Origin of the sequence: Streptomyces sp. CAU 1734 (assembly GCF_039888735.1) — a bacterium.
GTDB lineage: Bacteria > Actinomycetota > Actinomycetes > Streptomycetales > Streptomycetaceae > Streptomyces.
On sequence record NZ_JBDQQP010000011.1, the window covers coordinates 230,686 to 288,356 of the forward strand.

Annotated in this window: 43 protein-coding genes and 1 riboswitch (2 of these 44 only partly in view); of the genes, 22 read left to right on the plus strand and 21 right to left on the minus strand. The window is 72.4% G+C overall.

The features are described from left to right. Together AAFN69_RS22400 and AAFN69_RS22405 are read right to left on the minus strand one after the other, a co-directional pair. Positions 1-1,286: the 5' portion of an ABC transporter ATP-binding protein gene (locus tag AAFN69_RS22400; RefSeq protein WP_347730441.1), read on the minus strand. The gene continues 496 nt to the left of window position 1, outside the view; only the first 1,286 of its 1,782 coding nucleotides appear in the window; its start codon is at positions 1,284-1,286; its stop codon lies beyond the left edge, outside the window. A gap of 71 nt (positions 1,287-1,357) precedes the next feature. Further along, the gene (locus AAFN69_RS22405) at positions 1,358-3,253 is read right to left on the minus strand and encodes an ABC transporter ATP-binding protein (RefSeq protein ID WP_347730442.1); all 1,896 of its coding nucleotides are present in this window, start codon (positions 3,251-3,253) and stop codon (positions 1,358-1,360) included. Between the two features lie 583 nt (positions 3,254-3,836). Here AAFN69_RS22405 and AAFN69_RS22410 point away from each other — a divergent pair. Beyond that, positions 3,837-6,632: a VCBS repeat-containing protein gene (locus tag AAFN69_RS22410; RefSeq protein ID WP_347730443.1), complete on the plus strand. Its 2,796-nt coding sequence runs from the start codon at positions 3,837-3,839 to the stop codon at positions 6,630-6,632. Positions 6,633-6,699: 67 nt separating this feature from the next. Here AAFN69_RS22410 and AAFN69_RS22415 read toward each other — a convergent pair whose 3' ends face one another. Next, positions 6,700-7,308 carry a TetR/AcrR family transcriptional regulator gene (locus tag AAFN69_RS22415; RefSeq protein WP_347730444.1) on the minus strand — a complete coding sequence of 203 codons (609 nt, stop codon included), beginning with the start codon at positions 7,306-7,308 and terminating at the stop codon, positions 6,700-6,702. Between the two features lie 83 nt (positions 7,309-7,391). On the opposite strand from AAFN69_RS22415, the gene AAFN69_RS22420 reads away from it, so the two are divergent. Next, entirely contained in the window at positions 7,392-8,258 is an 867-nt protein-coding gene (locus tag AAFN69_RS22420) for an alpha/beta hydrolase (protein WP_347730445.1), read from the plus strand. Positions 8,259-8,394: 136 nt separating this feature from the next. Here AAFN69_RS22420 and AAFN69_RS22425 read toward each other — a convergent pair whose 3' ends face one another. Continuing rightward, positions 8,395-10,446: an ABC transporter transmembrane domain-containing protein gene (locus tag AAFN69_RS22425; RefSeq protein ID WP_347730446.1), complete on the minus strand. Its 2,052-nt coding sequence runs from the start codon at positions 10,444-10,446 to the stop codon at positions 8,395-8,397. Beyond that, positions 10,443-12,326: an ABC transporter ATP-binding protein gene (locus tag AAFN69_RS22430; RefSeq protein WP_347730447.1), complete on the minus strand. Its 1,884-nt coding sequence runs from the start codon at positions 12,324-12,326 to the stop codon at positions 10,443-10,445. Before AAFN69_RS22430 ends, AAFN69_RS22425 begins: the two co-directional genes overlap by 4 nt. Before the next feature lie 208 nt (positions 12,327-12,534). On the opposite strand from AAFN69_RS22430, the gene AAFN69_RS22435 reads away from it, so the two are divergent. From AAFN69_RS22435 to AAFN69_RS22460, 6 genes are all read left to right on the plus strand, one after another. Then, a complete protein-coding gene (locus AAFN69_RS22435) occupies positions 12,535-13,746 on the plus strand; it encodes an Ig-like domain-containing protein (RefSeq protein WP_347730448.1) in 1,212 nt (403 codons plus the stop codon). A 179-nt stretch (positions 13,747-13,925) separates the two neighbouring features. Continuing rightward, positions 13,926-15,221, plus strand: a complete 1,296-nt coding sequence (locus AAFN69_RS22440; RefSeq protein WP_347730449.1) for an Ig-like domain-containing protein — start codon at positions 13,926-13,928, stop codon at positions 15,219-15,221. Between the two features lie 68 nt (positions 15,222-15,289). Next, positions 15,290-16,060 carry an enoyl-CoA hydratase-related protein gene (locus tag AAFN69_RS22445; RefSeq protein ID WP_347730450.1) on the plus strand — a complete coding sequence of 257 codons (771 nt, stop codon included), beginning with the start codon at positions 15,290-15,292 and terminating at the stop codon, positions 16,058-16,060. 179 nt (positions 16,061-16,239) lie between these two features. Then, the gene (locus AAFN69_RS22450; RefSeq protein WP_347730451.1) at positions 16,240-16,767 is read left to right on the plus strand and encodes an ATP-binding protein; all 528 of its coding nucleotides are present in this window, start codon (positions 16,240-16,242) and stop codon (positions 16,765-16,767) included. A gap of 392 nt (positions 16,768-17,159) precedes the next feature. After that, on the plus strand, positions 17,160-17,999 hold the full coding sequence (locus tag AAFN69_RS22455) for a polysaccharide deacetylase family protein (RefSeq protein ID WP_347730452.1): 840 nt from the start codon (positions 17,160-17,162) through the stop codon (positions 17,997-17,999). Beyond that, positions 17,999-19,267, plus strand: a complete 1,269-nt coding sequence (locus AAFN69_RS22460; protein ID WP_347730453.1) for a YncE family protein — start codon at positions 17,999-18,001, stop codon at positions 19,265-19,267. The genes AAFN69_RS22455 and AAFN69_RS22460 overlap by 1 nt, the downstream gene beginning before the upstream one ends. 164 nt (positions 19,268-19,431) lie before the next feature. Here AAFN69_RS22460 and AAFN69_RS22465 read toward each other — a convergent pair whose 3' ends face one another. Further along, a complete protein-coding gene (locus AAFN69_RS22465) occupies positions 19,432-20,073 on the minus strand; it encodes a GNAT family N-acetyltransferase (RefSeq protein WP_347730454.1) in 642 nt (213 codons plus the stop codon). A 112-nt stretch (positions 20,074-20,185) separates the two neighbouring features. Between AAFN69_RS22465 and AAFN69_RS22470 the strand changes: the two genes are divergently transcribed. Together AAFN69_RS22470 and AAFN69_RS22475 are read left to right on the plus strand one after the other, a co-directional pair. Further along, positions 20,186-20,407, plus strand: coding sequence for an EF-hand domain-containing protein (locus tag AAFN69_RS22470; RefSeq protein ID WP_347730455.1), 222 nt, complete (start codon positions 20,186-20,188; stop codon positions 20,405-20,407). 81 nt (positions 20,408-20,488) lie between these two features. After that, entirely contained in the window at positions 20,489-21,502 is a 1,014-nt protein-coding gene (locus AAFN69_RS22475; RefSeq protein ID WP_347730456.1) for a CopD family protein, read from the plus strand. A 159-nt stretch (positions 21,503-21,661) separates the two neighbouring features. On the opposite strand, the gene AAFN69_RS22480 is transcribed toward AAFN69_RS22475, so the two are convergent. From AAFN69_RS22480 to AAFN69_RS22510, 7 genes are all read right to left on the minus strand, one after another. After that, positions 21,662-22,666: a hypothetical protein gene (locus AAFN69_RS22480; protein WP_347730457.1), complete on the minus strand. Its 1,005-nt coding sequence runs from the start codon at positions 22,664-22,666 to the stop codon at positions 21,662-21,664. Between the two features lie 219 nt (positions 22,667-22,885). Continuing rightward, on the minus strand, positions 22,886-24,940 hold the full coding sequence (locus AAFN69_RS22485) for a PhoX family protein (protein WP_347730458.1): 2,055 nt from the start codon (positions 24,938-24,940) through the stop codon (positions 22,886-22,888). A 318-nt stretch (positions 24,941-25,258) separates the two neighbouring features. Beyond that, the gene (locus tag AAFN69_RS22490) at positions 25,259-26,686 is read right to left on the minus strand and encodes a GntP family permease (protein ID WP_347730459.1); all 1,428 of its coding nucleotides are present in this window, start codon (positions 26,684-26,686) and stop codon (positions 25,259-25,261) included. 121 nt (positions 26,687-26,807) lie between these two features. After that, entirely contained in the window at positions 26,808-27,935 is a 1,128-nt protein-coding gene (locus AAFN69_RS22495) for a glycerate kinase (protein WP_347730460.1), read from the minus strand. Positions 27,936-28,099: 164 nt separating this feature from the next. Next, entirely contained in the window at positions 28,100-29,170 is a 1,071-nt protein-coding gene (locus tag AAFN69_RS22500) for a sugar diacid recognition domain-containing protein (protein WP_347730461.1), read from the minus strand. Then, on the minus strand, positions 29,133-29,693 hold the full coding sequence (locus AAFN69_RS22505) for a hypothetical protein (protein WP_347730462.1): 561 nt from the start codon (positions 29,691-29,693) through the stop codon (positions 29,133-29,135). The genes AAFN69_RS22500 and AAFN69_RS22505 overlap by 38 nt, the downstream gene beginning before the upstream one ends. A gap of 13 nt (positions 29,694-29,706) precedes the next feature. Next, positions 29,707-31,275, minus strand: coding sequence for an NAD(P)/FAD-dependent oxidoreductase (locus tag AAFN69_RS22510; protein ID WP_347730463.1), 1,569 nt, complete (start codon positions 31,273-31,275; stop codon positions 29,707-29,709). Positions 31,276-31,359: 84 nt separating this feature from the next. Here AAFN69_RS22510 and AAFN69_RS22515 point away from each other — a divergent pair, with 84 nt between their 5' ends. Together AAFN69_RS22515 and AAFN69_RS22520 are read left to right on the plus strand one after the other, a co-directional pair. Then, a complete protein-coding gene (locus AAFN69_RS22515) occupies positions 31,360-32,601 on the plus strand; it encodes a saccharopine dehydrogenase NADP-binding domain-containing protein (protein WP_347730464.1) in 1,242 nt (413 codons plus the stop codon). Next, a complete protein-coding gene (locus AAFN69_RS22520) occupies positions 32,601-33,446 on the plus strand; it encodes an alpha/beta fold hydrolase (RefSeq protein ID WP_347730465.1) in 846 nt (281 codons plus the stop codon). Before AAFN69_RS22515 ends, AAFN69_RS22520 begins: the two co-directional genes overlap by 1 nt. Positions 33,447-33,572: 126 nt before the next feature. Here AAFN69_RS22520 and AAFN69_RS22525 read toward each other — a convergent pair whose 3' ends face one another. Further along, positions 33,573-34,622: an alpha/beta hydrolase gene (locus AAFN69_RS22525; protein ID WP_347730466.1), complete on the minus strand. Its 1,050-nt coding sequence runs from the start codon at positions 34,620-34,622 to the stop codon at positions 33,573-33,575. Positions 34,623-34,800: 178 nt separating this feature from the next. Between AAFN69_RS22525 and AAFN69_RS22530 the strand changes: the two genes are divergently transcribed. The 3 genes from AAFN69_RS22530 (at position 34,801) to AAFN69_RS22540 (ending at position 41,875) form a co-directional block, all read left to right on the plus strand. Then, a complete protein-coding gene (locus AAFN69_RS22530) occupies positions 34,801-35,691 on the plus strand; it encodes a PaaX family transcriptional regulator C-terminal domain-containing protein (RefSeq protein WP_347730467.1) in 891 nt (296 codons plus the stop codon). 327 nt (positions 35,692-36,018) lie between these two features. Continuing rightward, positions 36,019-40,965 (plus strand): DUF11 domain-containing protein, encoded by a 4,947-nt coding sequence (locus AAFN69_RS22535; RefSeq protein WP_347730468.1) that lies wholly within the window; start codon positions 36,019-36,021, stop codon positions 40,963-40,965. A gap of 217 nt (positions 40,966-41,182) precedes the next feature. Further along, the gene (locus AAFN69_RS22540; RefSeq protein ID WP_347730469.1) at positions 41,183-41,875 is read left to right on the plus strand and encodes a class F sortase; all 693 of its coding nucleotides are present in this window, start codon (positions 41,183-41,185) and stop codon (positions 41,873-41,875) included. A 57-nt stretch (positions 41,876-41,932) separates the two neighbouring features. Here the strand turns inward: AAFN69_RS22540 and AAFN69_RS22545 are convergent, their stop codons facing one another. The 7 genes from AAFN69_RS22545 to gcvT all read right to left on the minus strand — a co-directional run bounded on the left by AAFN69_RS22545 (position 41,933) and on the right by gcvT (position 48,936). Further along, positions 41,933-42,691 carry a L,D-transpeptidase gene (locus AAFN69_RS22545; protein WP_347730470.1) on the minus strand — a complete coding sequence of 253 codons (759 nt, stop codon included), beginning with the start codon at positions 42,689-42,691 and terminating at the stop codon, positions 41,933-41,935. Between the two features lie 526 nt (positions 42,692-43,217). After that, positions 43,218-43,610, minus strand: a complete 393-nt coding sequence (locus AAFN69_RS22550) for a PIN domain-containing protein (protein ID WP_347730471.1) — start codon at positions 43,608-43,610, stop codon at positions 43,218-43,220. Further along, positions 43,607-43,879 (minus strand): hypothetical protein, encoded by a 273-nt coding sequence (locus AAFN69_RS22555; RefSeq protein WP_347730472.1) that lies wholly within the window; start codon positions 43,877-43,879, stop codon positions 43,607-43,609. The genes AAFN69_RS22550 and AAFN69_RS22555 overlap by 4 nt, the downstream gene beginning before the upstream one ends. A gap of 296 nt (positions 43,880-44,175) precedes the next feature. Continuing rightward, entirely contained in the window at positions 44,176-45,543 is a 1,368-nt protein-coding gene (locus tag AAFN69_RS22560) for an L-serine ammonia-lyase (protein ID WP_347730473.1), read from the minus strand. A 215-nt stretch (positions 45,544-45,758) separates the two neighbouring features. Then, entirely contained in the window at positions 45,759-47,018 is a 1,260-nt protein-coding gene (gene glyA, locus AAFN69_RS22565) for a serine hydroxymethyltransferase (RefSeq protein ID WP_347730474.1), read from the minus strand. A gap of 64 nt (positions 47,019-47,082) precedes the next feature. After that, positions 47,083-47,460 (minus strand): glycine cleavage system protein GcvH, encoded by a 378-nt coding sequence (gcvH, locus tag AAFN69_RS22570; protein WP_347730475.1) that lies wholly within the window; start codon positions 47,458-47,460, stop codon positions 47,083-47,085. 351 nt (positions 47,461-47,811) lie between these two features. Continuing rightward, positions 47,812-48,936 carry a glycine cleavage system aminomethyltransferase GcvT gene (gene gcvT, locus AAFN69_RS22575; RefSeq protein ID WP_347730477.1) on the minus strand — a complete coding sequence of 375 codons (1,125 nt, stop codon included), beginning with the start codon at positions 48,934-48,936 and terminating at the stop codon, positions 47,812-47,814. 148 nt (positions 48,937-49,084) lie between these two features. Beyond that, positions 49,085-49,177, minus strand: a riboswitch (glycine riboswitch). 269 nt (positions 49,178-49,446) lie between these two features. On the opposite strand from gcvT, the gene AAFN69_RS22580 reads away from it, so the two are divergent. The 7 genes from AAFN69_RS22580 to AAFN69_RS22610 form a co-directional block, all read left to right on the plus strand. Next, positions 49,447-50,118 (plus strand): AAA family ATPase, encoded by a 672-nt coding sequence (locus AAFN69_RS22580; RefSeq protein WP_347730478.1) that lies wholly within the window; start codon positions 49,447-49,449, stop codon positions 50,116-50,118. 461 nt (positions 50,119-50,579) lie between these two features. Further along, positions 50,580-51,353 (plus strand): enhanced serine sensitivity protein SseB, encoded by a 774-nt coding sequence (locus AAFN69_RS22585; protein WP_347730479.1) that lies wholly within the window; start codon positions 50,580-50,582, stop codon positions 51,351-51,353. 179 nt (positions 51,354-51,532) lie between these two features. After that, entirely contained in the window at positions 51,533-52,288 is a 756-nt protein-coding gene (locus tag AAFN69_RS22590; RefSeq protein WP_347730480.1) for an enhanced serine sensitivity protein SseB C-terminal domain-containing protein, read from the plus strand. 679 nt (positions 52,289-52,967) lie between these two features. Continuing rightward, positions 52,968-53,972 (plus strand): ABC transporter permease, encoded by a 1,005-nt coding sequence (locus AAFN69_RS22595; protein WP_347730481.1) that lies wholly within the window; start codon positions 52,968-52,970, stop codon positions 53,970-53,972. A gap of 161 nt (positions 53,973-54,133) precedes the next feature. Further along, a complete protein-coding gene (locus AAFN69_RS22600; protein ID WP_347730482.1) occupies positions 54,134-55,921 on the plus strand; it encodes an ABC transporter substrate-binding protein in 1,788 nt (595 codons plus the stop codon). Between the two features lie 185 nt (positions 55,922-56,106). Beyond that, positions 56,107-57,105 carry an ABC transporter permease gene (locus tag AAFN69_RS22605; RefSeq protein ID WP_347730483.1) on the plus strand — a complete coding sequence of 333 codons (999 nt, stop codon included), beginning with the start codon at positions 56,107-56,109 and terminating at the stop codon, positions 57,103-57,105. Then, positions 57,102-57,671, plus strand: the 5' portion of a protein-coding gene (locus tag AAFN69_RS22610; RefSeq protein WP_347730484.1) for an ABC transporter ATP-binding protein. The gene runs 549 nt beyond the window's last position; 570 of the gene's 1,119 nt are visible here — the first part of the coding sequence; its start codon is at positions 57,102-57,104; its stop codon lies beyond the right edge, outside the window. Before AAFN69_RS22605 ends, AAFN69_RS22610 begins: the two co-directional genes overlap by 4 nt.

Genomic DNA, 57,671 nt, shown 5'->3' on the forward strand with positions numbered 1-57,671 from the left:
AGGACGATCTGACGGCGCAGCCGCCCGGGGTCGAGTCCGGCGACCGGCACCCCGCCCACCGTCACCGAACCGGTCCGCGGTACATCCATGCCCGCCAGCAGCCTGCCCAGCGTGGTCTTCCCGGCCCCCGAGGGCCCCACGATCGCCAGCTGCTCGCCGGGGCGGACCACCAGATCCACTCCGTGCAGCACATCGGGCCCGCCGTCATGGGCGTACCGGACACCGGACACCTCGATCCGGTCGTCCGCCGGGTCGGCCGCACCGGCCCGCGGTGTTCCCGGGACCAGGCCGAGTCCCTCGACCCGGGCGAAGGAGGCGCCGCTGCTCTGCATCTGCTCCACCCGGAACAGGATCGTGTCCAGCGGCTGTTCGAGCTGGCGCAGATAGAGGGCGGCGGCGACCACCGTGCCCAGGCTCAGCGTCTCCTGCCGGAGCAGCGCGCCGCCGGCCAGCAGCACCCCGGCCACCGGGATCAGATAGGAGATGTCCACGGCCGGGAAGAGCACGGTGCGCAGGAAGAGGGTGCGCATCCGGGTGGCGCGGCATTTCTCGATCGACTCCCGGCAGGCCGCGATCCGGCGCCGCTCCAGCCCGAGCGCCTCGATCGTGCGGGCCCCGGCCGCGGTCGCCGCGAGCTGTTCCGCCAGTACGGAATTGGCCGCCCCCTCGGCGAGATACGCGGTGAGCGCCCGGCGCAGATACCAGCGGGTGGCGCACCAGACGCTCAGCAGGCCGAGCACCCCGCAGGCGCCGAGCACCGGGTCGAGCACGAAGACCGCGACCAGGATGAAGAGCGCCTGAACCCCGGCGATCAGGACCTCCGGCGCGGCGTCGCGCAGGGTGGTGCCGACCGCCGCGACATCGGTGGTGCCCCGGGTGGTCAGATCGCCCGTACCGGCCCGCTCCACGACCGGTACGGGAAGCGCGAGCACCCGGTCGGCGAACCGCTCCCGGATCCGGGCCAGCGTCCGCTCGCCGAAACGGTGGCCGAGGAGACCGGCGTAACGCGCCAGCACCAGCTGGGCCAGTGCGAATCCCAGCATGGCGAGCGCGAGCCGGTCCACGGCGGCCGGCCCGGCGCCGCCCCTGACCTCGTCGATGATCCGGCCGACCAGCCACGGTCCGGCGATTCCGGCACCGGCGGCCAGCGCGTTGAGGAGGACGATCGCGGTGAAGGCCCGCCCGTCCAGCCGGATCAGCCGGAACGCCGCCCGCCGGACCACCGCCGGACCGGCGACGGGCAGTGCCCCGCCCTCCTGCGCGGGCCCGGTCCGTGCCGCTGTCATGTCCCTCTCCTTCTCCTCCGGTACGGGTACGGGTACGGCTCCCGGCACCCCGGCGCCTGTGCCCGCCGCGCTCATCGGACGGCCTCCCGGGCCGGCGGAACGGACCCTCCGGCCCCGTGCCCGCCGTCCCCGAGCCCATCCGTGCCATGGCCATCCGTCCCCTGGCCGTCCGCTCCGTGCCCGCCGTCCCCGCCCCCGTCCTCCGAGCCGCGTGTGACCAGCAGCCGGTAGCCGGGCCGGCCCCTCAGCAGCTCCCGGTGGGTGCCGACGGCCGCCACCGACCCGTCGACGAGGTAGTACACGGTGTCCGCCCGGTCCAGTACGAGCGGCGAGGTGCTGGTCACCACGGTGGTGCGGCCCGCCCGCGCGGCATACAGCCGCGCCGCCATCGCCGCCTCGGTGTGGGTGTCGACCGCCGAGGTGGGCTCGACCGCGAGCAGGATCTCGGGATCGGCCAGCAGGGCCCGCACCAGGCGGATCCGCTGCCGCTGCCCGCCGGAGAGACTGGCGCCCCGCGCGGCGACCTCCGAGTCGAGTCCGCCGGGAAGACCGCGTACGACATCCTCGGCCACCGCCGTGTGCAGGGCCCGGCCGATCTCCTCCTCGTCCCTCTCCCGGCGGCCCGAGACCAGATCGCGCAGTGTGCCGGCGAAGAGATCCGCCTCGTTGTCCGCGACCAGGATCCGCTCGCGCAGCCGCGCGCGGCCGATCCCGTCGAGCCGCACCCCGCCCCAGGTCGCGTCCGAGGCGGTGAACCGGCCGAGGCGGTCCACCACGGCCGCGGACTCCGCCGGCCGCGCGGAGGCCAGTACGGTCAGCCTCCCCGGCACCACCTCCACACCGGACGCGGGATCGCACAGCACCGACCCCGCCGCGGGCCCGTCCCCGGCGTCGTCCGGCTCAAGCGGCCCCGCGCCGGGCCCGGCTGACTCGGCGTCCGGCTCACGCGATCCGGCGTCAGTCTCACGCGACCCGGCGTCCGGCTCCATCGAGAGGAAACGGATCACCCGGCGGGCGGCCACCAGCCCGCGGCTGATCTCATAGGCGCCCTCGATGAAGAAGGCGACCGGCACCGCCAGGACGGCCGCGTACCCATAGGCGGCGGCCATCTCGCCGACCGTGATCGCCCCCTGTGCGGCCATCCGGGCCGCGAGCCAGGTCACCACGCCGAGAAAGAGCACCGGAAGGCCCAGCCCGAGCGCCTGGATCCAGCTCGTCACCGCGCCCACCCGATACCCCTCCGCGCTCAGCTCCCGCGAGCCCCGGCGGTACCGCTCGGCGTACACCTCCTTGCCGCCGATGCCGTTGAGCACCCGCAGACCCCCGGCGATGTCCACGAAACGGGCCGTGAGGTCGCCCTGGCGTTCGCGGTACGCCGTCTCGGCGCCCTGGAGCCGTCCCAGCAGCGGACCGATCAGCACCGCGAGCAGCGGCGCGCCGAGCAGCACCACCAGGGCGAGCAGCGGTGAGATGGCCAGCAGCAGTACGGCGACCACCCCATAGGCGATGACCCCGCCGAATCCGGGGCCGGTGATGGTCAGCGCGGTGGCCATCATCCCCACATCGCCGAATCCGATCGTGACGACCTCCCCGGCCGTGACCCGGCGCGGCAGCGCCCCGCCCAGCCTGGTCGCCTGCCGGACCACGACCTGGACGGAACGGAAGACGGCGTCCAGCCGCACCCTGGTCATGACGCGGTGCCGCATGACGCCCACCCACGCGTTCAGCGCGCCCGCGGCCAGCAGCGCGGCGGTCCAGCCGGCCAGCACGGGCCACCGGCCCGGGGCCAGACCGTCGTCGACGGCCCGGGAGAGCAGATAGGGCGCCGCCGTCAGCCCGACCATCCACACGGTGCCCAGCAGGGCTCCCGCGGCGACCCGGCGGCGCTGACTCACCACCAGCCACCAGAGGTAGCGTGCGGCGCCGCGGCAGTCCGGAGTGCCTGGATCCGTGTACGAGTCCGTCATTCACCGAGTCCCTGTGTTCGTCCGTCGGCGGCCCGGGGAAGCGGGCGGTCGAACCGGGATCCCCGGTGCCTCCCACCGGGAGCATCGCAGCGGGCGAGTGATGGGCGCACCGGGTTTTCCGGGTGCCCCGCCCGGCGGACCGCCCGGCGTCCGGGACCACCGGCCCCCGGCCGCCGGGGTGTTCACCGGGCCCGGGGCAGGGGCTCACGGGCATGCCGGAGCGGACCGGGCCGGGGTGCTCCGGGCGGCGGCACGGCCCGCCGGTGGGCGGCCGTGAGCGCTGGTCACAGGGGGAGACCCGGCCGGGAGTCGAAGGGTTGTACGTGATCTCGGATCTTCCGGCGCCGCCGGCATGGGAGTTGTCGCTGTCGAGCGGCGCGGCGGTGGACCTTCCCGGCTCCCCGCCGACAGCACGGCGCCGGCCGGGCTGTTAGCATCCGGCGAATTGCATGGGTGTACCAACGGTCTGGGGAGACCGGAGGTGCCGCCGCCGGACATCGCACGGTGATGAGCTCCGAGCGGCCTCATGCCTCATGACTTCTTTCCGCTGCCCTCGGGCAGTCAGGTTCTGGGGAGGACCCTGTTGACCGAATCGACTCAGCCGCGCCCGAGCGCGCCGGCCGGCCCGGCGAAGGGCGTACGCCGGGGAGCCGCCGCGGCGCTGGTGCTGTCGGTCGGGGCGGGCCTGCTGGCCGCCGCCCCGCAGGCGGGGGCGGCTGCCCCGCCCCGGACACCGGCTCCGGCGCAGCCGCGGGCCGCGGCGGAGACCGTACTGCCCGGCACGATGCGGCCCGCGCCGCGTGAGGCGAGGATCGGCGGCCACGGCCAGTCCGGATTCGTCTCCAGGCCGGAGGGCTCCACCGTCCACCGCTGGACGGAGTACGCCACGGGCGAGAGCCGCGATCTTCCCTGGCTCACCGGCCAGTACGCGCCCCGGCCCAGCGCGGCGGACACCCTGTACCAGGTCTCGAACGGGAAGTACCTCTTCACCGGTCCGGACGGCGCCGATCAGGGCTCGGTCACCGTCCCCCGCGAGCTGCGCGTCCATCGGGTCGCCGGTACCACCGTCATCGCCGTGGAGATGGACGCCGCGAGCTCGCGCGCGATCTGGCTGCTGAAGCCCGGCCCCGACGGCACCACCGTCCGGCAGGAGGTCGGCGGCTTCCCGGGCGCCAGGTCGGTTGTCACCTTCACCACACGGGACGCCCGTACCGCCCTGATCACCTATCGGCCGGCCGACACGACGGCGGCCGGCGTGTACCAGGCGGCTCTGATCGACCTGGACTCCGCCCGCATGACGCCGGTCTTCGAGCCCTACTCGGTGCGGGACTTCGGCAGGTATCTGCTCTCCGACGACTATGTCGGCCGCCGCGCGGCCACCGGTGAGATGCACCTCCAGAGCCGCCGGAACCCGGACGCCCCGGCGATCACCCTCACCGCGGAATCCCTGGCGGGCACATTCGAGCATGTCCTCGTCGGCGACCATGTGGTGGCCCGGGAGACCGGCGCGCTGGGCGCCCTGGTGGCACTGCCGCTCGACGGCGGACCGCGCGAGCGGCTGCTGCCGAAGTCGCACGGTCTCTCCTCGGGCGGCGGCGCCGCGATGGGCGCGGACGGATCCGGCGTCTGGGCGGGCGGCACCGGCGCGGAGGACTGGGCCCTGCACCGGGTCACCCGGGGAGCCGGCGGCGCCCTCGCCGTCACCAGGCTGGCCGAGGTGCCGCGGATCGAGGCCGCGGTCACCGGTCTCGCCCTCTCGCGCTCCACGCTCACCTGGACGGACCGCACGGCCCCGGCCGCGCACGAGACGCAGTTCAAATCCCGCACGATCCCCGCCGGCCCCAACCCGCAGGCCGGTCCGGTGCGTCCGGGCGCCGCCTGGGAGCCGCCCTGTGCCGTCACCTACGCCTGCGCGCCGCTGTTCGGCACGGGTGACGGTTCCGTGGTCCATCAGTCCGGCGCCCGGCTGTTCCGGCAGGACGCCGCCGGCAGGGTCACCGAGACCACCGTCCCCGGGCCCGCCGGTAACACCGTGCTGAGCGCCGCCGGGCCCTACACGCTGACCGGCCCGGCGGAGGGGTCGGTCTTCCTCACCGACTGGCGCGAGCCCACGGCGGCACGCCAGGAGTACCGGGCGGTGTCCGCCGCGCTCTGGGAGGGGCAGCTGTGGACCGCGGCGAAGCCGGGCAGGCTCACCATGACCCGGCTCGGCTCCGCCGATCCGGCGGTCACGGTCAACACGGGGACGGACTGTCTTCCCGATGAGCTCCAGGCCGTGGGCCGCTGGGTGTACTGGAACTGCGCCGCCGAGAGCAAGGCGGGTGTCCTGGACCGGGCCCGCGGCACCTCCGTCCCGGTGGACGGCAGTCCGGCGCTGCTGGGCGACGGCGTACTCGTCCACAAGGACAACACCGGGCCGGATCTGTGGCGCACGGTGCTGACCTCCGGCAGGGCGGTCACCGACCGGCTGGGACAGATCACCGCCGGCGAGAACGGCCCCCTCGGCGACCACAGACGGCTCCACTGGACCCTGGACCCGCACACCAACCGGGTCGCGTACACCGGTCCCCGGGGCGCCATCCACCTGGTGGAGACGGCTCCCGCCGCCGCCCCGGCGGTCCGGGACCACGCCGGTCTGGACGGTGTCGGCGATCTGCTGGCGCTGACCTCCTCGGGTACCTTCACCTTCCATCAGGGCACGGGCACCGGCGGCTACGCCGGGAAGGTCTCGGGCGCCGGCTGGAAGCCGAGGACGGTGGCCGTGCCCTTCGGGGACCTGAACGGCGACGGCTGCAACGACGTCCTCGTACGGCTGCCCGACGGCGAACTCCGCGCCCACCGCCCCGGCTGCGGCAAGGCCCTCACCCCGGCCTCCCCGTCGGTCTCCCTCGGCAGGGGCTGGACCGCGTACAACGTCCTCACCTCACCCGGTGACCTCACCGGCGACGGACGGGCGGACCTGCTGGCCCGCAAGAGCTCCGACAACACGCTCCACCTCTTCGCCGCGAAGAGCGACGGCACCCTGGCGGCCGGGAAGAAGATCGCCTCCGGCTGGACCTACACCCTCACCGCGGGCGCGGGCGACCTGAACGGCGACCGGGCCGGCGATGTCGTGGCCCGCGACAGGACCGGCGTGCTCTACCGCTTCGACGGCACGGGCAAGGGCACCCTCAAGGCCCGGGCGAAGCTCTTCACCAACTGGGGCACCTCCTACAACACCATCACCGGCGCCGGGGACATCACCGGCGACGGCCGGCCCGACCTGGTCTCCCGCGACACCGCCGGCAACCTCTACCGCAACAACGGCGACGGCAAGGGCTCGTTCGGCGCCCGGACGAAGATCTCCGGCGGCTGGAAGGGCTGGACGGGCATCTTCTGATCCCCCGAGCACACCGCTGTGCCCCCGGCCGCCGTGCGGCCGGGGGCACGGTCGTGTCGCCGCGGTGTCATCCGTTCCGTGCCAGCAGCCCGTCCACCAGATGCTCCAGAGCCTCCGTCATCTCCGCCCGCGCCGCCTCGGGATCGTCCGCGTGCGCGACCATGAGCGCCGCCTCGTCCAGCGCGCCGAGCAGGATATGGGCCAGCGGCGGTACGGGCCGGCCGGCCGTCGCCCCGCCCGCCAGCGCCGCCTCCAGGGCCGCCGTGATCACCCCGAGGCCGTGCTCCTGGCCGATCTCCCGCCAGCGCCGCCAGCCCAGTACCCCCGGCGCGTCCAGCAGCAGAATGCGTTCCACGTCCGGCTCGGCGAAGGCGTCGAGGAACGCGCGTGCCCCCGCCTTCAGCGCCCCCACCGGATCCGCGGCGTCCGTCATGACCTGCCCGGCGATCCGCTCGGTCAGCTCCGCCTCGACCGTCCGCACGGTGGCGTCGAAGAGATCGGTCTTGTCCCGGAACTGGTGGTAGAGCGCCCCCCGGGTGACCCCGGCGGCCCGGACGATCTCCTCGGTCCCCACCCCCGCGTAGCCGCGCTCGGCGAACAGCGCCCGGGCGGCGGAGACGAGAGCCGCCCGGGTCGCCCGGGAGCGCTGGGTGTGCTTGGTGCCGGTCGTCTGCATGCTGCCCCCTTGAGTTCCGTACAGTCTGCATGGCACCGTACATACATACAGTCTGTATGTAATTTTACGCGAGGGGCACCGCCATGCCACAGCTCACGCTCGACCAGGGAACCGTCCACTACCGGGACACCGGAGAAGGCGAGCCGGTGCTGTTTCTGCACGGCTACCTCATGGACGGCAGGCTCTGGCAGCCGGTCGTCGACCGACTCGCCCCGGACTTCCGGTGCATCACCCCCGACCTGCCGCTCGGCGCCCACCGCACCCCGATGAACCCCGGCGCGGACCTCAGCCTCGCCGGGGTCGCCCGGCTGGTCGCCGATCTGATCGCCGCGCTCGGTCTGCCCCGGGTGACCCTGGTCGGCAACGATCTCGGCACCGCCGTCGCCCAGATCGCCGCCGCCCGCCATCCCGAGCGGATCGGCCGTCTCGTCCTCACCAACGGCGAGTGCTTCGAGAACTGCCCCTCACCCTGGTTCAGAACACTCGACCCCGCCGCCCGGGTGCCCGGCCTGCTGACCCTCGCCTTCCAGGCCCTGCGGCTGCGCGCCGTCCGCCGGATGCCCTTCGGCTTCGGCCTGCTGACCAAGGGCGCACTGCCCCACGACCTGATCGGCGACTGGCTGGACGCCTTCTTCGCCGACCCCGGCGTCCGGCGCGACTGTGTGAAGGTCACCCGCGGGATCGTCCCCGCGGCCCTGCGCGAACCGGTACGGCGGCTCGCCTCCTTCGACCGGCCCACCCTGCTCGCCTTCGCCCGCGAGGACCGGCTCTTCCCGTACGAGCACGGCGAGCGGCTGGCCGCGATCATGCCCGGCGCCCGGCTGGAGACCGTCCCCGACAGCCGGACCTGGGTGATGCGCGACCAGCCCGAGCTGACGGCCCTGCTCATCGGCGACTTCATCCGCGGCACCCTCGCGGGCGCGGCGCCGGCGGACATCACCCCCGCCTGATCGCCGTTGGCGTGACGCGCCGCCCGCCGGTGACGGCGTCTCAGGCACCGCCGGCCCGCCGGGGTGCGGCGCGGCCGGTACGGGCCCGGTGAGACAGCGCTCGCCCCGGCGGCCCCGGCACGGGCCGGTCCACGGCTCAGACCAGACTGTCCCGCCAGGCCCGGTGCAGCCCCGCGAACCGGCCCGTGCCGCCGATCAGTTCGGCCGGTGAGCCGTCCTCCACGATGACGCCCCGCTCCATCACCAGCACCCGGTCCGCGACCTCCACCGTGGAGAGCCGGTGGGCGATCACCACCGCCGTGCGGCCTTGCAGCACCGTGTCCATCGCGCGCTGGACGGCCCGCTCGCCGGGGATGTCCAGGGAGCTCGTGGCCTCGTCCAGGATCAGTACGGAGGGATCCGCCAGCAGCGCCCGCGCGAACGCCACCAGCTGACGCTGGCCCGCCGAGATCCGGCCGCCCCGCTTGCGCACATCCGTGTCGTAACCGTCCGGCAGCGTGCTGATGAACGCATGCGCGCCGATCGCCTTCGCCGCATGCTCGATCTCCTCCCGTGTGGCGTCCGGCCGCCCGATGGCGATGTTCTCCGCGACCGTGCCGGAGAAGAGGAACGCCTCCTGGGTCACCATCACCACACCGCGCCGCAGTTCGGGCGTGGCCAGCTCCCGGATGTCGACGCCGTCGAGCAGGACGGCGCCCTCCACCGGGTCGTAGAACCGCGCCAGCAGTTTGGCCAGCGTCGACTTGCCCGCACCGGTCGAGCCGACCACGGCGACGGTCTGGCCCGCCGGTATCGAGAGCTCGAAGCGGGGCAGCACCTCGCCGCCCCCTCGGTAGGAGAACCGCACACGGTCGAAGACGACCGAGCGGCCGGGGTGGTCGCCCTTGAGCGGCGGCAGCTCGCGCGGCTGCTCCGGCTCCGCCAGGGAGGGGGACTGGGCCAGCAGACCCGCGATCTTCGCCAGCGACGCGGCGGCGCTCTCATAGGAGTTGAGGAACATGCCGAGCCGGTCGATCGGGTCGTACAGCCGGCGCAGATAGAGCACCGACGCCGCCAGCACACCGAGCGCGAGCGTGCCGCCCGCCACCCGGTACGCACCCCACAGCACGATCCCCGCGACGGCGGTGTTGGCCACCACCCGGGAGCCGGCGACATACCGGGCCATCGCCAGCAGCGCGTCCCCGTTGCTGACCGCGTGGCGGTCGTTCAGCTTGGCGAAGGCCGTGTCATTGGCCTCCTCGCGCCGGAAGGCGCGCACCGGGCGGATGCCGTTCAGGGTCTCGGTGAACTTCACGATCACCCCGGCTATCGCGGTCGAGCGCTCGCTGTAGATCCGGCCGGCGCTCCGCTGGTAGACGCGGATCAGCGCATAGAGCGGGATGAAGGAGGCGATGGCGACCGCGCCGAGGCCCAGATCCAGCCAGAGGAGCAGCACCGAGATGTAGACGAAGGCCAGCACCACATTGATCAGTTCCTGCATGCCCTCTTCGAGCAGTTCGCGCAGGGACTCGACATCCGAGGTGGAACGCGAGATCAGCCGCCCCGAGGTGTAGCGCTCGTGGAAGTCGACGCTGAGCGCCTGGGAGTGGCGGAAGATCCGGCCGCGCAGATCCAGCAGGACGTCCTGGCTCAGCCGGGCGGAGACGACGATGAAGAGATATTGGAGCACTCCGGCCCCGGACGCGGCGAGGCCGTATCCGGTCGCGACGGCGATCAGCGGGCCGTAGTCCTGGTCGCGGAAGGCGGGGACGCCCCGGTCGATGGCGTAGGCCACCAGCAGCGGGCCGACCTGGATGGCGGCCTGCTGGAAGAGCAGGATCACCGCCACCAGGACGACGCGCGGACGGTGCGGGGCGAGCAGCGAGCGCAGCAGTGCCCCGGTCGCGCCCTTCTCGGCCGGGAGGTCGTCCCGGTCGAAGGGATCGTCCGCCGGCTTCTCCGGCTTCTTCGCCTTCTCGGGCTGCTCGGGCTGCTCGGGTTTCTCCGCCTGCTCCGTCTGCTCCGCCTGCTTCGGCTTCTCCTCCGGCGTCGCGGAGGCGCCGGCGGTGTCCCGGTGACCGGTCGCGTCCCGGGGGCCCGGCACGGCGGGACACGGGGTCTCCCGGTCCGCCTCCGCCGGGGTCCGGCCGGCCGCCTCGTCGGGACGGTCCCCGCCCCCGGCTCTGCCGGATGTCGTCGCGGCGGTCATCGTGAAGATCCTTCCGTGAGGTGCGCGCGCCGCACCGGGCCGGTGCCGGCCGCTGTCCCGTCGCCGGCCGCCGTCCCGGCCTCCGGCGCGGTGCCGTTCTCCGCGCCCGACATCAGCCAGGCGTACTCCGCGCTCGTCCGCAGCAGCTCCTGATGGGTGCCGACGGCCGCGATCCGGCCCCCGGAGAGCAGGGCCACCCGGTCCGCCAGGAGCACGGTGGACGGACGGTGTGCCACCACCAGGGCGGTGGTGTCCGCCAGCACCCGCCGCAGCGCGGCCTCCACCAGGGTCTCGGTGTGGACATCGAGCGCGGAGAGCGGATCGTCCAGCACCAGGAACCGTGGCCGGCCGACCACCGCCCTGGCCAGCGCCAGCCGCTGGCGCTGGCCCCCGGAGAGACTCAGCCCCTGCTCGCCGACCTCGGTGCCGATCCCGCCGGGGAGCGAGCGCGCAAAGCCCGCCTGGGCCACGTCCAGCGCCCGGTCCAGCTCGTCCGCGCTCGCGTCCTCGCCGCCCATCAGGATGTTCTCCCCGATGGTCGCGGAGAACAGCGTCGGCTCCTCGAAGGCCACCGACACCAGCTCCCGCAACCGCTCCCGGGGAATCGCGCGGATGTCCGTGCCGTCCAGGGTGATCCGGCCCGAGGTCATCTCGTGCAGCCGGGGCACCAGGGCGGTGAGCGTGGTCTTCCCGCTGCCGGTCGCGCCCACCAGGGCCATCGTTTCGCCGGGGCGGATGTGCAGGTCGATCCCGTCCAGGACGGGCCGGGAACCGGCCGGGCTGTCCGGGTAGCGGAATCCGACCCCGTCGAACCGCAGCCCGCCCCGCCCGGCCCCGCTCTCCGCCGGCTCGGCGGACTCGCCCGGTCCGGCCGTCTCCCGCGCCGTCTCCCGCTCCTCGTTCATCACCTCGAAATACCGGTCGGTCGCCGTCGCCGCCTCCTGGCACATGGCCAGCAGGAAGCCGATCGACTCCACCGGCCACCGCAGCGCCAGCGCGATCGAGAGAAACGCGACAAGGGTGCCCGCCGAGAGATTCCCGTCCGCGACCTGCACGGTGCCCAGCACCAGCGCGCCGCCGACGGCGAGCTCGGGCAGTACGGTGACCACGGCCCAGATCCGGCCCAGCAGCCGCGCCTTCAGCAGCTCCGTACCGCGCAGCCGGCCCGCCATCTCGCGGAAGGCCCGCGCCTGGCTGCGGTTGCGGCCGAAGCCCTTGACGATCCGGATGCCGAGGACACTCTCCTCGACCACCGTCGTCAGATCCCCGACCTGATCCTGTCCGCGCCGCGCGGCCTTGGCGTACTGCGACTCGAAGTAGGAGATCAGCAGCAGCAGCGGCACGATCGGGGCCAGCAGCACCAGCCCCAGCACCCACTGCTGGAGGAAGAGGATGACGAACCCGACCAGGATGGTGGTGAAATTGACCACCAGGAAGGTCAGCGGAAACGCCAGGAACATCCGCAGCAGCGCCAGATCCGCCGTGCCCCGGGAGAGGAGCTGACCCGAGGGCCAGCGGTCGTGGAAGGCGATCGGCAGCCGCTGGAGATGCGCGTACAGATCGGCCCGCATCGCCGCCTCCACCCGCGCCAGCGGCCGGGCCACCAGCCATCGCCGGAGGCCGAAGAGCAGCGCCTCGGCGATGCCGAGCAGCAGCAGGGCCAGCGCCCCGAGCCAGACCCCGCCGGGGTCCCGGTCGGTCACCGGCCCGTCGACGATCCACTTCAGCACCAGGGGAATGACCAGGCTGAGACAGGAGGCCACGATCGCGATCACGGCGGCGAGCGAGAGCCGGACCCGGACCGGCCGTACATAGGGCCACAGCCGCAGCAGTGAGCGCACGGCGGACCGTTCCCCGGTGGGTGCAAGTGAAGTGGACATCAGGGGTGAGCCTACGGTTTGTTGCTTACCGCTCTCATCTCAATTTGCCAACGGCTCAGCCGGTGATCCGCCGTGGATTCAATGGTCATCACTGATGGTGATCCCGCGATTCCATCTCCTGTCCCTGCTCTCACGGCAGCACCACCGCCCGGAGCTCTCCCGGCCCGGCCCACGTTTCCCCCGGCGGCCCCCGGTCGTTGGAGGGGGCATGAATCATGCACTGAAGCGGACGGGACGGGTCACGGCCGCCGTCCTGGCATGGGCGGGGCTGCTGGCCCTGCTCTCCGGCTGCGCGGGCGGCGCGCTGGACCTCAGCGGCAGACCGAGGTCGGCCGAGGACACCATCCGGATCGTTCCGGAGGACGGGGCCAAGGGGGTGGACCCGGACGGCCGGCTCGAAGTGCGGCTGCCCAGCGGGCGGCTCGAACGGGTCAGGGTGAGCCGGATCGAGAACGAGACCCCCGCCGAGGTCCCCGGCGCCATCTCCGAGGACGGGCTGAGCTGGCTGCCGGAGAAGGGGACCGCGCTCGGCGTCGCCGCCAAGTACAGCGTCGACGCGGTGGCGCTCGACGGCCACGGCCGCCGCTCGGCCCGGCACACCACCTTCACCACCGAAGTGCCCGACCACCGCTTCATCGGCTACTTCAAGCCGGAGAACCGGGCCACCGTCGGCACCGGGATGATCGTCTCCTTCGCCTTCAACCAGAAGATCGCCGACCGGGCCGCCGTGCAGCGGGCGATCAAAGTGACCTCCGATCCGCCGGTGCCGGTCGAGGGCCACTGGTTCGGGGACGACCGGCTGGACTTCCGCCCGGAGGAGTACTGGGAGCCCGGGACCAAGGTCACGGTCGAGGTGGGGCTGCGCGACGTGGAGGCGGCGCCGGGCGCGTACGGCATTCAGCGGAAGACCGTCCGCTTCACCATCGGGCGCTCCCAGGTCTCCCTGGTCGACGCCGAGGCCAAGACCATGGAGGTCCGGCGGGACGGCCGCACGCTGGCCACCGTGCCGATCACGGCGGGCGCGCCCAAGAGCACCACCTACAACGGGAAGATGGTGGTCAGCGATCTTTTCGAGGTGACCCGGATGAACGGCCGGACGGTCGGCTTCGGCGGTGAGTACGACATCAAGGACGTGCCGCACGCGATGCGCCTGACCGACTCCGGCACCTATCTGCACGGCAACTACTGGGCGGAGCCCGAGATCTTCGGCAAGGTGAATGTCAGCCACGGCTGTGTCGGCCTCCGCGATGAGAAGGGCGGCAGCGGCGACACCCCGGCGGGCTGGTTCTTCGACCGGACACTGATCGGCGATGTGGTGGAGGTGGTCAACTCCAAGGAGAAGGAGGTCGCGCCGGGCAATGGCCTGAGCGGCTGGAACATGGACTGGCGCCGCTGGCGGGAGGGCTCCGCGCTCCGCTGACCCGGGCCGCTCCCGTACGGCCGTGTCCGCCGCGCACCCGCCCCGGTTGGAACCGAACGGTGACAGAGGTGCGAAGGTTCCGGAACTCCCCCCGTGATTCGCTGGCCCGGTACGCGCTGCTGGGCGAAGGCGCGGACGGGTGGGCCGCGGCGGGGCCGGGCCGCGCGAGGGGAGAGACCATGGGGAACGGGCAGCCGGCAGCGGGACCCCCGGCGGGCGGCACGCCCGGCGGGCCCCCGGACGACATACCCGGCGGCACCCCCGCCGCCCCCGGCCCGCGCCGCCGCACCGGCCGCCGGGCCGCGGTCCGGCCGGCCGGCGCCGCCGCACTGCTCGTCCTGGTGACGGCCTGCGGAGGCGCCGCGGGGGACCGGGAGTCCGGCGCGGGGGCCGGGCGGCCGGGCGCCGCCGCCTCCCGGGCCGTGGTCACCATCGCCCCCGAGGACGGTGCCGCCTCGGTCGCCACCAGCGGGGCCCTGAGGGTGGCCGCCGACGGCGGCAGGCTGACCGAGGTCACCGTCGAGGACGACCGGGGCGCCGAGGTGGCGGGCCGGATCTCCGCCGACGGCGGCACCTGGCGCCCGGCCCGCCATCTGGCCGGCGCCACCAAGTACCGGGTGCACGCGGTCGCCCGGGACGAGAACGGCCGCGAGTCCGCGAAGACCGCGGGCTTCACCACCCTCGTACCGGGAAACACCTTCATCGGCCATCACACCCCCGGTGACGGGGCCACGGTCGGTGTCGGGATGCCGGTCTCGCTCAGCTTCACCCGGGGCATCACCGCACCCGAGGCGGTCGAGCGGGCGATCACCGTGACCTCCGATCCGCCGGTGCCGGTCGAGGGCCACTGGTTCGGGGACGACCGGCTGGACTTCCGCCCGGAGAAGTACTGGGAGCCCGGGACCAGGGTCACGGTCCGGCTGGATCTCGACGGTGTGGAGGGCCGTCCCGGGGTCCGCGGGACCCAGACCGGGACGCTCTCCTTCACCATCGGCCGCAGCCAGATCTCCACCGTGGACGCCCGGTCCAAGCGGATGAGGGTGGTCCGGGACGGCGCGCTGCTGAGGGAGCTGCCGGTCACCGCGGGCGCGCCGGCGACCACCACGTACAACGGCACGATGGTCATCAGCGAGAAGTACAAGGTGACCCGGATGAACGGCCCGACGGTCGGCTTCGGCGGGGAGTACGACATCAAGGACGTGCCGCATGCGATGCGGCTCTCCGCCTCCGGGACCTTTGTGCACGGCAACTACTGGGTCCCGCCGTCCACCTTCGGCGCGGCCAACGCCGGCCATGGCGGCGTGGGGCTGCGCGATGTGCGCGGCGCGGACGACGAGCGGACCCCGGCGGCCTGGCTCTTCGCCCATTCGCTGATCGGCGATGTGGTGGTGGTGAAGAACTCCGACGAGCGGCGCGTCGCCCCGGACAACGGCCTCAACGGCTGGAACATGTCCTGGGCGGAGTGGAACCGCTGACCGCGCCCGCCGCCGCTGTGACCCACCGCACCCGGTCCACATCCGTTAGCCGCGGTTAACCTGCCTCCATGACGACTGTGACATTCGAGGTCGCCGACGGTGTCGGCACCATCCGGCTCGACCGGCCGCCGATGAACGCGCTCAACACCGGCATCCAGGACCGGCTGCGCGAGCTGGCGGCGGAGGCGGGTGACCGCGAGGACGTGCGGGCGGTGATCCTGTACGGCGGCGAGAAGGTCTTCGCCGCCGGCGCGGACATCAAGGAGATGCGCGACATGGACCACGCGGCCATGGTGCTGCGGTCCCGGGCCCTCCAGGAGTCGTTCACCGCCATCGCCCGGATCCCCAAGCCGGTGGTCGCCGCGGTCACCGGCTATGCCCTCGGGGGCGGCTGCGAGCTGGCGCTCTGCGCCGATTACCGGATCGCCGCCGACAACGCCAAGCTGGGCCAGCCCGAGATCCTGCTCGGACTGATCCCGGGCGCGGGCGGCACCCAGCGGCTCGCCCGGCTGGTCGGTCCGTCCCGCGCGAAGGACCTGATCTTCACCGGCCGTCAGGTGCGGGCCGAGGAGGCGCTGGCGATCGGCCTGGTGGACCGGGTGGTGCCCGCCGCCGAGGTGTACGAGCAGGCCCGCGCCTGGGCCGCGAAGCTCGCCCAGGGGCCCGCGCTGGCGCTGCGGGCGGCGAAGGAGTGCGTGGACGCGGGTCTGGAGACGGACATCGGGACCGGTCTCGCGATCGAGCGCACCTGGTTCGCGGGGCTCTTCGCGACGGAGGACCGCGAGCGCGGGATGCGCAGTTTCGTGGAGGAGGGGCCGGGCAGGGCCAGATTCGTCTGACTCCCGCACAGCCGTGTCCATACGCTCCGCACAGCCCTGTTGACACGGTGTCAGCGCAGCTCGGAGCGGTGACGGGGCCCATTCGAGGCCGGAGTCATATGCCCCGGGGCACCCCCGGAAGGGGGTGCCCCGGGGGTGCTATTCCGCCGGAACGGCCACAGCCGCCGGTTAATGCGGCCATGATGGTGGACATGGCGGGCCTCGAAGGTGTGGAACAACCGCGGCAGCGCGGCAGTGCTGTCGCCACCCGGTGGACTTCCGCCATCGAGGACGAACAGGCTCTGAAGACGCTGGAGTTGTACGGCAACCCGGCCGATGCCGAGGTGCGGCTGCCGTCCCTCCCCGAGTCCGCCGCCACCGCGAGGCGGCTGACGCACTGTGTGGTGCTGAGCCACTGGGCGCTCTCGGCCCAGACCGCCGAGCACGCGGTCCTGCTGGTGTCGGAGCTCGTCGGCAACGCGGTGCGGCACACCGGTGCGCGCGTCTTCGGGCTGCGGATGCTGCGCCGGCGCGGCTGGATCAGGGTGGAGGTGCGCGACCCCTCGCGCGGGCTGCCCTGTCTGCTGCCGGTCCAGCCGATGGACGTCAGCGGCCGGGGGCTCTTCCTGGTCGACAAGCTCTCCGACCGATGGGGCGCGGATCTGCTGCCGCGCGGCAAGACGACCTGGTTCGAGATGCGGGTCGCCGAGCGGTTCCCCAGCTCGTAGCGGAAGGCCCGGGGCCGCGGTCCCGGAAACACAGAAGCCCCCGTGCCGGCCGGGGATGCGGCGAGGCGGGGGCTGCTGTGAGCGCCGCGGGCAAGGGGGTGTTTTCCGCGGCGGTTGAAGACGACCGGCCCGGGTCAAAGGGGGTCGTGCCATCGACTATGGCAGATGGGGGCCCGCTTGCCAAAAATCTCTATTCGGTCATAAGTGGATATTCGTCGCGAATGATGAATGAATCCCAGGTGAGGTGCGCCACTGGCCTGGAAAACCACCCTCCGGGTTCGCTCCTGGTGAATGTTTCCTTGATCTTCCCCATCCCGGCGGGCGCGACCCGCGAGTGATGGAAATCGGGCAATCGTTATTTTCTGCCCACTTCGCCCCTACGCTGCTCTCCCGTGACCTCCATCGACCGCCGCGCCGTCCTGCGCGCGGGAGCGGGGGCCGCCGTCGCGGGTGCCCTCGGGACCGGCTGTGCCGATGGCGGTCCCGCCCCGGACCGCCCGCCGCGGCCCGGGGAAGCGGCCCCGGACGCCTCTCCCGCCGACCCCGCCCGCGACCGGCCCGCGCCCCCCGCCGGCCGGCCGTCCGCGCGCGCCCCCGGCCGGCCCGCCCCCGCCCCGCGCCGCTTCCCCGGCCTGCCCGCCCAGATCACCCACGGCCCCCGCGACCGCGACCGGATCGCCCTCACCTTCCACGGCGGCGGCGACCCCGCCACCGCCCGCGCGGTGCTGGCCGAGGCCGAGCGGGCCGGCGCCCGGATCACCGTGCTCGCCATCGGCACCTGGCTCGACGAACACCCCGGCCTCGCCCGTCGCGTCCTCGACGGCGGCCACGAACTCGGCAACCACACCCTCAGTCATGTCACCGTCAATGAGCTCGCCGAGGCCGACGCCCTCGCCGAGATCACCGGCTGCGCCGAGCGGCTGCGCCGGCTGACCGGCTCCATCGGGAGCTGGTTCCGCCCCTCCCGTACCCAGTACGCCACCCCGCTGGTCGTCCGGCTCGCCCGGCGGGCCGGGTATCCGCACGTCCTCTCCTACGAGCTCGACTCCCTCGACTCCACCTCGCCCGGTGCCACGGCCGTGACCCGCACTGTCACCGGGCAGATCCAGCGCGGATCGGTGGTCAGCCTGCACTTCGGCTACGCGGACACGGTCGCCGCGCTGCCCGCCCTCCTCGATGAACTCGACCGCCGCCGTCTGCGCGCGGTGACGACCACGGAGCTGCTCAGCTGATGCACGCCACCACAACCAGTGACCTGAGAACCGGCGACCCGGGCCCCGCGCACCGGTGGACCGGACGGACGCGGCTCCCGCTCACCCGGCGGGCCGGTGCGCTGTTCACCGGCGCCCTGATCGCCCTGCTGGCGGGGTGCGGCGGCGAGGGGGACCGGACCGCCACCCGGGCGAACGGCACCGACGGGGGCGAAAGGACCAAGGCCGCCGCCCCGCCCGCGCGCCCGGCCGTCCCGCCCGGACTGCCGGGGATGCCGCCGGTGCTCGACCCCGAGGACATCTACGCCGCCGACCGTCCGGGCAAGCTCTCGCCGGTGGTGAAGGACTTCCCGTCCCGGGTGTACGTCCCCAACACCAACTCCAACACCGTCTCCGTCATCGACCCGGCCACCTATGAGGTCGTCGAGACGATCCCGGTCGGTATCCAGCCCCAGCACGTCGTCCCGTCCTGGGACCTCAAGACCCTCTGGGTCAACAACAACCGGGGCCACACCCTCACCCCGATCGACCCCAGGACCGGCAAGGCCGGCGAACCGGTCGAGGTGCACGACCCGTACAACCTCTACTTCACCCCCAACGGCAAACACGCCGTGGTCATGGCCTCGCTCGACCGCGAACTGGTCTTCCGCGACCCCCACACCATGGACCGCGTCAAGACCACCCCGGTCTCCTGCTACGGGGTCAACCACGCCGACTTCTCCGCCGACGGCCGGTACTTCATCGTCTCCTGCGAGTTCTCCGGCGAGCTCCTGAAGGTCGACACGGAGAGGATGGAGGTGGTCGCGCAGCAGAAGCTCCCGCTCGACGGCGCGATGCCGCAGGATGTGAAGATCTCCCCGGACGGCAAGACCTTCTACATCGCCGACATGATGGCGCACGGCATGTGGGTGCTGGACGGCGAGAAGTTCACCGAGCCGAAGCTGCTGCCCACCGGCGAGGGCGCCCACGGCCTCTACATCTCCCGGGACTCGCGGGAGATGTACATCCCCAACCGGGGCGAGGGCTCCGTCTCCGTCTTCGACTTCCGGCGGAACAAGCTGACCAAGAAGTGGTGGCTGCCGGACGGCGGCAGCCCGGACATGGGCGGGGTCTCCGCCGACGGCAAGGTGCTGTGGCTGTCGGGGCGGTACGACTCCGAGGTGTACGCCATCGACACGAGGACGGGCAAGCAGCTGGCCCGCATCCCGGTCGGCGGCGGCCCGCACGGTCTGGCGGTCTATCCGCAGCCGGGCCGCTACTCGCTCGGCCACACGGGAGTCTTCCGCTGACGCCCCGGGCCCGGCGGCTCCGCCGGGCCCGGCGGAGCCGCCGGGCCCGTACGCCCGCCTCGGGCCCGTACGCCCGCCTCGGGCCCGTACGCCCCGCGCCGGGCCCCCGCGCCCGCGCCGGACCCGCGCGAACAGCGCCTCCGCGCCGGGGTCCTGCGCCCGCCTCAGACCCGCGCGAACAGCGCCTCCGATCCCACCGCGCGGAAGCCCGCCGCCTGGAAGGTGCGCACACTGCGGGCGTTCCCCGGCGAGACCTGTGCCCACACCGCCGGTTCCGGCACCAGCTGACGGGCGGCGCGGGCCAGTGCGGGGCCGAGCCCGCGCCCCCGGGCCGGCTCGTCGACCTCCACCGCGCACTCCCACCGCCCGGCGACCCCCCGGCCGAGGACCAGGATGCCGCCGTCGGCCGCCCACACCCGTACTCCGGTGCGCTGTCCCAGCGCCCGGGCCACCCGGGGATGGCCGGTGTCCCCGGTGATCTCGCGGAGCCTCACCTCCGGCGGTCCGGGCAGCGCCCAGGCCACGTTCAGCAGGTCGATGGTGTTCATCGCGCGGCCGGTGCGCGCGAGCAGCGAGGCGAGGAAGACCGGGTTCATCGGGGCGGCGAGCCGGTCCGACGGAGTGGCGGCCAGCTGTGCCCGTACCCAGTCGGGATCCTCGTCGGTGAAGACCACCGAGCGCGCGGTGAGGGCCAGCACCCCCGCGTCCCTGGGGCTGGGCTGGCCGATGACCTCGGTCTCCCCGTCCGGCGGCGGGAACTCCCCGCGCGCGGCGGCCCGCAGGATCCGCGCCAGCTCATGACTCATACCCACATGATCGCCGACCGCCCCTCGGACGGACCATCCGGCCCGTGCCGATAATCTGACCTTCGTCAGGAGTGCGGTCACGCACCCATGGAACCCAGGGAGGGCGTTAGCAGTGGCTGACATCGAAGAGGCGCGCACGGCGTTCAAGCGGTACGACCTGGACGGCGACGGGCTGATCACGGCGGCCGAGTACAAGAGCGTGATGGCTCAGCTGGGCGACTTCCGTGTCACCGAGGCGGTGGCCGAGGCGGTCATCAGGACCAAGGACGCCAATGGTGACGGCCGGCTGACGTTCGAGGAGTTCTGGGACGCGCTCAACAAGAACAAGGCCTGAGACGCCGGACGGTTCTCCGGCCGCCGGGCCGGGGGACCACCCCGGCCCCGCGCCCGGGACATCCGGACCATCTCACCCGCCATGACCGCGACCCCCGGTGACGACCGCGCCCCCGCGGATCCCGCGCCCCGCGGCCGGGCCGCCCGCCGCAGGGCGCGCCGCAGCGCCGAGCGCCCCGCCGTGCGGCGGAACGCCGCGCTGGCGCTCGCCGCCGCCCTCGGGGTGCTGTGCATCGCCCTTTTCGGCGGTGAGCCGGCCGCCTCGGGCACCGGTGAGCTGAGAGTCCCCGCCGCGGGCACCACCACACTCCTGCGCACCGCGCTCTTCCTCGCCCTCTCCGTCCACCTCGGCGAACTCGCCCTCGCCCGCCTCGCGGGCCCCGGTCCGCGCCCCCGGCGGTGGTCGCGCGACGCCGCCCTGGCCGGAGCCGCCGCCTCGGCCGCGCAGATCGCCGTACTCGCCGAGGTCAGCGACATCGACCTGGCCACCGCGTACGGAACCCGCGACGGCCGGCTGCTGCTGATCATGATGAACGGCTTTCTGGCCGCCGCAGGCTGTGCCGCGCTGCGCCGGCCCGGGCTCGCGCTCGTCCCGCTGACCGTGGTGATCGGGGCGGAGTCGCTGCGCGCCCACCCGGAGCAGTACACCCCGTGGATCGGCGCCGCGCTCACCTTCCTCCATCTGCCCGCCGCCGCGCTGTGGACCGGCGGACTGCTCTGCGCCCTGCGGCTGATGTGGCTGCGCCGCGCCGACCGGGGCGCCGCCGCGGCCGTACTCGGCGGATACGCCCGGCTCGCCGTCTGGCCCCTGGTGGTGCTCGCGGTCACCGGCACCCTCTCCACCCTCCGTAAACTGCCCTCGGACGTCGTCCTCGACTCGGCCTACGGCCGGGTGCTCGCCGCCAAGCTGATCCTGGTCGCGGTGGTGTGCGCGCTGGCGCTGGCCGCACGGCGGCGCCTGCTGCGCGGCCGGACCGGTGCCGCCGGCGTGGCGCGGGTGGAACTCGCCGTACTCGCCCTGGTCATGGCGGTCTCGGCGATCCTCACCGTGGTCCCGGACCCGCACTGGATCAGCGGCCGGCTCGGCATCCGCTGAGCCGCCCGGACCCCGGCCGGCCCGCGCCGGGACACAGGCGGGGACGGCGGCTCGACGACCTTCGGGCTCCTCAACGGCGCGCCGGCCGACGGTGACCGCCGCGCGGTGCCGGCGCCCGTGCTCTCCCGTCGGGAAGGAGCCGGGCGCCGGCTCTCGGGGTCAGCTCCCCGGCTTGGGACAGAGCTTCCTCAGGGGCAGCAGCGAGCCGCCCTGGTCCTCGTCGTCGGTGCCCACGACGGCCGTACCGCTGCCCCGGCGGCAGGCGACGGCCTCGATCTTGCGGTTGTCGACACTCTTGTCGAAGGAGGCCAGCGCGGTGAGCCGGTCCCGGGTCCTGAGCTCCAGACCGATCCGGCCCGACGCGTTCGACGTCACCTTCCCGGCGACATAGACGGCCGAGGCGAACGGCCCGGAGTTGACGTTCGGGTCCGACGCGGCGGTCAGCAGCAGCGTTCCGTCGGCGTGCACCTTGATGTCACTGGCGTGGCGCACCTCCTGGCCGTCCACCGGCAGCGGATCCGGGACGAGGAAGTCCACCGGCCCGGTCGCCGGCCCGAACACCCCGCTGTCCGGGTCGTACGCCGCGGCCCGCACCTTGGCGGGCACGCCGTCGCTCGAACCGCGGGTCGCCCAGACGGCGATGGTCCGGCCGTGCCGGCGGGTGAGCGCGAAGCTCTCGTAGTTGTCACCGGCCGCGAGACCGGGCACGGGGGAGCTGCCCTTCACCCTGGCCGCGTCCCGGTCGAGGGTGAAGTGGAAGGCGGTGCCGCCGCTGGTGAGCGCGACGTAGTGGCCGGGCCGGCCGGGCACCGAGTCGACCGCCTCCAGGTCCCTGGGCTCGGCCGAGCCGAGCCAGGGCAGTTCCCGTACGACCGGTGCGCTGTCGCCGTAGTCGTACCGCACGGTGGCCACCCGGGGCTCGCCGGGGTTCTTGCTGTCCCGCACCATCACGAGGTCGACCGGGTCGTCCGAATCCGCGCCGTTCTCGATCACCGCGAGCCCGCTGACCCCTCCGGTCATCCCGGTGCCGACGCGCTGCCACTCCCGGGCGTCGGAGCGGTCGGGCCGGTCGGGCGGAGAGGCGGAGGCGTACGCGACGGTGGTGACGGTGGCGGCGACGCTCAGAAGAGCGACGGCGGGGGCGGTCCATCTGCGACTCATCATGGGGGGAAGCTAACGCAAGATCCGGAACGTTCGACACCGGGTCCCCTGTTCGGCCAAATACCGCTGTTCAGAAGGGATTTGACGGGTGAAAGTGCCCTCGAACAACATCAACTCCTGTCACACGGGCCCCAGATGTGCGCCGATTCCCGAGCGGGTGCCGCCCGGCCCCGCCCGCCCCCGGCGACTTCCCGGGGGCGGGCGGCTCCGCCGGAAGCGGGGTCAGACGCCGATGTCCCGGCCGTCCCGTCTCCAGACCGAGACCACGGCCGGGCGCACCAGCTCACCCGGGCCGTCCGGCCAGGTGCTCCCCGGGTTCTCCACGGTCGCGAAATCGGTCTCCCCGGGGTGCTGGACGGCGACCAGTACGCGCCGGTCCTGGATCACCGGCCCGCAGGTCTCCGCGCCGAGCGGGACGGTGAGGAACTGCTTCAGCTCGCCGCGCCGCTCGCCCTGGGTCGCCACGCCGAAGAGCCCGTCGTTCGACCCGAGCTTGTTGCCGTCGGTGGAGATCCACATGTTCCCGTGGCAGTCGAAGGTCACATTGTCGGGGCAGGAGATCGGGCTGACCCTCTCCTTGGGGAATCCGGCGAAGTAGGTGGCGGGGTCGGCCGGGTCGCCCGCGACCAGGAAGAGCCGCCAGGCGAAGCGGTCGCTCGCCGGGTCGTTCCGTCGCTCGGCGAGTTCGAGGATCTGGCCGTGCTTGTTGAGGGTGCGCGGGTTGGCCTCGTCGGCGCCCGGCTTGCCGGGCTTGCCCCGGTCGGTGTTGTTGGTGAGCGCGACATAGACCCGGCCGGTGCGCGGCGAGGGCTCGACATCCTCGGGCCGGTCCATCTTGGTCGCCCCGACCTTGTCGGCCGCGAGCCGGGTGAAGACGTAGACCTCCTCGGCGGTCATCCCCGGCACATGCGAGACATCGCCGGTGGCCAGCGGAATCCAGGAGCCGGAGCCGTCGAACTCGCCGTCCGAGGGATGCGCGCCGCTGCCGTCGATCTCCTGCGGACTGTCACCCGTCAGCTTCGCCACATAGAGCGTGCCCTCGTCCAGCAGGGTGAGATTGTGCTCGCGGGCCGCGCGCGAGGACCCCTTCCGCATCCGCCGGGAGGAGACGAACTTGTAGAAGTACTCGAACCGCTCGTCGTCCCCCATGTAGACGACGGGCCGGCCGTCGGCGGTGAGCCGGGGCTGGGCGCCCTCGTGCTTGAAGCGGCCGAGCGCGGTCCGCTTGCGCGGGGTGGAGCCGGGGTCGTACGGGTCCAGCTCCACCACCCAGCCGAAGCGGTGCGGCTCGTTCGGCTCCCGCGCCGTGTCGAAGCGCGGGTCGAACCGCTCCCACTTGCGCTCGGTCGCCGCGGTGGCCAGACCGTACCGCCGGTCGGTGTCGCGGGTGGAGTTGGCGAAGTAGTTGTTGATGTTCTCCTCGCCGTGGAGCGTGGTGCCCCACGGGGTGGTGCCGCCCGCGCAGTTGTTGAAGGTGCCGAGCGCCCGGGTGCCGGAGGGGTCGGCCGAGGTCCGCAGCAGCGGGCCGCCCGCCGCCGGGCCGGTCATCCGGAACGGAGTGGTGGCGGTGATCCGCCGGTTGAGCCGGTGCCGGGGCACCGGGGTCAGCCGGCCCGAACCCCGCTCCTCCTGCACCACGACCACGGAGAGCCCGTGCCCGGCCCAGCCGATCTTGACCTGCTCGCGGGTCGGGTTCTCGGGATCGTACGCCCGGAACATCAGCCACTCACTGGTGTATTCGTGGTTCGCCACCATGATCTGGCGGCCCCGTTCGCCGGGGAGCGGGAGCAGGGAGAGGAAGTCGTTGTTGTAGCCGAACTGCCCGGCCTGCGCCGCCGCGGTCTGGTTCTCCGCGTCGAAGGCGGGCGCGCCCCGCAGGATCGGGTCGCCCCAGCGGATCACGACGGCCTGGTCGTGGCCGGCCGGGATGGTGACCGTGTCGTGCTCATTGGGCGGTACGGGGGCGAAGCGCAGACCGCGGGCGCCATCGGCGCGCCCGCGACCGCTCGGCGGTGCCGCCGGGGCGGCCTGGGCCGGGGCGGCGCCGGGCCCGGTGACCAGGGCCGTACCGGCCGCCGCGGCGACCGTCACCACGGCCGCCGCGCGGACCATGGAGCGGCGGGAGAGGGCGCCTGCGATGATGTCACCGGCGTACTCGTTCTCACTGGTGTTGGGCACTTCCCCGAAACAGGCGTCGCCGCAGCGGTAGCGGCAGGTGAGCGCGGAGCGCCCGCCCGCGTGTGGCGTGGTGTTCAAGAGCGGCAGCGGTGTGCGCACTTCATCCTCCTACGGCGCGCTGGGCGCCGACAGACGGTCGGAGTCTCTCCGGACTGAACAGACAACAACGGCGGTGCTCGCGGAACTTCTGAAGCGGCGGGGCGCCGGCCGGGGGCGCTGCGCACCCGGCCGGCGGTACGCGTATACACCCCCGCGCCCCCGCCCCCGCGCGCCCGGAAAAGCACACCGCGGGGAGTCGTGCCCTCGGCGGACTCCCCGCGGTGGTGGTGCCGGACCCGCCCGGATCGGCGTTACGGGCGGGCGGCACGGGACCGGGGTCCGGCGGCGGTACGTGCCCCGCCGCCGGACCCCGGCGGCTCAGAGCAGGAACACCCCGAGGACCAGGACCGCGGCGAGGGAGGTGAATCCCTGGACGAGGGTGGCCGCGGTGTGCGCCCGGTAGGCGGTCTTGACGGTCATGCCGGAGAACTGCGAGACCACCCAGAAGTAGGAGTCGTTGACATGGCTGACCACCATCGCGCCGGCCCCGATGGCCAGGACCGCCAGCACCTGCCCGATCGGGATCCCGCCGAGCATCCCGTCCAGCCCCAGGGCCGGCAGCAGCGGCTGGGCCAGGGTGGAGGTGATGATCAGCGCGGCGGTGGTGCTGCCCTGCGCGGTCTTCAGCAGTGCGGCGAGACCGAAGAGGACCAGCAGCGCGGTGAGTCCGCTGACCGACGATCCGTCCCCGATGAGGGAGGCGATGTAGTCGGCGATCGGGGTCGACTTGATCACCGCGCCGAAGGCGCCGCCCGCACCGGTGATGACCAGGATCGGGGCGGCGTCCACCAGGCCCTCCGCCACCCAGGTGGTGAGCGCCTTGGCGTCCCGCTTCGCCGGGAGCAGCGCGAGCGCCAGGATCACACCGATCAGCAGGGCGTTGACGGGGGAGCCGATGTCGCTCAGGAAGCTGCCGAAGGCGCCGTCCACCAGGGTGCCGTCACCGGAGGGGAAGGAGGCGACCGAACCCGTGGCCATGAGGAGGATGGGCAGCAGGATCGGGGTGAGCGCCCGGCTCAGGCTGGGCAGGTGGTCGAACTGCTCCTTGTACTCCTCGAACGTCTGGTGCGCGTCGGGCAGCTTGCTCTCCAGATTCCCGGTGCGGCGCAGCGCCCAGACCAGACCGGCGAGCGCGGCGACCAGCGAGACCGGGATGGAGAAGAGGATGACCCAGACCAGACCGTCGGAGCCGATGCCCAGATTGCCCGCCGCCGCGATCGGACCGGGGGTCGGCGGCACGAAGGTGTGCGAGGCGTACAGACCGGTGGCCAGCGCGGTGCCCAGGACGACCGGGTTCTTGCCGGTCTTGCGGGCTATCGAGCGCTGGAGGGGGGAGAGCACCACATAGCCGGAGTCGCAGAACACCGGGATGGAGACGACCCAGCCGATCAGCGACATGGCGAGGGCCGGATGGCGCTTGCCCACGACCTTCAGCACCGCCTCGGCCAGCGTCACCGCGGCCCCGGTGCGCTCCAGCACCTTGCCGATGATCGTGCCGAAGAGGATGACCAGGCCGATGCTGGCCAGAATGCCGCCGAAGCCCTCGGCTATCACCGTACCGAGCTTGTCGACAAAGGGCTTCTCCGCACCCGACGCGGCACCGATGCCCATCGCCGTCAGGCCGAAGCCATAGGTGGCGATGACGATGGCGAGGAAGGGGTGGAGCTTGAACCGGCCGCAGAGCAGGATGATCAGGGCGATGCTCACCGCCAGCGCGGCGAGCAGGAATGGTCCGGTGGTGCTCATGGGACTCCTTGCGGGCGAAGCGTGTTGCAGAGCGACACATGGGGACAGAGGTGCGTGGGGGAGTCTGTGAGGCCGGCGGGCGGGCGGCCGGAGCCGGCCGGGTGGCCGGCGGGTGAGCCGGTCAGGCGAAGCGCAGGCGTACGGCCTGCTCGGCGGCGGCCGACAGCAGCTCGTCCGCGGACTTGGTCATGATGTCCAGCGTTCGCGGACCGTCCGCGATGCTGAAGGCGGCGGTCAGGCCCAGGGCGTGCAGACCGTCGAAGGGATGGACGATCTCCCCGGCCAGCGCGACCGCCGGGGTGCCGTTCCGCCCGGCGAGCCGGGCCACCAGGGAGATGACCTTGCCGGCCGCGCTCTGCTGATCCAGCCGGCCCTCACCGGTGATCACCAGATCGGCGCCGTCCAGCGCCGCCGCCAGTCCGACCGTCTCGGCGACCAGTTCGCACCCCGGTACCGGCTCGGCACCCAGCACGGCGACCATCCCGCCACAGGTGCCCCCGGCGGCCCCGGCCCCCGGCAGATCGTGCACCCGCACCCCGTAGGTGTCGGCCAGCACATCGGCGAAGCGGACGAGCGCCCGGTCCAGCTCCCGCACCTCTTCGGGCCCCGCGCCCTTCTGCGGCCCGAACACCGCCGCCGCGCCCTCCGGCCCGACCAGCGGGTTGGTCACATCACAGGCGATACGGAACCGGGTGCGGCGCACCGCCTCCGGCACCCCGGAGGTGTCGATCCGGGCGAGGCGGGCGAGGGCCGCGCCTCCGGGCGGCAGTTCGGCCCCGCCGGCGTCCTCGAAGCGGACTCCGAGCGCCCGCATCAGCCCCGTACCGCCGTCGGTGCTCGCGCTGCCGCCGATGCAGACCAGCACCTCGCGCGCGCCCCGGGAGATCGCGTCGCGGATCAGTTCACCGGTGCCCGCGGTCCCGGCGCGCAGCGGATCGCGTTCCTCCGGCGCCAGCAGCGGCAGCCCCGAGGCCGAGGCGAGTTCCACCACCGCGGACCTGGCCTGGGCGCCGAGCACATACCGGGCCCTCACCGGCCGCCCCAGCGGGTCGGCGGCGGTCAGCCCGACCTCGCGTCCGCCGGTCGCGCCGAGAATGCAGTCCAGGGTGCCCTCGCCGCCGTCGGCCATCGGCACCAGGACCACTTCGGCGCCGGGCAGTGCCCGCCGTACGCCCGCCTCGATGGCGGCACAGGCGGCGTCCGCGCCGAGGCTCCCCTTGAAGGAGTCGGGAGCGATGACTATGCGCACGAAACCGGTCCCTTCCGGATGAATCAGCACATCCGGTGTTCCGGTGAGCCGTGCCGGAACTCTAGGGACTGGAACCCGCCAACCGTATTGGCCCGGATGACGAACTTTTCCCCCGCTGGCCCACCCCGTCTTGTGCACGGTGCACAAGACCGGAGCGGGCCGGACTACCGGTCGAGCTCGGTGAGATGGAGCGCGACCTGGAGGACGACGGCGTCCTGGAAGGAGCGCGGATCGCGGCTGGTGAGCTCCTCGATCCGGCCCAGCCGGTAGGCGAGGGTGTTGCGGTGCACATTCAGCACCCGGGCCGCGTCGGTGACACTGCGGTCCCGGGCGAAGTAGACCCGCAGGGTGTGCCGCAGCTCGGCGGAGAGCGGCCCCAGCACCCGCTCGGCCGCGCCCGCCCTGGTCGCCGCGTCGAGCCGGGCGAGCAGTACTGGCAGCTCCAGATCGGCCAGCCGCACCTCTCCGACCAGCCTTCTCCGTACGGCCAGCCGTGCCTGCCCCGTCCGCTCCACCAGTGCGGCGAACTCCTCCGCGCTCCCCGCGTCCAGGACCCCCATCTCCGGCCGGCTCCCGCACAACGCCGACAGCCTGCGCCGCAGCGGGGCGGCGGCGGCCCGGCCCGCCACCACCCACACCACCCCCTCGGCGTCGGCGGAGGCCAGTACGGCGCTCTCGTCCGCCTCCAGCCACCGGTAGAGATCGCGCGGATCCGCGGTCGGGCCGGCCGGCTCGCCGCGGAGCGCGAAGAGGGTGTACGGGGGTTCCACCCGGCACCCCGCGAGCTGCTGCCGCTGGCGCCAGCTCTGCGGGGTCAGCCGGGCGGCGATGAGATCCTCGACGATCTGCCGGCGCACCCGGTGCCGCCAGCCCGCCTCACCGAGAAACGCCTGCTGCATCACCATGACCTCGGCCAGGTGCGCGATGGCCCGGGCGATCTCGCCGACGTCCCGGGGCTCGCCGCTGACCCCGACGACGCCGACGATCTCGCTGTCCAGCCGGAGCGGAAGATTGACCCCGGCCCGGGTGCCGTTGAGCAGCCGGGCCTCCTCGCCCGTCACCGAGAACGGCCGCCCCGACTCCAGCACCCGCAGGGCGCCCTCGTGGAGACTCCCCACCCGGGCGTGATCACCGCTGGCGATGATCAGCCCTCGCTCGTCCATGATGTTCACATTGACGCCGAGCCGGCCGACGATGTCATCGACAATGGCCTGGGCGGTGGTGCCGGCAATCATCGGCCCAACATACCCGTACGTCCGTGACCTGCGGCGGAACAGAAGCGTCCGGGACGGTGGGGCTGTTGTGGCGGGCGGTGCCCGCCGGGCCCTCCGCCCGGAGCGCCCGGAACAGCACACCGAGCGAGGCGGCCCCGCCCACTCCGCCCAGCACGGAGAGCCAGAACCAGAAGCCGACCCGGTCCGCCGGGACCGGCAGCAGGACGATCAGCACGGCGGGATGGAGGAACAGCATCCGGCACAGCCGCCGCTCCGCCGCCGCCCGCCGGCGGAGTCCGGACGGGCGGGCCGGCGGCATGAGCCCGTCCCTGAGGGTCAGCCGCCAGGTGTGCACGGTGGCGGCGATCACCGACAGCAGGGTGACGAGCCCCAGCAGCTGCACCCCCTCGGGCATCTCCTCCGGGCCGGGGGCGAGGGCCGCGAGACCGGCGGCCGAGAGCAGCAGCGAGCTCAGCGCCTCGGCCGCGAGCAGCCGGGTGGCCGGGGTGTGCCGGGGGCGTCCGGCCGGCGGGTGTCCTGTCACGTCCGGCCCCGCGTCAGGCGGTGGTGCGGGCCGCCGGCCGCCCGGGCGCGCGGCCGGGCGGGGCGCCCGGCGCGGGGCTCAGGACATACCGCTCCGGATCGAAGCTCCGGGTGCGGCGCCGGTAACGCCAGGTCGGTTCGGGCCAGATGGTGGTCACCCGCCCCTGCCGGTCGCGGTACCAGCCCGCGCAGCCGCCGGTGGCCCACACCGTGTCGCGCATGCGCCGCTGGAGCTCGGCGTTGTACGAGGACTGCGCGCCGGCCCGCACCTCCACGGCGCCGATGCCGCGCTCGTCCATCATCCGCAGACAGCTGAGCACATAGCGGATCTGCGACTCGATCATGTAGATCAGGCTGGTGTGCCCGACTCCCGTGTTCGGGCCCGCCATCAGGAAGAGATTGGGGAATCCGGCGACGGTGGTGCCGAGATGGGCCTGCGGGCTGCCCTGCCAGACCTCGTCCAGGGTCCGTCCGCCGGCGCCGGTCACCCGCCGGGCGTACGCGGCGTCGGTGACCCGGAATCCGGTGCCGAGGATCAGTACGTCCACGGGGTGTGACGCGGTGTTCCCCCCGGTGCCGCCGGTGCGCACCGCGTCCGGCGCGATCTCCGTGATCGGGTCGGTGACCACCTCGACATTGGGGCTGCTCAGGGCCGGATAGTAGTCGTCCGACATCAGTACCCGCTTGCAGCCCAGCGCGTAGTCGGGGGTCAGCGCGGCCCGCAGGGCCGGGTCGCCGATCTGCCGGTGCAGATGGGCCAGCGCCTGCCGGCGGCCGAGGGCGGCCAGGGTGCGGTTGCCGAGCAGCGCGGGCAGTCCCGCCTCCCGGACCAGATACTCCCGGGCGCGCGCCGCCCGCTGGGCCACCGGCAGGTGCCGGAAGAGGGCGCGCTGCCAGCCGGGGACCGGCCGGTCGTTTCGCGGCATGATCCAGGAGGGGGTGCGCTGGAAGACGGTCACCCGCCGTGCCGCGCGCTGGAGACGGGGGATGAACTGCACGGCGCTGGCGCCGGTCCCGATCACCCCGACGTGCTGGTCGCCCAGATCGAGGCCGTGCCGCCAGCGTGCCGAGTGGAAGAGCTCGCCGGTGAAGCCGTCCAGGCCGGGAATGGCCGGCACGGCCGGTTCCGAGAGCGGGCCCTGGGCCATCACCAGTACGCCGGCGGTCAGCGGGCCCCGGCTGGTCCGCAGCTCCCAGCGCTGCCGCTCGGCATCCCAGCGGGCCGCGCGCAGTTCGCAGCCGAGCCGCAGACGGGGTCCCAGGCCGTGGCTGTCGGCGCACTGCCGCAGATACCGCCGTATCTCCTCCTGGGGCGCGTAGCGCCGGCTCCACTCCGGGTTGGGGGCGAAGGAGAAGGAGTACAGCCGGGACGGTACGTCGCAGGCGCAGCCCGGATAGGTGTTGTCCCGCCAGGCGCCGCCCGGCTCCTCCTCGCGTTCGAGGATCAGCAGATCCCGGTGCCCCTCCGCCATCAGCCGGATCGCCGTGCCGATGCCGGCGAACCCCGCGCCGACGATGACGACCCGGACATGACGGGCCGGCGGCGAACCGGGAGATGGGTGCGTGTGCTGTCCGTCGGGCATGTGCCCCTCCATTCATGCATTGCTCGTTCTCAAAACGATCGTATAGCATTCGAGCGTAATGAAAACGATAGAAGGAGTGAGTCGATGAGGATCCTGGCACTCGGCGGACCCGGTGCGATGGGGGCGGTCGCGGTACGCGTGGCCGCCGGGATACCCGGCGTGACCGAGATCGTGGTGGCCGACCGCCGGCCGGAGGCGGCACGGGAACTGGTGCACCGTCTCGCCGGCTCCGGAGTGCCGATGCGCCCGCTGCGGGTCGACGTGACCGACGCCGCCGCACTGCGGGCGGCGCTGGAGGACGCCGACGCGGTGCTCAACACCGTGGGCCCGTACTACCGGTTCGGCATGACCGTGCTGCGGGCGGCCATCGCCGCCGGCACCCACTATCTGGACATCTGCGACGACTGGGAGCCGACCCGGCGGATGCTCGGCCTGGACCGGGAGGCGCGGGCCGCCGGGGTCTGCGCCGTGGTCGGCATGGGCGCCAGCCCCGGTGTCAGCAATCTGCTGGCCGCCCGCGCGGCCGGCCGGCTCGACCACCTCCAGGACCTCTACACCGCCTGGCCCGTCGATGTCTCGTCCGACAGGAGCCGGGGGGACGAGCAGTTGGTCGACCCCGACGGCCGCCCCAGCGCCGCCGCCGTGCACTGGATGGAGCAGATCAGCGGAAAGGCCGCGGTGGTCAGCGAAGGACGGCTGGTGCACCGGCGGCCGCTGCTGCCGGTGACGCTCACCGTCGCCGAGGGCCGCTCCGGCACGGCGTACACCGTCGGGCACCCGGAGCCGGTCACCCTCCACCGCAGCTTCCGGCCCGCCGGGGAATCCGCCAACCTCATGGTCGTCACCCCCGGCACGGCGGCCTATCTGGACGTGCTCCGCCGCGACATCGACGCGGGCCGGCTCACCAATGAGACCGCCGCCGCCGATCTCTCCAAGCCCTCGGTCTCCCGCGCGCTGCGGGCGGCCGTCGGCGCGATGAGCCTCAAGGGCCCGGGAACCCTCCCGCCGTTCTTCGCCGCCGCCACGGGGACGCTCGACGGCCGGCCGGTCACCGTCCTCGCCCGGCTCGCCGAGACCCCCGGCACCGCCGCGCTCACCGACGACATGGCCGAGGCGACCGGCATCCCGCTGGCGCTGGGGCTCGCCCAGCTCGTCGACGGCGCCGGCCTGCCGCCCGGCGTCCATCCGCCCGAGGCCGTCATCGACCCCGGCCGCTTCTTCCGCGACCTGGTGCGCCGGGTCCCGGGTCTCGGCGGGGACGGCGCCCGCCCGGACGGCGTGATCGTCGAGCTGACTCCCACCGGCCGTGCGCCGGGCAGGCCGTGATGGACTTCGCCGAGGTGGACGGATACCGCGTCCGCCACAGCGTCACCGGCCCCGCCGGCGGCCCGGTGGTGGTCCTGCTGCACGGGCTCGGCCGCAGCCTGGAGGACTGGGAGCCGCTGCGGGCCGAGCTCCCCGCCCACCGGGTGCTCGCGCTCGACCTCCCGGGCTTCGGCCGGTCGCAGCCCCTGCCCGACCTCCGGCTCCCGGCGCTGGCCGGTCATGTGGCGAGGACCCTGGACCGCCTCGGGGTCACCGAACCCGCCCATGTGGTGGGCAATTCGCTCGGCGGCGCCGTGGCGATGCGGCTGGCCGTCCACGCCCCCGCCCGGGTGGCCTCGCTCGCCCTCGCCAACAGCGCCGGATTCGGCCGCGAGGTCACCTGGGCCCTGCGGATCCTCGATCTGCCCCTGCTCTGGCGGTTTCTGCTCGTCCCCGGTGAGCGCGGCGCGCGCTCGGCGGAACGCTCCCTCCACCACGACCCGTCCTTCGCCACTCCGGAACGGATCGCCCTGGCCCTGGAACTCGCCCGCCGTCCGGGCGCGGCCGTGACCCTGCGCCGGGTGGCCCGCTCGCTCGGATCGGTCGGGGGCGTACGGGCCGGCTGGCGGCGGGAGCTGCTCACGGCGGTGCGGGCGCTCGGCATCCCCACCCTCGTCGTCTGGGGCTCCCACGACCGGATCCTGCCGGCCGCCCATCTCGCCAACGCGTCGGCCGCGCTGCCCGGCGCCCGTACCCGTCTGTTCCCCTGTACCGGCCACCTGCCGCAGATCGAGCGCGCCGGGGAGTTCGCCGCGCTGCTGGAGTCCTTCTGGTCCGGCCCGGGGGCGGGCCGGACCGGGCGGTGAGACACCGGGGCCGTGCGGATGGGCCCTGCTCATCCGCACGGCCCCGGCGGGCCGGCCGCCCGTGCTCGTCCGGCCGGGGTCGTGCTCATCCGGCCGGGGCCGAGTTCATCCGCCCGCCCGTGCTCGTCAGGCCGGGCGGGGGAGGTTGCGCAGAAACGTTTCCTGGTCGCGCAGGAAGCGGTCCGCGAAGACGGCGCGCGGAGCGAGGACGGCGGTGACGGTGAGCCGGAACTCCGACCGGGCGAGCGAGTCGTCGACCATGGTGTGATCGGCGTCCGGGTAGTGACGGACCGTGAGCCCGCCGCCGGCCTCCAGCCGCTCCCGGTACCCGGCCTCGGTGTCGGCGCTGTCCACATGGCGGTCATGGCCGCCGAGGGCCAGCAGTACGGGCACCCCGCGCAGCGCCGGCAGCGCGTCCATGGCGTCGGCCGTGTGGTTCCGGCCGATGAACCCCCAGCGGTCCTCGGTCATGCCGTCCGCACCGCCCATGGCCGCCAGGTACTCCCGGTGGGTCGCACCGCGCCGCAGCAGCGCCCGGACCCGGTCGCTCCGCGCGATCTCCTTCTCGGCCTCGGCGGCCGGGGCACCGCGGTCCTTCAGCTCGGCCAGCAGATGGAAGCGGCCCTGCCGGAGCCAGTTGATCGCCGGGGCGACGGCGATCACAAAGGCCACCTCCGTGCGCTCGGCGACCTTCGGCATGACCCAGCCGGCCTGGCTGGCACCCCACAGCCCGATGTGCCGGGCATCGATCTCCGGCCGGGAACGGGCCCAGCCGATGGCCGCCGCGACCTCGTCCGCCCGGTCGTCCATGGACTGCTCCAGCCAGTTCCCGGGCGCCCCGTTCACCCCGGGCTTGTCCCAGGACAGGGTCGCGTACCCGGCGCGCGCGTACGCCTCCCACAAGGGCTGGTACCCGTCCTCCCGGGTCGCGTCGACGGGGCCGTCGCCGTGGACCATCACCACCAGGGGATGACGTCCGCGTCCGCCCTCGGGGGTGGTCAGGACGGCGCGGAGGGTGTGCCCGCCGTGCGCGATGGTGATCCGCCGGGTCTCCATGTCGTACGAGTGCTGCCAGACCACCACGCCGCCGAGAACGGCGGCGATCAGGGTCACCACCGCGGCGGTCAGGGCGAGGACGCGCCGGCGGCCGTGCGGAAGGATGTTGCCGCGGCCCATGACGGCCACCTCCAGATGGGAAGGAAAGTGAAACGATCGTATCCGATACGATAGATTAAGAATCGTAAGCATGTGGGCGGATGACCGCCACCCCCGCCCCCGTCCGCGCGGATTCACCCTGATCCGCACCACTCCGTCCGCTCCGGCCCCGCGTCCCCCTCCGAAAGGCCCGCCACCCATGACCTCCGCGCACGACCTCCCGGCACCCGCCGTGCAGGTCCCCACCCGGATGCTCGTCGAGGCCCTGGTCCGTACCGACCACACGGTCGACACCGGCGAGCTCTACGCCGCCGCGCCCCTGCTCGGCATGACCGACCAGCAGGTGCGCCTCTGCGTCAAGCGGCTCATCACCGAGGGCCGGTTCACCCAGGAGGGCAGGGGCCGCAAGGCGCTGCTGAGGGCGACCGGCGCCACCGGGCAAGCCCTCGCACCCGACGTCGAGTTCGTCACCCACGCCTACCGGCAGGACGCCGGCCTCGCCCCCTGGGACGGCACCTGGCATCTGCTCGGCTTCGCCGTCCCCGAATCGGCCCGCACCGCCCGCGACGCCCTGCGCACCGCCGTCACCCGGCTGGGCGGCGCCCCCGTCCAGGGCGGTCTCTACGTCAGCCCGAACCCCTGGGAGCCCTACGCGGAGACCGAGGCCGCCCGGCTCGGCGTACTGGACCACGTCTCCTTCCTCACCACCACCGACCTGCGGCACGGCACCGAACGCGACCCGGCGGCCCTCGCCCGGCTCTGGTGGCCGCAGACGGAGATCGCCGAACGCCATCTGCGCCTGACCGCCGTGACCCGGCCCCGCCTCGCCCGGCTCCGCGCCCCCGAGCCCCTCTCCGCCGCCGAGCGGCTCACCATCGCGGTCGAACTCGCCGCCGAATTCACCCGCGCCATGGAACCCGACCCCCTGCTGCCCCCCGAACTACTTCCCCGCCCCTGGCCCGGCGCACGGGCCCGCGAGCTCTTCGCGGAGTGCTGGTCGCTCCTGGAGGAGAAGGGCGGGGAGGGCGCCGGTGTCCGCCTTTTCCGGCTGTACGCGGATGTCGCCCGCCATGCGGCCGGCGGCGCCTGACCCGGGGCCTTCTCCCTGATCGGCCGGGCCGCTGATATGCGCGGCGAATATCCGGGATTCAGAGTCGGCGAGAGTGAACAATATCCTCGCTCACCAGCTCTTTCTCTCGAAAGATGGAGCAAACGGCGGATGCCGGATAAAGATATCCATGCGCCTGCGCGGAATATGGATGACGCATAGGCATTATCTCTCTGAATAAGCGTTCATTGCGGTCGGCGGGCTTCCCTGCCCGGTGTGACGGCCCCGGGCGCGGAATCGGAGAGAGCTTTGACGATCAGCCTTCGAGGGAGGGTGCCCAGGGCCCTCTCGATTCGCAGACCCGGCCGTATGGTGCTGGTTCTCGCTGTCCTGGCCCAGCTCGCCACGGTGGGCATGGGGACGGCTGTCGCGCAGGCGGAGCCCGCGAAAGCGGAGGTGTCGGCGCGGGTTCCGGCGGCGTGTCTGCCGGGGTTCGGTTATGTGCTGTCGGGTGGTGACGGTTCGGTTCAGGAGGTGAATCTCTCCACGGGTGTCCGTTCCGCGATCGGTACTTTCACCGGTGTCGCCCCGAACCTGAACGCGATGGACATCTCGCCGGGCGGGCTGTCGGCGTGGGCGCTGTCGCCCCCGGCGGCCTCGGGCAGTCCGTACAACGTGTACCGGCTGGACCTGGCGACCAACACCACCCAGGCGTTCCCGGGCGCGGTGCAGCCGCCCGCGGTGGGCGCCATCCTGCGCGGGGCGATCAACCCGGTCAATGGCTGGTACTACTACTCCGGTTCGCTGAACTCGTCCTCGGCCCAGGCGATCTACGCCTTCGACACGGTCAACAATGTCAGTGTCGGCCAGGTGGGCACGCTGACCTACCCCACTCCCGGCGGGTCGGGCGACATGGCCTTCGACAGCGCCGGGAACCTGTACATGCTGATCTCGGGCGGCACGACCAGCGTCCTGGTCCGCATCAACCAGACCCTGCCGACGACGGCCGCGAACATCCCGCTGACCGCGAGCCTGCTCTCCACCCTCCCGCCCTCCGCGAGCGGGACGGCGTACGGCGGTGTGATGTTCGGGGCCGACGGCTACCTCTACGTCACCGTCAACGAGGGCGCGGCCGGCGTACTGAGCAAGATCGACCCCAACACCGGGGCGCTCGTGTCCTCGGTGAACATGTCGGTCCCGGGCGGCACGCCCTCCGGGGTCGCGGACGCCGGGAACTGCTCCTTCACCGGCTCGCTGACCGCGCAGAAGAACGTCGTGGGCCGGGTCAACCCGGGTGACCAGTTCCAGGTGTCGGTCACCGGGAACGGCATCGGCTCGGGCAACACCGGCACCACCACCGGTACGGACACCGGCCTCCAGACCGCCGTCGGCGAGACCACCACCGTCCCCGCCGTCGTGGGTGAGACCTACACCTTCACCGAGACGGGCGCGGGCGGCACGAATCTGGCCGACTACACCACCACCTACTCGTGTGTGGACACCGCCCACAACAACGCGCCGATCGCCTCCGGCAACGGCACCTCCGTCCAGGTGACCCAGCCCGCGTCCCCCGACGCGAACGGTGTCCAGACCACCTGCACCTTCACCAACTACCCCGGCGCCGCCACCGACCTGGCCCTGACCAAGACGGCCACCCCGGCCGCCTACAGCCCCGGCCGGCCGCTCACCTACACGATCACGGTGACCAACAACGGCCCCAGGGACTCCACCGGCTACACGGTCACGGACACCCTTCCGGCCGCCCTGGTCAACCCGTCCACGACGACCCCCGGCTGCACCATCACCGCCGGAGTCCTCAACTGCACCGGCGCCGCGCTCGCCAACGGCGCCAGCACCACGATCACGGTCACCGGCACCGCCGGGCCGGGCACCGCGCCCATCACCAACACGGCCACGGTCACCGGCGACGACCCCGACCCGGTACCCGGCAACAACACCGACACGAGCACCACCCCGCCCGCCTCCGTCGACCTCGCGGTCGACAAGACCGGCCCCGCGTCGGTGACCGCCGGCGGCGCCGTGTCGTACACGATCACGGTCACCAACAACGGCCCGGACAACTCGACGGGCTGGACGCTCGCCGACCCGATCCCGGCCAATCTGACGAACGCGGCGACCACGACGCCGGGCTGCACGGTCGCGGGCGGCAATCTGAACTGCACGGGCGGCCCGCTGGCGAACGGCGCGAGCACCGACATCACCCTGACGGGCAACGCGGCCCCGAACGCGACGTCCATCGTGAACACCGCGACGGTCACGGGCAACGACCCCGACCCGGACCCCACCAACAACACGGACACGATCACGACGGCGGTCGGCCGGAGTGCCGACCTCGCGGTCGACAAGTCGGGCCCCGCGTCGGTGACGGCCGGCGGGAACGTCTCCTACACGATCACGGTCACCAACAATGGCCCGAGCGCGTCAACGGGCTGGTCGCTGTCGGACCCGATTCCGGCCGGACTGACGGGCGCCGCCACGACCACGGCGGGCTGCACGGTCGCGGGTGGGAACCTGACCTGTGACGGTGGTCCGCTGGCGAACGGCGCGAGCTTCAACATCACGCTGACCGGTACGGCGTCGGCGAGTGCGACGTCGATCGTGAACACGGCGACGGTGACGGGTGATGACCCGGACCCGAACCCGAACAACAACACGGACACCGTCACCACGACCGTGACCCGCAGCGCCGACTTGGCGGTCGACAAGTCGGGTCCGGCGTCGGTGGCCGCAGGTGGTGCCGTCTCGTACACGATCACGGTCACGAACAACGGTCCGAGTGGTTCGACGGGCTGGTCGCTGTCGGACCCGATCCCGGCGGGTCTGGCGAACGCTGCCACGACCACGGCCGGCTGCACGGTCGCGGGCGGGAACCTGACCTGTGACGGTGGCCCGCTCGCCAACGGTGCGAGCTTCAACATCGCGCTCACCGGCAGCGCCGCACCCGGAACCGCGTCCATCGTGAACACGGCGACGGTCACCGGTGATGACCCCGACCCCAACCCGAACAACAACACCGACACGACCACCACAAATGTTGGCCGGAGTGCCGACCTCGCGGTGGACAAGTCGGGTCCGGCGTCGGTGACGGCCGGCGGGAACGTGTCGTACACGATCACCGTCACCAACAATGGCCCGAGCGCGTCAACGGGCTGGTCGCTGTCGGACCCGATTCCGGCCGGCCTGACGGGCGCCGCCACGACCACGGCGGGCTGCACGGTCGCGGGTGGGAACCTGACCTGTGACGGTGGTCCGCTGGCGAACGGCGCGAGCTTCAACATCACGCTGACCGGTACGGCGTCGGCGAGTGCGACGTCGATCGTGAACACGGCGACGGTGACGGGTGATGACCCGGACCCGAACCCGAACAACAACACGGACACCGTCACCACGACCGTGACCCGCAGCGCCGACTTGGCGGTCGACAAGTCGGGTCCGGCGTCGGTGGCCGCAGGTGGTGCCGTCTCGTACACGATCACGGTCACGAACAACGGTCCGAGTGGTTCGACGGGCTGGTCGCTGTCGGACCCGATCCCGGCGGGTCTGGCGAACGCTGCCACGACCACGGCCGGCTGCACGGTCGCGGGCGGGAACCTGACCTGTGACGGTGGCCCGCTCGCCAACGGTGCGAGCTTCAACATCGCGCTCACCGGCAGCGCCGCACCCGGAACCGCGTCCATCGTGAACACGGCGACGGTCACCGGTGATGACCCCGACCCCAACCCGAACAACAACACCGACACGACCACCACAAATGTTGGCCGGAGTGCCGACCTCGCGGTGGACAAGTCGGGTCCGGCGTCGGTGACGGCCGGCGGGAACGTGTCGTACACGATCACCGTCACCAACAATGGCCCGAGCGCGTCAACGGGCTGGTCGCTGTCGGACCCGATTCCGGCCGGCCTGACGGGCGCCGCCACGACCACGGCGGGCTGCACGGTCGCGGGTGGGAACCTGACCTGTGACGGCGGCCCGCTGGCGAACGGCGCGAGCTTCAACATCACGCTGACCGGTACGGCGTCGGCGAGTGCGACGTCGATCGTGAACACGGCGACGGTCACCGGTGATGACCCGGACCCGAACCCGAACAACAACACGGACACCGTCACCACGACCGTGGGCCGGAGCGCCGACCTCGCGGTCGACAAGTCCGGTCCCGCCACGGTGGCAGCGGGCGGAAACGTCTCGTACACGATCACGGTCACGAACAACGGTCCGAGCGGGTCAACCGGCTGGACCCTGACCGACCCGATCCCCGCCGGTCTGGCGAACGCCGCGACCACCACGGCGGGCTGCACCGTCTCCGCCGGCAACCTCACCTGTGACGGCGGCCCGCTCGCGAACGGCGCCGGCTTCAACATCACCCTCACCGGCACCGCCGCCCCGAACACGACCTCGATCGTGAACACCGCGACCGTCGACGGTGACGACCCCGACCCCAACCCGAACAACAACGAGGACACCACCACCACGAACGTCGGCCGCAGCGTCGACCTCTCGGTGGTGAAGACCGGACCCGCCACCGTCACCCCCGGCGGCGAGATCACCTACACCATCGTCATCACCAACAACGGTCCCGGCGCTTCGAGCGGCTGGACCCTCACCGACAGCATCCCGGCGCAGGTCACCGGGGCGTCCACCCAGACACCGGGCTGCGGCATCGGAGCCGGCACCCTCACCTGCACCGGTGGCACCCTCGCCAACGGCGCGAGTGTCACCATCACCGTGACCGGCACCGCCGCCGCGAACGCCACCACCATCACCAACACCGCCACCATCGAGGGCGACGACCCCGACCCCACCCCCGGCAACAACACCAGCACCACCACCACCAAAATCTCCAAGCTGGAGATCACCAAGAAGCAGAAGGGCGCCGCGACCGTCAAGGCCGGCGAGGAAGTCGCCTACACCATCACGGTGAAGAACACCGGGACCGCCGCCTACACCGACGCGAACCCGGCCACCTTCAGCGACGACCTCACCGAACTCCTCGACGACGCCCGCTACAACAACGACGCCACCGCCACCCGCGGCGACGTCACCTACAGCGAGCCCGTCCTGGAATGGTCCGGCGCACTCGCCCCCGGACAGACCGCGACCATCACCTTCTCCCTCACCACCAACGCCCGCCCCTTCGGCGACCTCAAGCTCGACAACACCGTGGTCTCCGACACCCCCGGCAGCAACTGCCCCGTCAACGGAACCGAGGCGACCCCCGACCCGCGCTGCACCACCCATGGCACGGTCGACGCCAAGGACAAGGACAAGGACGGCCCCCGCGCCGCCCGCCGCTCCTGACCTGTGAAGCGTGTGGCCCGGGACGCGAGCGCGCGCCCCGGGCCACCGCCATGTCCGGGGCCGGATCAGGGGACGGCTGTCGGGCCGGAGTCAGGCCCGTCCGGTCGGTTCCACGCGGAACCCGGGGTGTCCAGCCGGGCACACGCCCGCCCCTGGCATAGCGTCCGCTGTGCCGCATTCACCGCCGTCGCAGCCGAGTGATCCCGGAGTTGTCTCCATGCGTCCGATGTTCTCGCCGCCCGCCCGCCGTCGCCTGCACCGCCTGGGACTCGCGAGCCTGCTCACGCTCGCTCTCGGGGCCGGCGCACTCGCCTGTGACAAGGGATCCGGCGCTTCCGACGACGGACGGGCCGGGGCGCCCGCGGGCCCGGAGGCCCGGCCGGTGAAGCTGCGGATCGCGTCCGCGGGTGTGGACGCGGTACCGGTGACGGAGCTGAAGCCCGGCAGGGCGGGGGCGCTCCCGCTGCCGCCGGCCGAGAGCGAGTCGCGGGCCGGCTGGCACTCCGGCAGCGTCGCTCCCGGGCAGCCGGGAGTGGCCGTGCTCGCCGGGCGCGTCCACGCCGGTGACGGCGCGGGGCTGTCGAAGAACGTGGCCAGGACCCGGGTCGGCGACAAGATCGTGGTGGAGCGGGCGGACGGGGAACGGGTGACGTTCGTCATCGGCCGCATCCAGGAGCTGAGCGAGCCCGCCCCCGACCCCGCCGTCCTCAAGAGCTCCCCCGGCGAAAAGGACAAGGGCAAGGGCAAGGACAGGGCTCGTGAACTGCGCGTCATCGCCCTCGGCCCGCCGCCCGCCAAGGTCATCAAGGACACCGAGGACACCGAGGACGAGGAGAGCGCGGAGGACGGTGAGAAGGAGACGAAGCGGACGAGCCACGGCCTGGTCCTGAGCGCGACGGCCGCCCGCTGACCGTCGGCCGCCGCCCGCTGACCGCAAGCCGCCACCGCCGACCGGGCTCTCGCGGGGTCAGTCGCCGGTGCGCCGGCCCCAGACATGGACCTCGTCGCCCAGCCGCAGCCCGCTCCACAGCGCCTTCGCGTCCTCGTAGCGGAGATTGACACAGCCGTGCGAGCCCGGGTCCTCCCAGATGTTGCGGTAACTGCCGTGCAGCGCCTGGCCGCCGTCGAAGAACTGGGCGAAGGGCATCGGCCCCTCGTAGAGCGTCGACCAGAACTCCTTCTGCCGGTCGAATATCGTGTGCCACCCGGCCCGGGTCGGGAAGTCCGGCGACCCGGTACGCGCCGGCACCGGCCGGAAGATGACCCGCCCGGCGTTCTCGACCCACAGGATCTGCCGGTTCATGTCGACACACACCACCACCCCCGAGGTGTCCGGACACCCGCCGATCGCATCCCCGTCGGCCACCGCCCGCTCCCACATCACCCCGCGATACGTGTACAGGCCCGCGTATCCCTGGTCGGGATGGATCCCGAGCTCCCGCTGGAACTCCCGGATCACCGCACAGTCCGCGGCGGACTGGACACCGTCCACCACCAGCCCCAGATGCTCCTCCACCTCCTCCTGATACGGCCCGGTGGAGAGCGTGCACGCCGCCGTGTCGCTGATGGCGGATTCGGTCGCGGCGATCTCAGGGCCCGGCACCTGCGGCCCGGACCGGTCCGCCCCCGCCGCGTACGCCACGGGCAGACCACCCGCCCCCGCCAGGACCAGCAGAATCGCGACGCATATCAGCCGCCGCACCCGTCCGGATTCGCACCTTGTCATGGTCGTGCTCCTCGCAGCTCGTCCGCCGTCGCCGCGACGGCCGAGCCTCGCGGCGCGGGCACCACCAGCAACACATAGACCCGCACCGCCGTCCGCAAACCGGCGCGCCGCGCCTCTCACCCCACCATCCGAACGACACCACCCACACGGCGCAGCGCGCCCACGCCCCGCCGTCCGCGGACATCGCCGACCAGCGGTGAGGCGGCCGGGTCCGGGCAGGCGCTCGGTGAGCAGTCGACGGGTGGCAGCGGCCGGCGGTGCGAGGCCGGAGGCCAGGCGATCGCATGCGAGCCCGCCGGCCCCGACCGCACCGTGAGACGAGAAGCGCGTGTCAGGGCCCCGGCGCGGTGCTCAGCACTCGATGATGTTCACCGCGAGCCCGCCCCGCGCCGTCTCCTTGTACTTCACCGACATGTCGGCTGTATTTGGCCATGGCGCGGACCTGCCGAGGAGGGCTCCTGTCCAGGGCTCCCCGCTCAGCGCCCCGATCCGCACAAGGGGATGGACCGAGGCGCGGCCTCGCAGGTCAGACCTTGACGATGCGGATGCCGGGGCGGCACAGTGCGAGGAGGTCCTCGGGGTCCGACGTCAGTACGGTCACGGGGGAGGGCGAGGCGAGTGCGGTGGCGGCCACGATGGCGTCGAGGGCGTACTTGTGGCCGTGCAGACCGGCAGCGGCGAGGAGCTTGCTCGCCTGGCGGGCGATGGTTTCGGTGGGCGGGACGATGTTCACGCGGGAGACGGCGTAGTCGAAGCGGGCCTGGTTGACCTTGGGGTCGCGTGCTTCGACCAGCGTGACGGAGCTGGTGACCACGCGGATGTCCTCGTCCTCGGCCGCGGCCAGCCACTCGGTGACTTCAGGGGAGCGTCGTACGAGTTTGGACAATCCCTCACAGTCCAGGACGAGCGTCCCGCTCACGCCGCGTCCGCCGAGTCGGCCGTGTCGCCGCGGAGGATTGCCCGCTTGGTCTCGACCGCTGCCCGGTCCACCGGGCCGTGTTCGGCTTCCGCGTCCTCGATGAGTTCGCGCAGCAGGTCCCGCTCGAGCTGGCGCTGGATGAGCGCTTCGACGTAGGCGGACATGCCTCGCCTGCCGGTACGTGCCTTCAGGGCGGCGATCGTGCCTTCGTGGAGGGAGACGGAGACCGGACGGACGGGGCCTTCGCCGGGAGCGGAGGGGGTAACCATGCGGCCACTTTAACAAAACTCTTGTTATTCGGGGGCCGCCGTCCGTGCCCGGCCCCAGTGCAGGTATCGCCCGCCGAACCGCTCGAACGGTGTCAGGGGGAGGGTCCGACGTCGAGCAGATGCGAGGAACCCCAGGTCGGACGCCGATCCATGAAGGATTTCCCAGGGACTTTTCAGGGACTTTCACGTCCGTCCCGGGGCCGATCCCAGGGACTTCCCGCCGTGTGGGCAGGGAAGGCCCTGACAGCGTCGAAAGAGGAAAACGCGCTGGTCAGGGCCCACCCGTCGAGACGGGCTCAGCACTCGATGATGTTCACCGCGAGCCCGCCCCGCGCCGTCTCCTTGTACTTCACCGACATGTCCGCGCCGGTCTCCTTCATCGTCTTGATGACCTTGTCCAGGGAGACCTTGTGGCTGCCGTCGCCGCGCATCGCCATCCGGGCCGCCGTCACGGCCTTCACCGCCGCCATGCCGTTGCGCTCGATGCACGGGATCTGGACCAGGCCGCCGACCGGGTCGCAGGTCAGGCCGAGGTTGTGCTCCATGCCGATCTCGGCGGCGTTCTCGACCTGCTCCGGTGTGCCGCCCAGGACCTCGGCCAGGGCGCCCGCCGCCATGGAGCAGGCGGAGCCGACCTCGCCCTGGCAGCCGACCTCGGCGCCGGAGATGGAGGCGTTCTCCTTGAAGAGCATGCCGATCGCGCCCGCCGACAGCATGAAGCGGACGATCCCCTCGTCATCGGCGCCGGGGACGAAGTTCATGTAGTAGTGGAGCACCGCCGGGATGATGCCCGCCGCGCCGTTGGTGGGGGCGGTGACGACCCGGCCGCCGGCCGCGTTCTCCTCGTTCACGGCCATCGCGTAGAGGGTGATCCACTCCATCGCACGGGCCAGCGGGTCGCCCTCGGCGCGGAGCTGGCGGGCGGAATTGGCCGCGCGGCGGCGGACGCGCAGGCCGCCGGGGAGGATGCCCTCGCGGGCCATGCCCCGGGCCACGCATGCCTGCATGACCTGCCAGATCTCCAGCAGACCGGCGCGGATCTCCTCCTCGGTGCGCCATGCCTTCTCGTTCTCCAGCATCAGCGCGGAGATCGAGAGGCCGGTCTCCCGGGTCAGGCGCAGCAGCTCGTCGCCGGTGCGGAAGGGGTACTTCAGTACGGTGTCGTCGAGGACGATCCGGTCCTCGCCGACCGCGTCCTCGTCCACCACGAAGCCGCCGCCGACCGAGTAGTACGTCTTCTCCAGGACACCGGCGCCATCGGCGTCGTACGCGAAGATCGTCATGCCGTTGGCGTGGTACGGCAGCGCCTTGCGCCGGTGCAGGATCAGATCGCGGTCGAAGTCGAAGTCGATCTCGTGCATGCCGAGGAGATTGATCCGGCCGGACTCCCTGATCCGCTCGACCTGCGCGTCGGCGGTCTCGACGTCGACGGTCCGGGGGGAGCTGCCGGTGAGACCGAGGAGGACCGCCTTGGGGGTGCCGTGGCCGTGGCCGGTGGCGCCGAGTGAGCCGTAGAGCTCGGCGCGTATCGAGGCGGTGTGGGCCAGCAGGCCCTCGTTCTTCAGCCGCCGGGCGAACATGCGGGCCGCGCGCATGGGGCCGACCGTATGGGAGCTGGACGGGCCGATGCCGATCGAGAACAGGTCGAAGACCGAGATGGCCACGGGGAACTCCTAGGGGTTGGTAGACGCCGTTGTCCGCCGGGTGGTGCAGATGGTGCGGTGAGCAGCGGTGCGCGGGGATGGGGCCGACGCGTGAGCGATTCGGATGGTGTGCTGGGACGGGGCGGGGCACCGCGCTCACTCTCCAGTGTGCGCGGTGCCCCCGAGATTCGTATGCGTGTGCGGGTGGCGTTGCGTACGGACCTCCCCGGACGGGCCTACAGCCCGGGGTAGAGCGGGTGCTTCGCGGCCAGTGCCGACACCCGGCCGCGCAGGGCCTCGGCGTCGTACACCGGCTTCAGCGCCTCGGCGATGATGTCCGCGACCTCGCGGAAGTCCTCGTCGCCGAAGCCGCGGGTGGCCAGGGCCGGGGTGCCGATCCGCAGGCCCGAGGTCACCATCGGCGGCCGGGGGTCGTTGGGGATGGCGTTGCGGTTGACCGTGATCCCGACCTCGTGGAGGCGGTCCTCGGCCTGCTGGCCGTCGAGCTCGGAGTTGCGCAGGTCGACCAGGACCAGGTGGACGTCCGTGCCGCCGGAGAGCACCGAGACGCCGTGCTCGCGCACATCGTCCTGGATCAGGCGCTCGGCCAGGATGCGGGCGCCGTCCAGGGTGCGCTGCTGGCGCTCCTTGAACTCCTCGGTCGCCGCGACCTTGAAGGAGACCGCCTTGGCGGCGATGACATGCTCCAGCGGGCCGCCCTGCTGGCCGGGGAAGACCGCCGAGTTGATCTTCTTGGCGAGGTCGGCCGTGGAGAGGATCACTCCGCCGCGGGGGCCGCCCAGCGTCTTGTGGGTGGTCGTGGTCACGACATGGGCGTGCGGCACCGGGTTGGGGTGCAGACCGGCCGCGACCAGGCCCGCGAAGTGGGCCATGTCGACCATGAGATAGGCGCCGACCTCGTCCGCGATCCGGCGGAAGGCGGCGAAGTCCAGCTGCCGCGGGTAGGCGGACCAGCCCGCCACGATCAGCTTCGGCCGGGACTCCTTGGCCAGCTTCTCGACCTCGGCCATGTCGACCTGGCCGGTGGTGTTGTCCACGTGGTACGCGACCACGTTGTAGAGCTTGCCGGAGAAGTTGATCTTCATGCCGTGGGTCAGGTGCCCGCCGTGCGCGAGGTTCAGACCCATGATCGTGTCGCCGGGCTTGAGCAGCGCGAACATCGCCGCCGCGTTGGCCTGGGCACCCGAGTGCGGCTGCACATTGGCGTGCTCGGCGCCGAAGAGCTCCTTGATGCGGTCGATGGCGATCTGCTCGATCACATCGACGTGCTCACAGCCGCCGTAGTAGCGGCGGCCGGGGTAGCCCTCGGCGTACTTGTTGGTGAGGACCGAACCCTGGGCCTCCATGACCGCGACCGGAGCGAAGTTCTCCGAGGCGATCATTTCCAGGGTCGACTGCTGACGGTGAAGCTCGGCGTCGACGGCGGCGGCGACATCCGGGTCCAGCTCATGGAGAGGGGTGTTGAGAAGCGACATCTCGGTTCCCTGTCGTGGTCGTGGTCGTGGTCAAGAGGCGGGCGCGGCGATGATGCGCGGTGGATCAGCCCGCGGCGAAGGCGGTGTACTCGTCGGCGGAGAGCAGATCGTCCTGCTCGCCGCTGACCCGCACCTTGAAGAGCCAGCCGCCCTCGAACGGAGCGGTGTTCACCAGCGACGGGTCGTCGACCACGTTCTGGTTGAACTCGGTGACCTCGCCCGAGACGGGGGAGTACAGGTCACTCACGGACTTCGTCGACTCCAGCTCACCGCAGGACTCGCCCGCGGTCACCGTGGAGCCCACCTCGGGGAGCTGGGCGTAGACGACATCGCCGAGCGCACTCGCCGCGAATTCGGTGATGCCGACCGTCGAGACGCCGTCCTCGGCGACCGACAGCCACTCGTGCTCCTTGCTGTAACGCAGCTGCTGGGGGTTGCTCATGACCTGAATTCTCCTGTACGCGGAAGGGGCTGATGAACGTGGTGAGGGCGGCGGGAGGTGCTGATGGTCACTTCCGGCGCCGTGACGGCCGTATCCGGGGTTCCGGATGCCGTCCCCGGGGGTATCGGTGATCGCCCGCCAGGCCCGGCGGGCGGGGCCGGCCGATCGTGTCGGCGGCCGGTGTGTCCGGCGGTGTCCGAAGGAGCCGTACGGGCCGGCGGCCGGAGCGCACGGGCCGCCGACGGTTCCCCCGGCCGGGCGCGGCGGGGCGCCCGGGCCCTCAGACGGCGGAAGCGGCCGGCCGGAGCGCGGCGGCCGGGACGGGCCGGGGCCCGCCCCGCCCGCGCGGAGTCACTTCTGCCGCTTGTAGAAGGGCAGTGCGACGACTTCGTACGCCTCGTGGGTACCCCGGATGTCGACTCCGACGCCCTCCGTGCCCGGGGCCGCGTGGGCCGCGTCCACATAGGCGATGGCGATCGGCTTCCCCAGGGTGGGGGAGGGCGCTCCGGAGGTGACCTCGCCGACGGTCTCGCCCCCGGCGACCACCGAGAAGCCGGCGCGCGGCACCCGGCGGCCCGCGGCGATCAGCCCGACCAGCTTGCGCGGCGGGCTGGCCTCGGCACGCGCGGCGGCCTCGGTGAGGGCCGCGCGCCCGACGAAATCACCGGTCTTCTCGAACTTCACGACCCGGCCCAGACCGGCGTCGAAGGGGGTGAGCGCGGTGGTCAGCTCGTGTCCGTACAGCGGCATCCCCGCCTCCAGGCGGAGCGTGTCCCGGCAGGACAGCCCGCAGGGGATCAGCCCGGCCGAGGCGCCCGCCTCGGTCAGCGCGCGCCACAGCTCCTCGGCGTGCCGGGGCTCCACGAAGAGCTCGAAGCCGTCCTCGCCGGTGTAGCCGGTACGGGCGATCAGCGCGGGGACCCCGGCGACTGTGCCCGGGAGCCCGGCGTAGTACTTCAGACCGTCCAGATCGGCGTCCGTGACCGACTTCAGGATGCCCGGGGACTCCGGACCCTGGACGGCGATCAGCGCGTAATTGTCCCGGTCGTCCCGGACCTCGGCGTCGAAATCGGCCGACCGCTCGATCAGCGCGTCCAGTACGGTCTGCGCGTTTCCGGCGTTCGCCACCACCATGTACTCGGGCGTCTCGGGAGCGCCGAGCCGGTAGACGATCAGATCGTCCAGGATGCCGCCGTCCTCGCGGCAGATCATGGTGTAGCGGGCCCGGCCGGCCCCGATCGAGCCGATGTTGCCGACCAGCGCGTAATCGAGCAGCGCGGCGGCCTGCGGCCCCGTCACGGTGATCTCGCCCATGTGGGAGAGGTCGAAGAGGCCCGCCCGGTTGCGCACGGCCTGGTGCTCGTCGCGCTCGCTGGCGTACCGCAGGGGCATGTCCCAGCCCGCGAAGTCGGTCATGGTCGCGCCCAGCGAACGATGCAGCGCATCGAGGGCGGTCCGGCGAGGGGCGTTGCTCATGAAAGGGGCTCCCAGGGCATGACGGCGAGGACAATCCTCCCCATCTGTCATCGGAACCTGAGAGGTTCACCACGACCCGGCGTACAGGTGGTCGCGGTTTGCACCTTGGGTGGAGCCCCGGAACGGCGGCTCGCTTTTCAGATCTGCCTCATCACGCGCGGTACGGGGCCTGAGAGATTCAAGGGAGGAACTTGCTCCTTCGGCGCCCGGCACGGGGCCGGGACTCTCCCGCGTGGATTCAAGCGGCCGGTATGCAGTTGGCGGGCACATCATTGCACGCCCGGCGGCTCCATGGGGGTCCGGAGCCGGGCCTTCTCGCCGGCTCTCCGGCGCCGCGCCGGCCTCCCCCGACGGCCGCCCGGCCGGCCGGGCGGGCCGCCGCCCCTGTTTCCGCCGGAGCCGTTCGCCACACGCCGGACGCGCATCAGACGCAAATCAGTTGCGCCCCATTACCATTTCTTTACGCTTCTTGGGCAAGTGTGAGGGAGACCTGACATGGGGGAGGGTGTGATGACGTTGCAGCACTCCGGTGCCTACGCCACGACCACGGGTGTGCCCGCGCCACCGGCGGCGGCCGTCCGGAAGATCGGGAAGCTGCTGGGCGGACCCACGCCCGTCCTGCGTGATCTGCGCGCCCGCGCGGGGCGCAGCCCCCGGCGGCTGCTGTTCGCCTCCGGTGACGTGGTCGTCGTCTCCGGCCTCCCCGGCAGCGGAAAGTCCACCCTGATCCGGCGCGCGGTCCGGGGCCGGGGCATCGACTCGCAGAACACCCGGGACCGCTGGGACTCCCGGATGCCCGGATTCCTGCCGTACGCCGTCTACCGCCCCCTGGTCCGTTTCTCCCACTACGCCGGGCTCCGGCACGCCCTGCGGTCGGGTGCCAGTGTCGTGGTCCACGACTGCGGCACCCAGGCCTGGGTACGCCGCTGGCTGGCGCGCGAGGCCCGGCGCCGGGGCGGGGCCCTCCATCTCGTCCTGCTCGACGTCCCGCCGGATATCGCCCGGCAGGGCCAGCGGGAGCGCGGCCGGGGTGTCTCCGGTTACGCCTTCGCCCGGCACCGGCGCGCGGTCGGCGGCCTGATCGGCGACGCGGAGGCGGGGAGACTGCCGCGGGGGGTCGCCTCGGCGGTCCTGCTGGACCGCGATGCCGCGTCCGTACTGAATCTGCTCGGCTTCGAGTGACGGCCGCCTGACCGCCTGACCGCCTGGCTGTCTGACCGTCTGAACCGTTTGGCTGTCCGGTCCGCCGACCTGGCGATCGGCCGCGGCCACGCCTCGCGGCGGGCGGGGAGGGAGCCGCCCGCGCGCCGGGGCCCGCCGCCGGGCGCTCGGCCTCCGCGCGTTCCCGTACCCGTGTCGTGAGCGGGCGCGGTGGTGCTCGCCTCGCCCCGACCCGCGCCCCTCCTCCGCCGGGCTCTCGGCCGCCCCCGCCGGCCGCCATCCCGCCCCGGCGCGAACGGACCCCGGCAAGCCGCCCCGGGCACCGCCGGTGTCACTCGCCCGCCCCGCCTCCCTCCCCAGGCGATATACGGCGAAGTGCCCCGTCATGCGCGCGCGGTCGTGCCCCGTCGCCCTCCCCGGCATTAGGGTCGGGGGGACAAGGCGTGGGGAGACCGGCACCGCCGGGGGAGAGGGCCAGCAACATGACCATTCCGGAACAGGCGCATCAGCAGCCGCAGCAAGGCGGCTGGCCCGCGAACGAGCTCGAAGAGGTGCTCGCCGCATCGCTCGGCAACCCCTCCGCCGGGCCCCGGATCGTCGAAGTGCTCGGCCGCAGCCACCTGTGGGTACCGCTGCCCCGGGGCGGTTCCCCCGAGAGCCGCGACCTCGATCTCCCCACCATGGACATCGACGACGGGGCGTACGTCCCCGTCTTCAGCTCCGAGCAGCAGTTCACGGCCTGCGCCGGCCCCCACATGTCCTTCACCATCGCCCCCGCCCGCGAATTCGCCCGCGGGCTCCCCCCGCAGCTCGGTATCGCGGTCAACCCCGGCGGTGCCGTCGGCATCCCGCTGCCGCCGGAGGCCGTCGCCGAGCTCTGCCGGACCGGGCGCACCCCGCTCGACGGGCCCGCGAGCGGCGGCAGGGTGCGGCTGTTCGAGCCCGACTGGCAGCAGGAGCCGGTCGACTTCCTCGCCGCCGCCGCCGGGGAGTTCCAGGCCGCGGGCGTGGTGGCCACCGCCCGCCGGGCGCTCGCCTCCATCGAGGGCGATCCCCCCGTCCTCTTCATCGGGGTCCAGCTCGCCTCCCGGGAGGGCGCCGAGCAGAGCGCCCCGCTGGACGCTCTCGGCCGCGCTCTCGGCCGGGTCCAGCCGCCCTGGCCGGTCAATCTCATCCTGCTCGACATGGCGCAGGATCCGGTGGTCGAGTGGATGATCACCCAGGTGCGGCCGTTCTACCAGCGCGATCATCACTAGTACCGGCACCGCCGGCCGGCGGCGGTGCCCGCCGGTCCGGATGCCCGGGCCGCCGCCGCCGACCGCTGCCGGAGCGGCCGATTAAGCTGGCTTCCCGGCCCGGCCTCCACCCGCGCCCGACCCCCTGCGGTCCGGAGGCCGAGGCCACACGCATGCAGTTCGGAGAGGGGCGGAACAGGGTGAGCGCGTCAGGCACCGCGGCGGCCGGGCAGGTCGAGCACATGCTGCGCCAGGTGACCCCCGGACGCTACGACGCGTACGAGGCACTGCTCAAGGCGCTCGCCGACCCGGCGAACGGCCAGGTCTGGATGCTGCTCTGGCACGGCGGGCCGGGCTCGCCCGACGCCCAGTACGGCAACATGGAGATCGACGGCATCGGGTACGCCCCCTGTGTCACCTCCGCGCAGGAGCTCGCCGTCTCCGGCTGGAACCGCTCCCACGAAGTGGTCAGCGGTGTCGACATCGCCCGCTCCCTCTTCCCCGAGCGCTGGGGAATCTGGCTCAACCCCCATGCCCCCGGCGGCGGTGTCGGCATTCCCTGGCCCGACCTCCGCCGGATCGCCACCGGCCTCGACCGGATGCCCGCCGGCCCGCTGCGGCTCTCCGAGCCCGCGATCGAGATCCCGCACTTCTACGCCCTGCTCGCTCAGAACGCCCACCGCACCACCCCCATCCGGTCGCTGCGGCGGGCCTGGGTGCAGCCGGCCCTGGGAGCCCCCTATCTCGTCATCGGGCTGGATCTGTACGACACCACCCGGCCGTCCGTGGACGCGGTGCGGGCGATGATGCAGCAGTCGATCGCGGCGGTCCCGGACGGGCTGCCCGTCTCCACCGTCGCCATGTCCGACGCGTACGACCCGGTCTCGCTCTGGCTGCGCGCCCATGCCCGCCCCTTCTACGACCGTGACGCCCACGGGGTCACCGGCCGCGCCTGACCCTCCCCGGAGACCCCCGCACACCACCCCCACCGGCCGGCACAGCAGCCCGCCCCGGCCCGTGCGCCCCGGCGCACGGCGCGCCGTCATGTGTACCCGCCCGCCCTCCGGATACGCCCCCGGTGCCGTCGTGCGCCGCTCCCGGAGGCGGATCTCATCGGCGCGATCCGGCCATGCGCGGATCGGCGCTCTCCGCACGCCCCAACTCGCCAGTAGCCCAGCCTTGATCGCATATGTGAAGGGCGTGGCAAGCGCCCGCGCGGTTCTTCCATGTCATGTCCGCGCTATGACCTGCCGATCACACCCCGCAGACGCAAGGGCCCTTCGAAATCCAAGCCCGAAGAGGTGTCCGAATGTCGGTGAGGTGTTCAACTGGCGTCCCTTTTTGGCCAATTGGAGTTCCGCTCAGCCGGAGTTCCCGTCCGGATAACGGAAGACAGCGACACTCATCACGGTTGGGCAACCATTCCGCGAGGGGTCTGGCGGCTGATCGCGCGGCCGTTGAAGACTCCCGCAGCAAGGGAGCGGTTCGCTCCTGCGCACGGCGTGCTTCACGGGCATCTCGCGGGTACCTCTCGTACCAACAGCCCCGCACGCAGCAGAGGTTCGGTACCAAGCGGAACCGCCGCAGCGGCGGGTACGGGCCGGCCATGTCCGGCCGAGAGGGGTCCCCACCACGATGACGGCACCATTGCACGACACGAGCGCGGACGCGGAGCGGACCGCGACGGCCGATGTCGCGGCGGCTGAAGTCAAGACGGCGGTCGAGGGGCGCTCACTGCGCCGCATCGCCTGGTCGCGGCTCAAGCGCGACCGGCTCGCGCTCGCCGGTGGCATCGTTGTCCTCCTGCTGATCCTCACCGCCGTCTTCGCCCCGCTGATCGTGAGCTGGCTGGGCCATCCGCCCAATGAATTCCACCAGGACAAGATCGATCCGCTCTTCGGCACCCCCAAGGGGTCCTTCGGCGGCATGAGTTCGGAACATCTGCTCGGTCTCGAACCCAACAACGGCCGCGATGTCTTCAGCCGGATCGTCTACGGCGCGCGGATCTCCCTGCTGGTGGCCTTCCTCGCCGCCCTGGTCGCCGTGGTGCTCGGCACCGTCCTCGGGATCGTCGCCGGCTACTTCGGCGGCTGGGCCGACTCGGTCATCAGCCGGGTGATGGACATGCTGCTGGCCTTCCCGCAGCTCCTCTTCATCATCTCGCTGGTCTCGGTCCTGCCCAACGATCTCTTCGGAATGACCGGCAGCAGCGTCCGCATCTCCATTCTCGTCGGGGTGATCGGCTTCTTCGGCTGGCCCTATGTCGGGCGCATCGTCCGCGGCCAGACCCTCTCGCTCCGCGAGAAGGAGTACATCGAAGCCGCCCGCAGCCTCGGCGCCGGCCGCCGCTATGTGCTCTTCAAGGAGCTGCTGCCCAATCTGGTGGCCCCGATCACCGTGTACGCCACGCTGATGATCCCCACCAACATCCTCACCGAGGCCGCGCTCAGCTTCCTCGGCGCGGGAGTCCGCCCGCCCACCGCCTCCTGGGGGCAGATGCTCTCCACGGCGGTGGAGACCTACCAGTCCAACCCCACCTTCATGGTGGTGCCCGGTCTGGCGATCTTCGTGACGGTGCTCGCCTTCAACCTCTTCGGCGACGGTGTGCGCGACGCCCTCGATCCCAAGGGCAGCCGATGACCGGGCCCGGCCGGTGTTGCCCGGCCCCGCGGCGGCCCGCCCCGCCGCCCCCACCGCGCCACTGAACAACACCGCCCCCGCCACACGGGCCGGGCGGCTCCCCGACCGTTCCCCGGCAAAGAGGCGGGGGAACCGTGCTACCCCCGGAGGTTCCAGGAACTATGACTTCCCTGCGTTCGTCGAGGACGAGGACCAGGCGCATCGCCGGAGCGGCGCTCGTCGTGGCCGCCCTCACGGCCACCGCGGCGTGCGGCGGCGGTGGCGGTTCCCAGGACGGGGAGGGCGGTGACGGCAAGGCCGCCGGCTACAACGCGGCCATGACCGGTGTCGCCAACCCCTCCGCCAAGAAGGGCGGCACGCTCAAGTTCATCGGCAAGCAGGATCTGGACTCCACCGATCCGCAGCGCCAGTACTACGGCATGGCCTGGGACTTCTCCCGCTTCTACGCCCGCCAGCTCGTCTCGTACGCCCCCAAGCCGGGCGCGGGCGGCGCCGAACTCGTCCCCGACCTGGCCAAGGCCAAGGGGGTCGTCACCAACGACGGCAAGACCTACACCTATGAGCTGCGCGACGGGATCGCCTGGGAGGACGGCTCGCCGATCACCTCCAAGGACATCAAGTACGGCATCCAGCGCGTCTGGGCCGCGGATGTCATCACCGGCGGGCCGCAGTATCTGCGCCAGGTCCTGGACCCGGAGAACACCTACCCGGGCCCGTACAAGGACACCAGCCCGGACAAGCTGGGCCTGAAGGCCATCGAGACCCCCGACGACAAGACGATCATCTTCCATCTGCCGACCGCCAACGGCGACTTCGAGCAGATGCTGGCGATGCCGTCCGGGTCCCCGGTGAAGCGGGAGAAGGACACGGCCGGCAAGTACCAGCTCAAGCCCTTCTCCTCGGGCCCGTACAAATTCGAGTCGTACGCGCCGAAGAAGAGCGCCGTACTGGTCCGCAACGACAAGTGGCAGAAGTCCACCGACCCGATCCGCGCCGCGCTGCCGGACAAGGTCACGCTCACCATCAACTCGAACATCGAGGCGATCGACGAGCTGCTCATCAAGGGCGAGTACGACCTGGACCTGAACGCCACCGGCATGTCCCAGGCCGGCCGCACCAAGGCCCTCCAGGGCCACAAGGCCAATCTCGACAACATCGAGACCAGCTTCATCCGCTATGTCGACATCGCCACCAAGGTGGCCCCGTTCGACAACATCGAGTGCCGCAAGGCCGTGATCTACGCCGCCGACTACGCCTCGATGCAGCAGGTCCGCGGCGGCCCGGACGCCGGCGGCGACATCGCCACCAACATGCTGCCCAAGTCCATCAAGGGCTCGGACGACTACGACCCGTACGGCATCCTCGCCCGCAAGGGCAAGCCCGATGTCGAGAAGGCCAAGGCCGCCCTCAAGGCATGCGGCAAGCCCGGCGGCTTCTCCACCAACATCAGCGCCCGCAGCAACAACCCCGGCGAGGTGCAGACCGCCGAGGCGCTCCAGCAGTCGCTGAACGCGGTCGGCATCAAGACCGAGGTCGAGACGATCGACGGCGCCGAGTCCTCCAGCATCACCGGCTCGCCCGCCGTGGTGAAGAAGCGCGGTCTCGGTCTGGTCATGACCGGCTGGGGTCCGGACTTCCCGACCGGGCAGGGCTTCTCCCAGCCGATCATCGACGGCCGCTTCATCGTCGGCAACGGCAACTACAACGTCTCCGAGACCAATGACCCGAAGATCAACAAGTTCTTCGACGACGCGCTCAAGGAGACCGACCCCGACAAGGCCGGCGCGATCTACCAGCAGATGAACCACGCCGTCGCCGACCTCGCGGTCCAGATGCCGTTCATCTACGAGAAGAACTTCACCTGGCGCGGCTCGCGGCTGACCAACGCCTACTCCAGCGGTGCGTACAACGGCCGTTACGACTATGTCTCCCTGGGCGTCGTCAAGTAGCGGCACTCCCCGGTGACCCGTACGGGCACCCGCGCACCCGCCCGCCGCGGCGGGTGCGCGCACCCCCGTCGCACCGCCCCACCATCGCCCAACCCGCCAGTCCCGAAGGGCAGGTGATGGCCTCGGGCGGCGGCCCGCGCGGACCCTGAGCCAGGGCTCCGCGGGCCGCCGCCGGGCCGCGCACAGTGCTTGCATACGTCATCCGGCGATTGTTCGCCGTCGCCATGATGCTGCTGGTCGTCACCCTGACGACCTTCGTCATCTTCTTCGTGCTCCCCAAGTGGGCGGGCTCGGACCCGGCGTATCTCTTCGCCGGAAAGCAGACCGACGAGGCCGCCATCGAGGGCATCCGGCAGAAACTGGGTCTCGCCGATCCGGTGCTGGTGCAGTTCTGGAACTTCGTCCAGGGCCTCTTCGCCGGCCGCGAGTACGCCAACGGCCCGGACGTCACCAGCTGCCCGGCCCCCTGCTTCGGCTACTCCTTCCGCACCGAGCAGGAGGTGTGGCCGCTGCTCACCGAGGCGATGCCGGTCACGCTCTCGCTCGCCGCGGGCGCCTGTGTGCTCTGGGTCACCGGCGGGGTGGCGGCGGGTGTGGTCTCCGCCCTGCGCCGGGGCACCCTGTGGGACCGGGCCGCCATGACGGTCGCCCTCGCCGGGGTCTCGCTGCCGATCTACTTCACCGGACTGATCTCGCTGGCGGTCTTCAGCTATCAGCTGGACTGGATCAGCGGGGTGTACACCCCGGTCGAGGAGGATCCCCTCCAGTGGTTCCGGACCCTGATCCTGCCCTGGATCACCCTCGCCTTCCTCTACGCGGCGATGTACGCCCGGCTCACCCGCGCCACCATGCTGGAGATCATGGGCGAGGACTACATCCGCACCGCCCGCGCCAAGGGCCTCACCGAGCGGGTCGTCATCGGACGGCACGCCATGCGCTCCACCTGGACCCCGGTGCTGACCCTGCTGGGACTCGACCTCGGCGCCCTGCTCGGCGGGGCGGTGCTCACCGAGTCCACCTACAGCCTGCCCGGCCTCGGACGGCTCGCCATCGAGTCCATCGAGTCCAAGGATCTGCCGCTGATCCTGGGCGTCACCCTCTTCGCGGCGCTCTTCATCTGTGTCGCCAACCTCGTCGTGGACCTTCTGTACGCCGTCGTCGACCCGCGAGTGAGGATCGGATGACCATCCCCATCGAAGAATCCGGCTCCGCCGCCCCCGCGGGGCTTCCGGGAACGGTCGCCCCGCCCGGTTCACCGGCCCCCGACGCCTTTCTCGAAGTCCGCGATCTGCGGGTGCACTTCCCCACCGACGACGGTCTGGTCAAATCCGTCGACGGGCTGAGCTTCCGGCTGGAGAAGGGGAAGACCCTCGGCATCGTCGGCGAGTCGGGCTCGGGCAAGTCCGTCACCTCGCTGGGGATCATGGGCCTGCACACCGCCGGCCAGTACGGACGGAACAAGGCGCGGATCTCCGGGGAGGTCTGGCTGGACGGCCGGGAGCTGCTCGGCGCCCATCCGGACGAGGTGCGGAAGCTGCGCGGCCGGAACATGGCGATGATCTTCCAGGACCCGCTGTCGGCGCTCCATCCGTACTACACGATCGGCCGCCAGATCGTGGAGGCGTACCGGGTCCACCACGACACGGACAAGAAGACCGCCCGCAAGAGGGCGGTCGAACTGCTCGACCGGGTCGGCATCCCGCAGCCCGACAAGCGGGTCGACAGCTATCCGCACGAGTTCTCCGGCGGG

Excerpts from the sequence above, each read along its gene's own strand:
- AAFN69_RS22405 (WP_347730442.1), bottom strand. The coding sequence starts at position 3,253 with ATGACGGACTCGTACACGGATCCAGGCACTCCGGACTGCCGCGGCGCC.
- AAFN69_RS22415 (WP_347730444.1), bottom strand. The coding sequence starts at position 7,308 with ATGCAGACGACCGGCACCAAGCACACCCAGCGCTCCCGGGCGACCCGG.
- AAFN69_RS22420 (WP_347730445.1), top strand. The coding sequence starts at position 7,392 with ATGCCACAGCTCACGCTCGACCAGGGAACCGTCCACTACCGGGACACC.
- AAFN69_RS22425 (WP_347730446.1), bottom strand. The coding sequence starts at position 10,446 with ATGACCGCCGCGACGACATCCGGCAGAGCCGGGGGCGGGGACCGTCCC.
- AAFN69_RS22430 (WP_347730447.1), bottom strand. The coding sequence starts at position 12,326 with ATGTCCACTTCACTTGCACCCACCGGGGAACGGTCCGCCGTGCGCTCA.
- AAFN69_RS22435 (WP_347730448.1), top strand. The coding sequence starts at position 12,535 with ATGAATCATGCACTGAAGCGGACGGGACGGGTCACGGCCGCCGTCCTG.
- AAFN69_RS22440 (WP_347730449.1), top strand. The coding sequence starts at position 13,926 with ATGGGGAACGGGCAGCCGGCAGCGGGACCCCCGGCGGGCGGCACGCCC.
- AAFN69_RS22445 (WP_347730450.1), top strand. The coding sequence starts at position 15,290 with ATGACGACTGTGACATTCGAGGTCGCCGACGGTGTCGGCACCATCCGG.
- AAFN69_RS22450 (WP_347730451.1), top strand. The coding sequence starts at position 16,240 with ATGATGGTGGACATGGCGGGCCTCGAAGGTGTGGAACAACCGCGGCAG.
- AAFN69_RS22460 (WP_347730453.1), top strand. The coding sequence starts at position 17,999 with ATGCACGCCACCACAACCAGTGACCTGAGAACCGGCGACCCGGGCCCC.
- AAFN69_RS22465 (WP_347730454.1), bottom strand. The coding sequence starts at position 20,073 with ATGAGTCATGAGCTGGCGCGGATCCTGCGGGCCGCCGCGCGCGGGGAG.
- AAFN69_RS22475 (WP_347730456.1), top strand. The coding sequence starts at position 20,489 with ATGACCGCGACCCCCGGTGACGACCGCGCCCCCGCGGATCCCGCGCCC.
- AAFN69_RS22480 (WP_347730457.1), bottom strand. The coding sequence starts at position 22,666 with ATGATGAGTCGCAGATGGACCGCCCCCGCCGTCGCTCTTCTGAGCGTC.
- AAFN69_RS22490 (WP_347730459.1), bottom strand. The coding sequence starts at position 26,686 with ATGAGCACCACCGGACCATTCCTGCTCGCCGCGCTGGCGGTGAGCATC.
- AAFN69_RS22500 (WP_347730461.1), bottom strand. The coding sequence starts at position 29,170 with ATGATTGCCGGCACCACCGCCCAGGCCATTGTCGATGACATCGTCGGC.
- AAFN69_RS22510 (WP_347730463.1), bottom strand. The coding sequence starts at position 31,275 with ATGCCCGACGGACAGCACACGCACCCATCTCCCGGTTCGCCGCCGGCC.
- AAFN69_RS22515 (WP_347730464.1), top strand. The coding sequence starts at position 31,360 with ATGAGGATCCTGGCACTCGGCGGACCCGGTGCGATGGGGGCGGTCGCG.
- AAFN69_RS22520 (WP_347730465.1), top strand. The coding sequence starts at position 32,601 with ATGGACTTCGCCGAGGTGGACGGATACCGCGTCCGCCACAGCGTCACC.
- AAFN69_RS22525 (WP_347730466.1), bottom strand. The coding sequence starts at position 34,622 with ATGGGCCGCGGCAACATCCTTCCGCACGGCCGCCGGCGCGTCCTCGCC.
- AAFN69_RS22530 (WP_347730467.1), top strand. The coding sequence starts at position 34,801 with ATGACCTCCGCGCACGACCTCCCGGCACCCGCCGTGCAGGTCCCCACC.
- AAFN69_RS22535 (WP_347730468.1), top strand. The coding sequence starts at position 36,019 with ATGGTGCTGGTTCTCGCTGTCCTGGCCCAGCTCGCCACGGTGGGCATG.
- AAFN69_RS22540 (WP_347730469.1), top strand. The coding sequence starts at position 41,183 with ATGCGTCCGATGTTCTCGCCGCCCGCCCGCCGTCGCCTGCACCGCCTG.
- AAFN69_RS22545 (WP_347730470.1), bottom strand. The coding sequence starts at position 42,691 with ATGACAAGGTGCGAATCCGGACGGGTGCGGCGGCTGATATGCGTCGCG.
- AAFN69_RS22555 (WP_347730472.1), bottom strand. The coding sequence starts at position 43,879 with ATGGTTACCCCCTCCGCTCCCGGCGAAGGCCCCGTCCGTCCGGTCTCC.
- glyA (WP_347730474.1), bottom strand. The coding sequence starts at position 47,018 with ATGTCGCTTCTCAACACCCCTCTCCATGAGCTGGACCCGGATGTCGCC.
- gcvH (WP_347730475.1), bottom strand. The coding sequence starts at position 47,460 with ATGAGCAACCCCCAGCAGCTGCGTTACAGCAAGGAGCACGAGTGGCTG.
- gcvT (WP_347730477.1), bottom strand. The coding sequence starts at position 48,936 with ATGAGCAACGCCCCTCGCCGGACCGCCCTCGATGCGCTGCATCGTTCG.
- AAFN69_RS22580 (WP_347730478.1), top strand. The coding sequence starts at position 49,447 with ATGACGTTGCAGCACTCCGGTGCCTACGCCACGACCACGGGTGTGCCC.
- AAFN69_RS22585 (WP_347730479.1), top strand. The coding sequence starts at position 50,580 with ATGACCATTCCGGAACAGGCGCATCAGCAGCCGCAGCAAGGCGGCTGG.
- AAFN69_RS22595 (WP_347730481.1), top strand. The coding sequence starts at position 52,968 with ATGACGGCACCATTGCACGACACGAGCGCGGACGCGGAGCGGACCGCG.
- AAFN69_RS22600 (WP_347730482.1), top strand. The coding sequence starts at position 54,134 with ATGACTTCCCTGCGTTCGTCGAGGACGAGGACCAGGCGCATCGCCGGA.